42 protein-coding genes and 4 tRNA genes are annotated in these 56,392 nt (G+C 60.9%); 32 read left to right on the forward strand and 14 right to left on the reverse strand.

Annotated features, from left to right (window positions below):
- Positions 1–69: 69 nt before the first annotated feature.
- Genes KGA85_RS21330 through KGA85_RS21345 form a run of 4 tightly spaced genes read right to left on the reverse strand, consistent with a single transcriptional unit; the run spans position 70 to position 4,119 of the window.
- A complete protein-coding gene (locus KGA85_RS21330; RefSeq protein ID WP_223461776.1) occupies positions 70–1,158 on the reverse strand; it encodes a ferredoxin--NADP reductase in 1,089 nt (362 codons plus the stop codon).
- A 13-nt stretch (positions 1,159–1,171) separates the two neighbouring features.
- On the reverse strand, positions 1,172–1,927 hold the full coding sequence (locus KGA85_RS21335; protein ID WP_223461778.1) for a glucose 1-dehydrogenase: 756 nt from the start codon (positions 1,925–1,927) through the stop codon (positions 1,172–1,174).
- Positions 1,915–3,594, reverse strand: coding sequence for an FAD-binding protein (locus KGA85_RS21340; protein ID WP_223543358.1), 1,680 nt, complete (start codon positions 3,592–3,594; stop codon positions 1,915–1,917). Before KGA85_RS21340 ends, KGA85_RS21335 begins: the two co-directional genes overlap by 13 nt.
- A 9-nt stretch (positions 3,595–3,603) precedes the next feature.
- A complete protein-coding gene (locus KGA85_RS21345) occupies positions 3,604–4,119 on the reverse strand; it encodes a flavin reductase family protein (RefSeq protein ID WP_223449199.1) in 516 nt (171 codons plus the stop codon).
- A 1,205-nt stretch (positions 4,120–5,324) separates the two neighbouring features.
- On the opposite strand from KGA85_RS21345, the gene KGA85_RS21350 reads away from it, so the two are divergent.
- The 14 genes from KGA85_RS21350 (at position 5,325) to KGA85_RS21415 (ending at position 19,571) form a co-directional block, all read left to right on the forward strand.
- Positions 5,325–6,509 (forward strand): flavin-dependent monooxygenase, encoded by a 1,185-nt coding sequence (locus KGA85_RS21350; protein ID WP_223461782.1) that lies wholly within the window; start codon positions 5,325–5,327, stop codon positions 6,507–6,509.
- Between the two features lie 123 nt (positions 6,510–6,632).
- Positions 6,633–7,754, forward strand: a complete 1,122-nt coding sequence (locus KGA85_RS21355) for an LLM class flavin-dependent oxidoreductase (protein WP_056722369.1) — start codon at positions 6,633–6,635, stop codon at positions 7,752–7,754.
- Between the two features lie 750 nt (positions 7,755–8,504).
- Positions 8,505–8,864 carry a DUF6124 family protein gene (locus KGA85_RS21360; RefSeq protein WP_223533942.1) on the forward strand — a complete coding sequence of 120 codons (360 nt, stop codon included), beginning with the start codon at positions 8,505–8,507 and terminating at the stop codon, positions 8,862–8,864.
- Between the two features lie 258 nt (positions 8,865–9,122).
- Positions 9,123–10,019: a VOC family protein gene (locus KGA85_RS21365; protein WP_223533494.1), complete on the forward strand. Its 897-nt coding sequence runs from the start codon at positions 9,123–9,125 to the stop codon at positions 10,017–10,019.
- An 11-nt stretch (positions 10,020–10,030) separates the two neighbouring features.
- Positions 10,031–10,912 carry a CoA transferase subunit A gene (locus tag KGA85_RS21370; protein WP_223458437.1) on the forward strand — a complete coding sequence of 294 codons (882 nt, stop codon included), beginning with the start codon at positions 10,031–10,033 and terminating at the stop codon, positions 10,910–10,912.
- Between the two features lie 11 nt (positions 10,913–10,923).
- On the forward strand, positions 10,924–11,712 hold the full coding sequence (locus KGA85_RS21375; RefSeq protein WP_223543359.1) for a CoA-transferase subunit beta: 789 nt from the start codon (positions 10,924–10,926) through the stop codon (positions 11,710–11,712).
- Between the two features lie 23 nt (positions 11,713–11,735).
- A complete protein-coding gene (locus KGA85_RS21380) occupies positions 11,736–12,608 on the forward strand; it encodes an enoyl-CoA hydratase (protein WP_046043072.1) in 873 nt (290 codons plus the stop codon).
- Positions 12,609–12,610: 2 nt separating this feature from the next.
- Positions 12,611–13,678: an NAD(P)H-dependent flavin oxidoreductase gene (locus KGA85_RS21385; protein ID WP_223543360.1), complete on the forward strand. Its 1,068-nt coding sequence runs from the start codon at positions 12,611–12,613 to the stop codon at positions 13,676–13,678.
- A 29-nt stretch (positions 13,679–13,707) separates the two neighbouring features.
- On the forward strand, positions 13,708–14,463 hold the full coding sequence (locus tag KGA85_RS21390; RefSeq protein WP_223458443.1) for an enoyl-CoA hydratase family protein: 756 nt from the start codon (positions 13,708–13,710) through the stop codon (positions 14,461–14,463).
- Positions 14,464–14,473: 10 nt separating this feature from the next.
- Positions 14,474–15,640 (forward strand): acyl-CoA dehydrogenase family protein, encoded by a 1,167-nt coding sequence (locus tag KGA85_RS21395; protein ID WP_223533500.1) that lies wholly within the window; start codon positions 14,474–14,476, stop codon positions 15,638–15,640.
- A 10-nt stretch (positions 15,641–15,650) separates the two neighbouring features.
- Positions 15,651–16,706, forward strand: coding sequence for an acyl-CoA dehydrogenase family protein (locus tag KGA85_RS21400; protein WP_223543361.1), 1,056 nt, complete (start codon positions 15,651–15,653; stop codon positions 16,704–16,706).
- A gap of 168 nt (positions 16,707–16,874) precedes the next feature.
- Positions 16,875–18,023: an acetyl-CoA C-acetyltransferase gene (locus tag KGA85_RS21405; RefSeq protein ID WP_223458446.1), complete on the forward strand. Its 1,149-nt coding sequence runs from the start codon at positions 16,875–16,877 to the stop codon at positions 18,021–18,023.
- Positions 18,024–18,109: 86 nt separating this feature from the next.
- Positions 18,110–18,985: an SDR family oxidoreductase gene (locus tag KGA85_RS21410; protein ID WP_223458448.1), complete on the forward strand. Its 876-nt coding sequence runs from the start codon at positions 18,110–18,112 to the stop codon at positions 18,983–18,985.
- 76 nt (positions 18,986–19,061) lie between these two features.
- Entirely contained in the window at positions 19,062–19,571 is a 510-nt protein-coding gene (locus KGA85_RS21415; protein ID WP_223458450.1) for a DUF1993 family protein, read from the forward strand.
- Between the two features lie 170 nt (positions 19,572–19,741).
- Here KGA85_RS21415 and sstT read toward each other — a convergent pair whose 3' ends face one another.
- Positions 19,742–20,974 carry a serine/threonine transporter SstT gene (sstT, locus tag KGA85_RS21425; protein ID WP_223537471.1) on the reverse strand — a complete coding sequence of 411 codons (1,233 nt, stop codon included), beginning with the start codon at positions 20,972–20,974 and terminating at the stop codon, positions 19,742–19,744.
- 407 nt (positions 20,975–21,381) lie between these two features.
- On the opposite strand from sstT, the gene KGA85_RS21430 reads away from it, so the two are divergent.
- Entirely contained in the window at positions 21,382–22,542 is a 1,161-nt protein-coding gene (locus tag KGA85_RS21430) for an MFS transporter (protein ID WP_223458453.1), read from the forward strand.
- On the opposite strand, the gene nhaR is transcribed toward KGA85_RS21430, so the two are convergent.
- Entirely contained in the window at positions 22,529–23,428 is a 900-nt protein-coding gene (gene nhaR / locus KGA85_RS21435) for a transcriptional activator NhaR (protein WP_223458455.1), read from the reverse strand. The genes KGA85_RS21430 and nhaR overlap by 14 nt on opposite strands.
- Before the next feature lie 135 nt (positions 23,429–23,563).
- Between nhaR and KGA85_RS21440 the strand changes: the two genes are divergently transcribed.
- The gene (locus KGA85_RS21440; protein ID WP_102672741.1) at positions 23,564–23,806 is read left to right on the forward strand and encodes a hypothetical protein; all 243 of its coding nucleotides are present in this window, start codon (positions 23,564–23,566) and stop codon (positions 23,804–23,806) included.
- 29 nt (positions 23,807–23,835) lie between these two features.
- Positions 23,836–24,585 (forward strand): TerC family protein, encoded by a 750-nt coding sequence (locus KGA85_RS21445; RefSeq protein WP_223458457.1) that lies wholly within the window; start codon positions 23,836–23,838, stop codon positions 24,583–24,585.
- A 78-nt stretch (positions 24,586–24,663) separates the two neighbouring features.
- Here the strand turns inward: KGA85_RS21445 and KGA85_RS21450 are convergent, their stop codons facing one another.
- A complete protein-coding gene (locus tag KGA85_RS21450; protein ID WP_223458459.1) occupies positions 24,664–24,831 on the reverse strand; it encodes a hypothetical protein in 168 nt (55 codons plus the stop codon).
- A gap of 179 nt (positions 24,832–25,010) precedes the next feature.
- Here KGA85_RS21450 and KGA85_RS21455 point away from each other — a divergent pair, with 179 nt between their 5' ends.
- The 3 genes from KGA85_RS21455 (at position 25,011) to KGA85_RS21465 (ending at position 26,280) form a co-directional block, all read left to right on the forward strand.
- Entirely contained in the window at positions 25,011–25,745 is a 735-nt protein-coding gene (locus KGA85_RS21455; protein ID WP_223458461.1) for a peptidase C39 family protein, read from the forward strand.
- 95 nt (positions 25,746–25,840) lie between these two features.
- Complete coding sequence (locus tag KGA85_RS21460; protein ID WP_008016225.1) at positions 25,841–26,047, forward strand: DUF6021 family protein; 207 nt, start codon at positions 25,841–25,843, stop codon at positions 26,045–26,047.
- A 17-nt stretch (positions 26,048–26,064) separates the two neighbouring features.
- Positions 26,065–26,280 carry a hypothetical protein gene (locus KGA85_RS21465; RefSeq protein WP_007977127.1) on the forward strand — a complete coding sequence of 72 codons (216 nt, stop codon included), beginning with the start codon at positions 26,065–26,067 and terminating at the stop codon, positions 26,278–26,280.
- A 56-nt stretch (positions 26,281–26,336) separates the two neighbouring features.
- Here the strand turns inward: KGA85_RS21465 and pbpG are convergent, their stop codons facing one another.
- Complete coding sequence (pbpG, locus tag KGA85_RS21470; protein ID WP_223458463.1) at positions 26,337–27,275, reverse strand: D-alanyl-D-alanine endopeptidase; 939 nt, start codon at positions 27,273–27,275, stop codon at positions 26,337–26,339.
- A 235-nt stretch (positions 27,276–27,510) separates the two neighbouring features.
- Positions 27,511–28,365, reverse strand: coding sequence for a bifunctional methylenetetrahydrofolate dehydrogenase/methenyltetrahydrofolate cyclohydrolase FolD (gene folD, locus KGA85_RS21475; RefSeq protein ID WP_008001570.1), 855 nt, complete (start codon positions 28,363–28,365; stop codon positions 27,511–27,513).
- Between the two features lie 274 nt (positions 28,366–28,639).
- On the opposite strand from folD, the gene KGA85_RS21480 reads away from it, so the two are divergent.
- The 11 genes from KGA85_RS21480 to KGA85_RS21530 all read left to right on the forward strand — a co-directional run bounded on the left by KGA85_RS21480 (position 28,640) and on the right by KGA85_RS21530 (position 39,168).
- Positions 28,640–28,716: transfer RNA gene (locus tag KGA85_RS21480), tRNA-Arg, on the forward strand.
- A 32-nt stretch (positions 28,717–28,748) separates the two neighbouring features.
- Positions 28,749–28,824: transfer RNA gene (locus tag KGA85_RS21485), tRNA-His, on the forward strand.
- Positions 28,825–28,880: 56 nt separating this feature from the next.
- Positions 28,881–28,965, forward strand: a tRNA-Leu gene (locus KGA85_RS21490).
- Between the two features lie 77 nt (positions 28,966–29,042).
- Positions 29,043–29,118 (forward strand) — tRNA-His (locus KGA85_RS21495).
- Between the two features lie 384 nt (positions 29,119–29,502).
- Entirely contained in the window at positions 29,503–30,813 is a 1,311-nt protein-coding gene (gene tig, locus KGA85_RS21500) for a trigger factor (protein ID WP_223458464.1), read from the forward strand.
- Between the two features lie 93 nt (positions 30,814–30,906).
- Positions 30,907–31,542 carry an ATP-dependent Clp endopeptidase proteolytic subunit ClpP gene (gene clpP, locus KGA85_RS21505; RefSeq protein ID WP_223449179.1) on the forward strand — a complete coding sequence of 212 codons (636 nt, stop codon included), beginning with the start codon at positions 30,907–30,909 and terminating at the stop codon, positions 31,540–31,542.
- A gap of 112 nt (positions 31,543–31,654) precedes the next feature.
- On the forward strand, positions 31,655–32,938 hold the full coding sequence (gene clpX / locus KGA85_RS21510) for an ATP-dependent Clp protease ATP-binding subunit ClpX (RefSeq protein WP_007982210.1): 1,284 nt from the start codon (positions 31,655–31,657) through the stop codon (positions 32,936–32,938).
- Between the two features lie 263 nt (positions 32,939–33,201).
- Positions 33,202–35,598, forward strand: coding sequence for an endopeptidase La (gene lon / locus KGA85_RS21515; RefSeq protein ID WP_223458466.1), 2,397 nt, complete (start codon positions 33,202–33,204; stop codon positions 35,596–35,598).
- Between the two features lie 149 nt (positions 35,599–35,747).
- A complete protein-coding gene (locus tag KGA85_RS21520; RefSeq protein ID WP_002552737.1) occupies positions 35,748–36,020 on the forward strand; it encodes an HU family DNA-binding protein in 273 nt (90 codons plus the stop codon).
- Between the two features lie 233 nt (positions 36,021–36,253).
- Complete coding sequence (locus tag KGA85_RS21525) at positions 36,254–38,125, forward strand: SurA N-terminal domain-containing protein (protein WP_223458468.1); 1,872 nt, start codon at positions 36,254–36,256, stop codon at positions 38,123–38,125.
- Positions 38,126–38,328: 203 nt separating this feature from the next.
- Positions 38,329–39,168 carry a DUF2242 domain-containing protein gene (locus KGA85_RS21530; RefSeq protein WP_223458469.1) on the forward strand — a complete coding sequence of 280 codons (840 nt, stop codon included), beginning with the start codon at positions 38,329–38,331 and terminating at the stop codon, positions 39,166–39,168.
- A gap of 363 nt (positions 39,169–39,531) precedes the next feature.
- On the opposite strand, the gene KGA85_RS21535 is transcribed toward KGA85_RS21530, so the two are convergent.
- The 5 genes from KGA85_RS21535 to KGA85_RS21555 all read right to left on the reverse strand — a co-directional run bounded on the left by KGA85_RS21535 (position 39,532) and on the right by KGA85_RS21555 (position 46,376).
- Entirely contained in the window at positions 39,532–40,581 is a 1,050-nt protein-coding gene (locus tag KGA85_RS21535) for an AraC family transcriptional regulator (protein WP_223458471.1), read from the reverse strand.
- Between the two features lie 3 nt (positions 40,582–40,584).
- Positions 40,585–41,715, reverse strand: a complete 1,131-nt coding sequence (locus KGA85_RS21540) for a carbon-nitrogen hydrolase family protein (RefSeq protein ID WP_223458472.1) — start codon at positions 41,713–41,715, stop codon at positions 40,585–40,587.
- 247 nt (positions 41,716–41,962) lie between these two features.
- Positions 41,963–43,291 carry a TolC family outer membrane protein gene (locus KGA85_RS21545; RefSeq protein WP_223458473.1) on the reverse strand — a complete coding sequence of 443 codons (1,329 nt, stop codon included), beginning with the start codon at positions 43,289–43,291 and terminating at the stop codon, positions 41,963–41,965.
- 1 nt (position 43,292) lies between these two features.
- A complete protein-coding gene (locus KGA85_RS21550) occupies positions 43,293–44,633 on the reverse strand; it encodes an HlyD family type I secretion periplasmic adaptor subunit (RefSeq protein ID WP_223458474.1) in 1,341 nt (446 codons plus the stop codon).
- A gap of 6 nt (positions 44,634–44,639) precedes the next feature.
- A complete protein-coding gene (locus KGA85_RS21555) occupies positions 44,640–46,376 on the reverse strand; it encodes a type I secretion system permease/ATPase (RefSeq protein ID WP_223458476.1) in 1,737 nt (578 codons plus the stop codon).
- Positions 46,377–47,049: 673 nt separating this feature from the next.
- On the opposite strand from KGA85_RS21555, the gene KGA85_RS21560 reads away from it, so the two are divergent.
- The coding region (locus tag KGA85_RS21560) for a peroxidase family protein (RefSeq protein WP_223533499.1) at positions 47,050–56,392 on the forward strand (9,343 nt) is incomplete at its 3' end.

The raw sequence follows: 56,392 nt of genomic DNA on the forward strand, positions 1-56,392 counted from the left end.
GTTGACACACCGCCTTCGCGAGCAAGCCCGCTCCCACAATTGACCGCATTCCCCCGTAGGAGCGTAACCTCAATCCGGGAATTTCAGGCGTACTTTCGCCCCGGTCGGTCGGCTCTGGCAGGCCAGGGTCCAGCCGCCGGCCAGTTCCTTGGGCGTCAGCACATCGTTGCGCGCCAACTGAACCTCGCCTTCCTTGACCACACACATGCAGGCCCCGCAGAAACCTTCTTCACAGGACGACGGCACGTCGAGGCCAGCGGCTTTGCAACTTTGCAGCAAGGTATCGCCGGGCTGGCAGGCAATTTCGTGTTGCTGACCATCGAGTTCGACGATCAGCGCGTCACACTGCGAGTCCATGGCCGCAGCGCGCGCCACGGCTTCCTCGGCCAGCAGCTCGTCAGGGTCCGGTGGCGAGACGAAACGCTCGACATGGATCCGCTCGGCCGCTTCGCCCAGTGCCAGCAGCGTGCGCTCCACGGTGTCCATGAACGGTCCCGGCCCGCAGATGAAGTAGTCGCCACCGGCCGATCCGCGCAGCAGATGACGGACCTGATGGTCCGTCAGGAAGCCCTGCACCGAATCGAGGACGTGCACCACGTGCAGTTGATCAGGATGCGCCTTGATCAACTGGCACAGCTCGTCCTTGAAAATCACCGACGCTTCATCGCGGTTGGCGTAGATCAACTTGATCGGCCGCCGACTGCTGTGCAGCACCGATTTGAGAATGGAAAACACCGGGGTGATGCCCGAACCGCCCCCGAACAGGACCAGGGGCTTTTCGGTGTCCGCCGACGGCTGCGGGTCCAGGCAGAAATGCCCGGCCGGTGGCAGCACTTCCAGCCAGTCGCCGACCTGCACTTCGTTCATCCAGTTCGACACCCGGCCACCGTCGACCCGTTTCACCGTGACCTTGGGTAGCGCGTCCGCGAGGGGCGAGCTGGCCATGGAATAGCAGCGGGTCAACAGTTTGCCGGCCAAGGGCACGCGAAAACTCAGGAACTGGCCCGGTTTGTAGCGAAAGCGCTCACGCAGGGTTGGCGGTACGTCCAGCACCAGCGAGCGCGCATCCAGGGTCTCGTCGATCACCGCGCACACTTGCAATGAGACGCTTGCCGTCGTGTGTTCGGCCGGGGTCAGGTTCTGTTGTTGCGTGCCCATGTTCACCTCGGCCTCAGAGCCCGCTGATCAGTTGGGCGTTGTCGACGCGGATCTCTGCACCGTTGACGAACCGCGACTCGTCGGCGGCGAGGAACAGCACCACGTTGGCAATGTCCCGTGGCGCGGCCATGCGGTTCATCGGGTCCTGGTCCAGCGCTTCCTGCGGGATTGGCTGACCACCAGCCAGGGCCTGGGTCATCGGCGTGTTCACGCCATCCGGGTGCACGCTGTTGCAGCGAATGCGGTAGCCCTGCTGCTTGCAGTGCAGGGCAATGGAACGGGTCATCGCCGCCACCGCGCCTTTGGACGCCGAGTAAGCGCAGAACATCGGCATCGCGCCCAACGCCGCCACCGACGACATGTTGATGATCGAGCCGCCGCCGGTTTCCTTCATGGCCTGGATCGCGTACTTGCAGCCGAGGAAGTAGCCGTCGCCGTTGATCTTCTGCACCCTCTGCCACAGCTCCAGGGTGGTGTCTTCGATGCTGCCCAGCGCCAGGATCGCGGCGTTGTTGACCAGCACGTCGAGGCGGCCGAAGTGTTCGACGGTGGTTTTCACCACGTTCTGCCAATCGCTTTCGCTGGCGATGTCGTGGCGGATGAACAGCGCGTTGGCGCCGATTTCTGTAGCCACCTGGCGACCGGCCTCTTCATTGAGGTCGGTCAGTACCACTTTGGCGCCTTCACGGGCCAGCAGCAGGGCGTCTTCGCGACCGATGCCGCTGGCGGCGCCGGTGATGATGCAGACTTTGCCTTCTACACGTTGCATTGTTGTTCTCCTGATCGTGCGGTTTGAAGTGCGAATTGGTCGGCCACGTGGGCGGCAGCCCGGCGACCGGAATAAATGCAGTCGGCCAGGGACAGGCCGGAGACATACAGGTTGGAGGCGACCCCGACCGCATTGCGGCCGGCGCTGTACAGGCCATGGATCGGCTGGCCGGCGTGGTCCAGCACCCGACCGCTGTCCTCGCAGACTTTCAGCCCGCCCAAAGTGATGACCGGGCAGGGGAACAGCTTGCAGTCAAAGGACAGGTCGAGGGCGTACCACGGGCCTTGTTCGAGGTTGGCGAGCATCGCGGCGGATTTGCCGAACTCGTCGGCGACCTCACCCCGTGCCGCGCGGGAATAGCGTTCGACACTCTGGCGCAGCAGTTCGGGCGGCAGGTTGCAACGTTTGGCCAGTCCGGCCAGGTTGTTGCTGCGCTTGGCGTTGAACAGCAGATTGAGCAGCACCGGCAGGCGCTGGAAATTCCAGACTTTGCCGGGGCCGACCTGACTGAGTGCTTCTCGAACCAGAGCCCGATTGAGAATCAGAATGGCGCGACCACCCTGTTCTTCGACCATGGCGTGGCCGAGGGTCGCGCCGTAGATTTCTTCGTTGGCGTAACGCTGTCCGCGGGCATTGACGATCAGCCCGCGAGCCCAGGCCAATGGCGGATTGATGAAACGCCAGGCGCTGACCTTGTCCATCCGCGCCACGCTGCCGCCGGCGCTCTGGCCCAGGGCGATGCCGCTGCCGTTGCAACCGGTGGCGCCCAATGGCAAGCCGGCCAGATACTGCGGCGCGTGTTGGCGCACCAGATCGCGATTGAAGATAAAACCGCCGCTGCTCAGCAACACCGCCTGTTCGGCGCGAATCAATTGCCGAATGGCGCTGGTCTGTTCGATGCGACGCTGACGGGCGCGCAAGCGGTCGGCCAGCGCCGGGGCGTACATATGAATGGCGGCGGCCCAGCGCGACAGACGCGCATGTTGTTTGGCGGCGCGACTGCCCGACGGCAACTGCCAGGCTTCGACGCCGATGACCTTGTCGTCGAGGTCGAGCACCAGTCGCCGCACTTCGCACTGGCTGCGCAGGCGTGCGCCGTGACGCAAGGCACTGGCCTTGAGCGGGGCGAACAGGCTGGCGCCGGACATGCCCGGACCTTTGGTGCGGTGACCACGGGGCGCCGGCTTGGCACTGGCGGCATAGGCCGGCACGGCTTCGTTGCCGGAGTAATAGAGGTAGTACTGGTCGCTCGGGTACGAGGTTTTATGCGGCGGCACGCTGGCTTCGAACGCGGCGCCTTGTCGCTCCAGCCAGGCCAGTTGCTCGCGGCTGCCTTCGCAGAAATCCTTTAGGGTTTCACGACTGACGGCCTCGCCGACTTCCTGACGCAGGTAATTGAACATGGCTTCGCTGGTATCTTCATAGCCAGCCTGACGCTGATACGGCGTACCGCCGCCGGCATATACCACGCCACCACTGAGCGCCGTGGCGCCGCCGCCTTCGAAGCGATCCAGTGCGAGTACTGACAGGCCGCGAGTGCTGGCTTCGATGGCGGCACAGGCGCCGGCACCGCCAAACCCGACGATCAGCAAATCGCAGCGGTCATCCCATGGCAACTGGTCGGCGCTGTTCACTCGCAGCGCCGTCAACCCGTTCAGGCCGTCCATGTCCAGGCCTCAGCCGGCTACAGCGAAGGAAGGAGTGGGTTTGGCGGTGGTGGTGTAGCTGCCGTCGAGGTAGACCAGCGGGGTGATGGCGTCAGTGGTGTGAATCTGCAGGATGCGCCCGATGAACACGGTGTGGGTGCCGTAGCTGAAGTGGCCGTCCTGGCGGCAGAGGATCGCCGACTGTGCGTCACCCAGGTAAGGAATGCCGCCGGGGCTGGTCAGCCAGTTGCCGCGGTCGAAGCGCGCTTCACCCTTGATCGCGCCGCTGCACAGGTTGGCCAGGTCTTGTTGTTCGACGCCGAGGATGTTGACGCAGAAGTCGGCGCCGGTCGCCAGTGCGGCGTGGGGCGAGGCGGTCTTGTTGACGCAGATCAGCAGCGATGGTGGTTCGGTGCTCAGGGAGTCGACCGCGGTGGCGGCCATGGCGAAGCGTTCGGAGCCGTTGCTGGTGCTGATAATGGTGACTGACTTGGCCAGGCGGCGCATGGCCTGGAGCATGTCGGCTTTGAGATTGACGTCGTTCATCGCACTGGGCCTTTTTGTTGGTTGGGGAGTGCGATGGATTCTTGCTCTGACGTCCAGTCGTCACATCGTCCGAGGGGACTAGGCATTGGCGGCCTCTGGGCCGACCAGGCTGTTGTTGTGTTGTGTACATATCCGTTTTTTTGGTAACGGCGGCTTATGGTTTCGCCCTTACGGCGAGTCCCTTTTGGCAAACGCCCCAAAAGGAACCAAAAGGTCTCGCCCCTTACGTACGGCCCCTCGCCAAGGCTCGGGGTTCCTTCGCTCCGGCATTCATCCGGGGGCATCGCCTCCGGTCGGCTTCGCTCGACCTCCTCTCGATGTGTTCGGCTGCGCCGAACGGCGCTGCGCGCCTACCCCCTGGATGAACGCCTCCACTCAGCCTTCCGAGGGGGCGGGTGGATCAAGATCAAAAGCTGCAGGCGAGCTAACGCTCGGCCTGATGAGTGGTGAAGAGCGTGGGTGTATGCCGGCCTGCTTTTGCTCTTCTGTGGGAGCGAGCTTGCTCGCGATGGCGGCCTGACCGCCGGCCAAATTCTTGCAGATGTACTCAGCACCTGTGGGAGCGGCGGTGCGGCGATCCGACTTGCCCGCGAAGGCGGCCTGCCAGCCGACCAATCTCTTGCAGGCAAACCCGGATCAACTGTGGGAGCGAGCTTGCTCGCGATAGCGGCCTGCCAGTCGACCAGGTACATCACAGACGAACGAACCCGGCAAACAGGCCGGCCGGTAGGCCGCCTCGGACGCTGTTGCGGTGTACGCCCCCTCGTGAGGCCGAGCCTAAGCGAGGCACCGAACGTCAGGGGCAAGAGCCCTTGGTTACTTGGGGCTTTTCCAAGTGACCCGCTGTAAGAGCGGAACCGCCAGAGGCCGTTACCGCAGCAACGGATATGTACACCCACAAAATTATCATCGCCTGACACAAAGCCATCGCGAGCAAGCTCGCTCCCACAGGGATCTTCAGCGGCCACAAGTCCCGAGTAAAACCGGGGACCCAATGTGGCAGCGAGCCTGCTCGCGATGGCGGCCTGCCAACCAACACATCCCTTTCTGATACACCCCCTGATACCTGTTCCCCAATCCCACATGGTCCGTTTGAGGGATGTCCACTCTGTTGCGCATTGTTTGAATGCCAGTGTAGGGGCGCTACACCCGCCCCGTTGCACGCGCGCCCCGGCGGACGGGGTGAACAAAGGAGAACAATAAAAATGCTCAACCAAGACCTGATTCGCCAGCGTCTGAGCCAACGTGCCCGCGAGTTGGTGCCGATCCTGCGTGAACGCGCCCTGAATGCCGCGCAAGCAGGCCAGTTGCCTGAAGAAACCCTGAAGGATTTCCAGGACGCCGGGTTCTTTCGCATCCTGCAACCGTCCCGTTGGGAGGGCTATGAACTGGAGCCCAAGGATTTCTTCGACGTGCAGATGACCCTTGCCGAAGGCTGCATGTCCTCGGCCTGGGTGCTGGGGGTGGTGGCGATCCACAACTGGCAACTGGCGCTGTTCGACGACCGCGCCGCGCAGGATGTCTGGGGCAGCGATTCCAGCGTGCTGATCTCGTCTTCCTATATGCCGGTGGGCAAGGTCGAGCGGGTCGACGGTGGCTTCAAGTTGAGCGGTCGCTGGGGTTTTTCTTCCGGCAGCAAGCATTGCGACTGGGCGTTCCTCGGTGCGCTGGTGCCGCCGGCGGAGGCGGGCGGGGCGCCGGATTATCGGACGTTCCTGGTGCCGCGCAGCGACTACCTGATTCTCGACAACTGGAACGTCATGGGCCTGGAAGCCACCGGTTCCCACGACATTCTGGTGGAAAACGCCTTCGTTCCCGAGTACCGCACCCATCGCGCATTCGACGGTTTCATGCAGAACAGTCCGGGCAACGAGGTGAACACTGCACCGTTGTTCCGCCTGCCGTTCGGGCAGATTTTCGTGCGTGCGGTTTCGTCGTCCGCTATCGGTGCCCTGCAAGGCGCGGTGGATCAGTTCGTCGAGCACAATCGGGCCCGGGTCGGGGTCAATGACGGTCGCAAAATGGTTCAGGACCCGGCTGCGCAATCGGCGCTGGCCAATGCCATGGTCTGCGTCGACGAGTGCAAGACCGTGCTGCATCGCAACTTCGCCCTGATGCTGGAGCGCGCGCAGAAGGGGGAGCCGTTGAGCATGCCCGAGCGGGTGAAGATGCGTTACGACTCGGCGCTGGTGGCCGACAAGTGCGCCAAGGCCGTTGGCGAGCTGATGTTCAACAGCGGTGCTTCGACGATCTTCCGCAGCCACCCGATCAACCGTGCGTTCCGCGACATTCACACTGGTCGCGCCCACGTCGCCAACAGCCCGGCCAAGTACGCCTGGAACCTCGGCGGCGTGAGCATGGGCCAGGACAGCAACGACTTTTTCCTCTGACGCTTCCCTGCAAACCGGCTAGTCCGTTTGCGTGATTCGAGCGCCCTGCCAATACCCGAGCATGGGCGCAAGGCACAGGTCTCTGGCGCCGACTGCGCATCCAAATAAGCACAAGGATCAACCATGAAATTTTCCCTGATTTACGAAGCACAGACGGTGGATTCCAGCCGTGAAGGCGACCGCAAGATTTTTGAAGACACCGTCGAACAGGCTGTGCTGGCCGACAAGCTTGGCTTCGACACCTTCTGGTGCGTGGAGCACACCGCGCTGAGCAACTACTCGCACATGTCAGCCCCGGAAACCATGCTGGCGTTCGTCGCCGGCAAGACCGAGCGCATCGGCATCGGTCACGGCGTGGTCTGCCTGCCGCCGGCGATGAACCACCCGGTGAAGGTCGCCGAGCGCATCGCCACCCTCGACCTGCTGTCCAAGGGCCGTGTGCACTTTGGTGTGGGCAAGGGCGGCACCCAGCAGGAAGCCGGCACTTTCGGCTACGACCTGGCGACCTTGCAGCCGCAGATCGACGAGATGATGTACCTGATCCCGAAAATGTTCGTGCAGGACGAGATCGAGCACAACGGCGACTTCGTGCAGATCCCCAAGCGCCCGATCCATCCAAAGCCGTACCAGGATCCGCACCCGCCGATGTACCTGGCATGCACCAACACCGAGTCGCTGAAAAATGCCGGCGGTCGCGGCATGGGCGCACTGGTGCTGGGTTTCGGTGGTCCGGAAGAAATCGCCAAGAAGGTCGAGGTGTATCACACGGCCTACGACAACCGCGATGAGAAGAAGCAGGTGGGCTTCCGTCCTAACCGCCACATCGCCGCGCTGTGCCCGGCCATCGTGCTGGACGACAACGCAGAAGCGCGCCGTATCGGTATCCGTGGCCAGCGCTACTTCATGGAATCCCTGGGCTACTGGTACGGCGGCGGTGAGCGTCCGGACCCGGAGAAGTGGAAAGACGACACCTACGTCGATGGCAACGGCCAGAGCGTGATCAAGTCGCGCTTCGCTTCGGAAGAAGTCAGCGTCGACTTCTCCGACCCGACCATGGCCATGATGAACCCGAACCACGCCTACGGCACCGTCGAGGATTGCATCGGCTACGTGCAGCGCCTGATCGATGCCGGCGCCGACGAAATCCTGTTCATCTGCCAGATGGGCACCGTGCCGCAGTGGGCGCAGCTGGAAACCTTGAAGAACATTGGCGAGAAGGTGATTCCGCATTTTCGTAAGGGTTGATAGGCAAGCCACTAGAGCTTGAACACCACACTATCCCTGTGGGAGCGAGCTTGCTCGCGATGAGGCCATAACAGTCAACATTGATGTTGAATGAAAGTCCGCCATCGCGAGCAAGCTCGCTCCCACAGGGTTTTTGGTCAAGCCATTTGGCTGATCAAGCTTAGAAGTTTTTCAGGCCTGGCACGGACGTCAGGCCACCTTTGTAACGGGTCCCCAAGGCCCGTTTTTTTATGCCTGCCGAATAAGATTGAACACCGCATACCCCTTGTAGGAGCGAGCCTGCTCGCGATAAACCGAAGAACGCCGCGGGGTGTCAGGCTTTCAGCGTTATCGTTGACGACCATCGCGAGCAAGCTCGCTCCTACAGGTTATTGCGCAAGTTCGCGCCACCGATTTGGCCTTTGAACAGAGCCTGTTTAACGGCTGTCAGTGTTACTCGATGAAAGCTACAACGCCTTGCGTCGTTGCCTACAGGTACGCCAGAATCCGCCGGCTTGTGCGCCTTGGAGCCCCTCGGTAACTTGATTCGCGTCACTGCTCATCAGTGATCGGGTTTAGCAGCTCGGGTATAACCTAAGTCGTACGACGCTTCTATCAGTCAGGTTTTGTGCCTGTATTTTGATGGTGGCTGTACGCAGGGCGCCCTTGGGCGCGCCGGCTTCTTAGGTTCCCCGGTCTGCTAACCTGCGTGCAGCTGCCACCCTCTTCGTTTAGCAGCAGGAGGTTGGCACATCATTAGGAACCTGAGATATGTTCAAAGTCACACCAAATCCGCCGGAATCCGATCCAGCATCCCCATACGAGCCCGATTCAAAAAAACTCAACGAGGCCGCCGAGCGTGCCCTCGCTTACCACTTCCCCTCGACAGCCGACATCAAAGCCACCCCTCGAACAATCAGCACACTGTTTACCGTCGACCCTGAGGCCACGACCGAAACCCTGGTGGTCTATCTGGTCGAGACCCTGGCCTCGGTGGATGTGATGGTGCATCAACTGGTGGATCATCTGGAGGGTGGTGATCGCAATGCCCTGCTGGGTATTTCCAATAGCGTCATGCTGGCCGAAATCACCGCGAACCGCGTGCTCGATCAAATCGACCCGCCTGCATAAACCCGCAACACCACTGACCCCTGTGGGAGCGGGCTTGCTCGCGAAGAGGCCGGCACATTCAACATCAATGGCGCCTGACACGCCGCCTTCGCGAGCAAGCCCGCTCCCACAGTTTTTGATGCGTGTACCCCACCAAATCCGCTAGTCCCATTGGACGATGTTGCCCCTCCCCGAACCCGTTTGAATAGGCCCTACATAAAGTCTCCCCCGGCAGTCGCCGAAGGGCGGCACCGCCTGAGTAAAACGAGGAGTGCATCCATGGATATCCGTGGTCTGGGTTACGTCACCCTGTTATCCAGCGACCTGGCGCAATGGCGCCATTACGCAAGCCAGGTGCTGGGCATGATGGTCATCGGCAACGATGACGACGGCCACCTGTACCTGAAGATGGACGAGCGCCACTACCGCATCCTGGTGCAGAAGAACGCCGAGAACGGCTTCGGTGCCTGCGGCTGGGAAGTGGCCGGCAAAGCGGCGCTTGAACAGGCAGTCAGCGAGCTGCAACAGGCCGACGTGCAAGTGACCCTTGGCACTGCGGCTGAGGCCGAGTTGCGCAAGGTCCAGGAACTGGTGCACTTCAGCGACCCGGATGGCAATCGCCACGAACTGTTCTGGGGCCCGTTGCAGGACTTCGCCCGATTCGTTTCGCCAGTGGGCGTCAAAGGTTTCGTCACCAACGACCTCGGCATGGGCCACGTCGTATTGCCAGCCCCGGCCTTCGAGCGCTGCCGCGACTTCTACGAACAGGTGATGGGTTTCGGTCTGTCCGACCTGATGAAAGTCCGCTTCACTCCGGACCCGGCCGAGCCGCAAAAGCGCATTCACTTCCTGCACTGCAACAACGGCCGCCACCACTCGCTGGCGATTTTCGAGTGCCCGATGCCCCACGGTTGCGTGCACATGATGGTCGAGGTCAACGCGCTGGACGAAGTCGGTCGTGCGCTGGATCGCGTCCACGCCAACGGCGTGAAGCTGTCGGCGACCCTCGGCCAGCACACCAATGACCAGATGATTTCTTTCTATATCAAGACCCCGTCCGGGTTTGACCTGGAGTACGGCTGCGACGGCCTGGTGGTCGACTGGGACCGCCACACACCGTTCGAAAGCACCGTGGTCAGCCACTGGGGCCACGACTTCAGTGTCGGTCGCCAATGAGGAACAAGACGATGGACAAGCAAATGACCACCGCCGAGATTGTCGGCCAACTGCGTGACGGCATGACCATCGGTATCGGTGGCTGGGGCCCGCGCCGCAAGCCGATGGCGCTGGTGCGCGAGATCCTGCGCTCGGACCTCAAGGAGCTGACTGTTGTTGCATACGGGGGGGCGGACGTCGGCATGCTTTGCGCAGCCGGGAAGATCAAGAAACTGGTGTTCGCCTTCGTTTCCCTGGATTTCATTCCGCTGGAGCCGTACTTCCGCAAGGCGCGCCAGGAAGCGGCGCTGGAAGTGATGGAGATCGACGAAGGCATGCTGTTGCTCGGCCTGCGGGCGGCGGCGATGAATGTGCCGTTCATTCCGACGGCGGTGGGCCTGGGCACTGACGTGCTGCGCCACAACCGCCAGATCAAGTTGATCGCCTCGCCCTATGCCGATGGCAAGGACTGGGTCGCCATGCCAGCGCTCAAGCTCGACGCGACGCTGGTCCACGTCGACCGTGCCGACAAACGCGGCGTGTGCCAGATCAGCGGTCCGGATCACTACATGGACGACCTGTTCGTGCGGGCCGCGACCCACAGCTACGTGACCTGCGATGAGCTGGTCGACAGCGAGTATTTCCATCAGGACAGCGCCCACGCCCATCAAGTGTTCTGGGAACGCAACCTGACCACCGCGGTGGCCCACGTGCCGGGCGGGGCGCATCCGTCTTCCTGTGCGCCGCTGTACGGTTTCGACGTCGCGCACTTCAAGGCCTACAACGCCACGGTCCAGGTGGCCGACGGCTGGCAGGGCTACGTGAGCGACTACGTCGACTGCACCCACGAACAGTATCTGGAAAAGGTCGGCGGCCTGGCTGCGATCCGTGAACTGCCGTTGCCGATTTTCTAAGGAGCCTTTCGATGAGCACTACTGATTTCAGCCTCGCTGAGTTGATGATCTGCGCGGCCTCCGAAGCCTGGCGCGAAGACGGCGAAGTATTGGCCTCCGGCATCGGCGTGATCCCGCGCCTGGCGGCCTCGCTGGCCATGCTGACCAGCAACCCGCAACTGCTGATGACCGACTCCGAAGCCTACATGGTGGCCGAACCGGTGCCCTTGGGCGCGCGCAAAGGCTACGAGCCCAAGCGCGACAGCTGGATGGGTTTCTCGCGGATTTTCGACAACGTCTGGGGCGGCAAGCGCCATGCACTGGTCGGCCCGACCCAGATCGACCGTTACGGTCAAGCCAACATTTCCTGCATCGGCGACTACGCCAAACCCAAGGCGCAGATGCTCGGCGTGCGCGGTTTCCCCGGCAACTCGATCAGCCACGCCAACTCGTTTTGCGTGCCGAGCCATAACCGCCGGGTGTTCGTCGAAGGCGAGGTCGATATGGTCGCCTCGGTCGGCTACAACCCGGCCCGCCTGGCGCGGGGCTGGTCGCTGGACGACATCGACATCCGCCTGATCATCACCGACCTCTGCGTCCTGGATTTCCAGGGTCCGCAGCGGCAGATGCGCATCCGTTCGCTGCACTCCGGCGTGACGGCAGCGCAAGTCCAGGACAACACCGGTTTCGAATTGCACGTGCCGGATGACTGCCCGACCACCGCGGCGCCGACGGCCGAGCAGTTGCAACTGATCCAGCGTCTGGACCCGCACAACCTGCGCGCCCTGCAACTCAAAGACAACCCGCCAGGCCAACGCTGAGCAACGCGTTGCGGAGAAAAGTGATGGCTGAACATAACGATAACAATCAGGCCGAGGTGGTGCTGTACGAGGTGCGTGGCGCGGTGGCCCTGGTCACCATGAACCGCCCCGAGTTCCACAACGCGCAGAACTCGCAGATGACCTATGCGCTGGACGCGGCGTTTCGCCGGGCCTGCGATGACGATGAAGTGAAGGTCATTGTGTTGCGTGGCGCCGGCAAGCATTTCTCCGCCGGGCATGACATTGGCACCCCGGGCCGCGACGTCGATAAGACCTTCGACCGCGCCAGCCTGTGGTACGACCATGTGAACAAACCGGGCGGCGAGTTTCTCTACGCCCGCGAGCAGGAAGTCTATCTGGGCATGTGCCGGCGCTGGCGCGAGATGCCCAAGCCGACCATCGCCATGGTCCAGGGCGCGTGCATTGCCGGTGGGCTGATGCTGGCCTGGGTCTGCGACCTGATCGTCGCCAGCGAGGATGCGTATTTCGCCGATCCGGTGGTTCGCATGGGCATTCCCGGGGTCGAGTATTTTGCTCATGTGCATGAACTGAACCCACGTATCGCCAAGGAGTTCCTGTTCCTCGGCGAGCGCATGCCGGCACCGCGTGCCTATCAGATGGGGATGCTCAATCGGGTAGTTGCTCGCGACGAGCTGGAGCAACAAACCCTCGACATCGCCGGGCGCATCGCCCAGATGCCGCGCCTGGGCCTGCAACTGAGCAAGCAAGCGGTGAACAACGCCGAAGACCTGATGGGCAAGCGCGCGACCATGGACATGGTGTTCGGCCTGCATCACTTCGCCCATGCCCACAACGAACTGGTGTCCGGCGACCGCCTCGGCGGCTACGACGCCAAGGCCATGGCCAGTTCCCAGCGCAAAACGGGCGAGGCGTGAACATGGCGATCTCGTTGAATACCCGTTTGACTGAACTGCTCGGTTGCCGCTATCCGATCATCCAGACCGCCATGGGCTGGGTCGCCGACCCGAAACTGGTGGCGGCCACAGGCAATGCTGGCGGTTTCGGTTTTCTCGCCGGGGCGACCATCGAGCCGCAACAGATGGAAGCGGCGATCATCGAAACCCGGCGCCTGACCGATCAGCCGTTCGGGGTGAATTTCCATATGTACCAGGCCAATGCCGGCGAGATCGTCGAGTTGGTGTTGCGTCATAAAGTCCGCGCGGTCAGCTACAGCCGTTCGCCGGGCAAGCAAATGATCAGCCGCCTTAAGGATGCCGGGGTGGTGTGCATTCCCACGGTGGGCGCGCTCAAGCATGCGCAGAAAGCCGTGGAAATGGGCGCCGATGCGGTGACCGTACAGGGCGGTGAGGGCGGGGGACACACCGGTTCCGTACCGACCTCGATGCTGCTTGATCAGGTGGTCAATGCTGTGTCGGTGCCCGTGGTGGCGGCCGGCGGATTCAAGGACGGCAAGGGCCTGGTCTCGGCCCTGGCCTACGGTGCCGAAGGCATCGCCATGGGCACGCGTTTCCTGATGTGCGCCGACAGCCCGGTGCCCCAGGCGACGCTTGCCCGTTACCTGGCGGTCAAGGACCCGGCGGCGATCATCATCAGCCGGGCCATCGACGGCATGCCGCAACGGATGATCCGCAACGAATTGCTCAACCAGCTGGAAAACAGCGGCGGCCTCAAGCGCCTGTTGCTGGCCGTGCGCAGTGGCCTGGCCTACCGCCGTCACACCGGCATGAGCCTGACCCAGTTGCTCACCAGTGCGTTGAAGATGCGCGGCAGCGGAGAGTTGACCGCCGCGCAAAGCATCATGGCCGCCAACGCACCGATGGTGATCCAGAAAGCCATGGTCGACGGGCGTCCGGCCGAGGGCGTGTTGCCTGCCGGACAAATCGCTGCATCCATCGACAGCTTGCCCAGCTGCGCCCAATTGATTGAACAGATCGTCCGCGACGCCGAAGCGCGCCTGGGCGAGCTGTGCCGCCGTGTGTCGTAAGGGGCCATGCATTGTGAAGGAAGGAAACCATGAAACCATTTAGCGTCAGCATCGAACACGGCATTGCCGAACTGGTCTTCAACCGACCACCGGTCAACGCTTTCAATTGCCAGGGCTGGGCCGATATCGCCAGCGAGATCGAGGGCTTGGGCCGCAACAGCGACGTGCGGGTGATCGTGATCCGTGCCGAAGGTCGCGGCTTCTGCGCCGGGGTCGATATCAAGGAACTGGCCGCCGACGGCAACCTGATCGTCGCGGTGAACAAGGGCAACTACGATAGCTTCAAGGCCATCCACCGCAACCCGAAACCGGTGATCGTGGCCGTGCACGGCTTCGTGCTGGGCGGCGGCATCGGCATCTGCGGCGCCGCCGACATCATCGTCGCGTCCGAGTGCGCCACCTTCGGCGTGCCGGAAGTTGATCGCGGCGCCATGGGCGGCGGTGCGCATTTGCAGCGCCTGTTCCCGGTGCAGAAAGTCCGCCACATGTACTTCACCGGCGAAGCCATCGACGCCGCCGAGGCTTACCGCCTGGGCGCGGTGGAGCGGGTGGTCAAGCGCGAAGACTTGCGCGAAGCCGCGTTGCAGATCGCCCGCACCATCGCCGCCAAGAGCCCCGGCATGATCAGCCTGGCCAAGGAAGCGCTGAGCGGCATCGAAGACGGCAACCTCGAAGATAAATACCGCTGGGAGCAGGGCTTCACCCTCGAAGCCTACCGCTCACTGGACTCTCAGGAAGCACGCGACTCGTTCGTCGAGAAACGCGATGCCCGATTCAACGGCTGAAGGCACGCTCATGGACTTGACCTATACCCCGGCCCAACAAGCCTTTCGCGCTGAAGCGCGGACCTGGCTGGCCGCCAATGTACCGAGTAAACCGCTGCAATCGTTCGACACCGAGGCGGGTTTTGCCGAGCACCGCGCCTGGGAAGCCAAACTCAACGAAGGCCGTTGGGGCATGGTCACCTGGCCGACCGAACTCGGCGGCCGTGGCTGCGACCTGATCGAGTGGCTGATTTTCGAAGAGGAATACTACCGTTCCGGGGCGCCGGCACGGGTCAACCAGAACGGCATCTTCCTGCTCGGCCCGACCCTGATGGAGTACGGCAGCGAAGAGCAGAAAGCGCGTTTCCTGCCGCGCATGGCCACAGGCGAAGACATCTGGGCCCAGGCCTGGTCCGAGCCGGGTGCCGGTTCTGACATGGCAGCGATCCGTTCCAAGGCAGAGCGGGTGGGCGACCACTACGTGATCAATGGCCAGAAAACCTGGTCGACCCGTGCGGTGTGGGCGGATTGGGCGTTCGGTATTTTCCGTACCGACTCGCAGTCCCAGCGTCATCACGGCCTGACCTTCATCCTGCTGCCGCTGGACACGCCGGGCATCACGGTGCGGCCGATTCCGCAGCTCAACGGCTTGCCTGGTTTTGCCGAAATTTTCTTCGACGACGTCAAGGTGCCGGTGGAAAACGCCCTCGGTGGCGAAGGCATGGGTTGGCACGTGGCGATGTCCACCGCCGGTTTCGAGCGTGGTTTGTTGCTGCGTTCACCGGCGCGCTTCCAGGAAACCGCCAAGCGTCTGGTGCAGTTGTACCTGGCCAACCGTGAGCACGCCGACCGCGACCCGGCCATCGGCGAGGCGGTGATGCGCGCCTGGCTGGATGCCGAGGCCTACACCCTGAGCACCTACATGACTGCTTCGCAACTTGTGCAGGGCGGCAAGATCGGGCCGGAATCGTCGACCAACAAGATCTTCTGGTCCGAACTTGACCAGCGCATGCACGACACCGCCATGAGCATTCTCGGATTGCGCGGCGAATTGCTGCCCGAAGCACCGGCCGCCGGTGACGTCGGTCATTGGCTGGAAGGCTTCCTGTTTGCCCAGGCCGGGCCGATCTACGCCGGCACCAACGAGATCCAGCGCAACATCATTGCCGAACGCATGCTCGGCATGCCGCGTGCCTGAGGAATAGACCATGGACTTTAGTTTCAGCCGCGACCAACTGCTGTTTCAGGACAACGTCCGCAGCTTTCTGATCAACGAAGTCACCCCGGAACGCATTCGCGAACTGTGGCAGAGCGACAGCGGGCGCAGTGAGCAACTCTGGGCGCAACTGGTGGAGCTGGGCCTGACCGCCCTGACCGTGCCCGAGGCGCAGGACGGCATGGGCATGAATGAGCTGGACTTCGTGCTGATCGCTCAGGAATGCGGTTATGCGGGGCTGCCCGAGCCGCTGGTGGAGACCATGCTGGTCGGCGTGCCATTGCTCGCCGCCCTGGATGAGCAACACGCGCCGCTCAAACAAAAATGGCTGTCGCGAGTGGCCGAGGGCCGTGCGCGTCTCGCGGTTTCCGAGCCAGGTAATCCGCTGGTCAGCGATGCCCATGTCGCCGATCTGCTGTTGCTGGCCAATGGCGACGAAGTGCACGCCTTGGAGCGTGATGCCGTACGCCTGACCCGCAACGAGTCGGTCGACCCGAGCCGCCAGCTGTTCCAGGTCGAGTGGACGCCAACCCCCGCCACCTGCGTTGCCAGCGGTGAGCAGGGCCGACGCCTGTGGACGGCAGCCTTCAACCGTGGCGCCCTCGCCAGTGCCGCGCAATTGCTCGGGCTGGCCAAACGCATGGTCGACCTGGCGGTGGACTACACCTTCGAGCGCAAGCAGTTCGGCAAGCCGGTGGGCTCGTTCCAGGCGGTCAAGCATTTGATGGCCAACGTCGCGGTGCAGATCGAGTTCGCCAAAGGCCCGCTGTACCGCGCCGCTTATGCGCTGGCCGAGCAACAACCGGGGCAGGACGTGCTGGTGTCCCACGCCAAGCTGGCGACGGCGGAAGCGGCGATGCTCGCGGCGAAGAACACCATCCAGGCCCACGGCGCCATGGGGTACACCTGGGAGGTCGATTTGCACCTGTTCATGAAGCGCGCCTGGGCCTTGGACAAGGTCTGGGGCGATCGTGGTTTGCACAAAGCACGCATCCGTACAGCGTTGCTCGACAGCAAGCCTGCACTGGGTGCGGGCAGTACGTTCTAACCAGTCAGTAAGGGTGACGAACCCCCTGTGGGAGCGGGCTTGCTCGCGATGGCGGTGCGTCAGATGGCATCAATGTTGGATGTGCCGGCCTCATCGCGAGCAAGCTCGCTCCCACAGGTTTTTCGGCGCTCTCAATACCAGATTTCAGTTTTTTCACCGAGGTAGACCATGCCTGAAGCTTATATCGTCGACGCCCTGCGTACGCCCATCGGGCGGCGCAAGGGTGGTCTGAGCCAGATCCACGCCGCCGACTTGGGCGCCCATGTGTTGCGCGCGCTGGTCGAGCGCAACGCCATTCCCGACGAGGATTACGACGACGTGATATTCGGCTGTGTCGACACCATCGGCCCGCTGGCCGGGGACATCGCCCGCACCAGTTGGCTGGCGGCCGGCCTGTCGCAATCGGTGCCGGGCACCACCATCGATCGCCAGTGCGGTTCGTCGCAGCAAGCGGTGCACTTCGCCGCCCAGGCGGTGATGAGCGGCACCCAGGACGTGGTCATCGCCGGTGGCGTGCAGACTATGACCCAGATCCCGATTTCCTCGGCGATGATCGCCGCCGAACCCTTGGGCTTCACCGATCCGTTCAGCGGTTCCGAAGGCTGGGTGCGGCGCTATGGCGCGCAACCACCGACGCAGTTCCGTTCGGCGCAGATGATCGCTGAAAAGTGGGACCTGTCCCGGGTGCAGCTTGAAGCCTATTCGCTGGAGTCCCATCGACGTGCCTTGCAGGCCATCGAGCAAGGCCGCTTCAATCGCGAAATCGTGCCACTGGCCGGTGTGCTGCATGACGAAACGCCGCGCCAGACCAGCCTGGAAAAAATGTCCGAGCTGGAATTCCTGTTCGGCTGCGACCGGGTGACCGCCGCGGTGTCGAGCCAGACCTGCGACGCGGCCAGCGCGATGCTGATCGTCTCGGAGGCTGCGCTCAAGCGTTACGGCCTGACGCCACGGGCACGCATCCATCACCTGAGCGTGCGCGCCGAAGACCCGATCTGGATGCTCACCGCGCCGATCCCGGCCACCGCTTACGCACTCAAGCGTGCCGGCATGAAGCTCGAAGACATCGACCGCGTGGAGATCAACGAAGCCTTCGCCTCGGTGGCCATGGCCTGGTTGAAAGAGACTGGCTACCCCCACGAACAAACCAACGTCAACGGCGGCGCGATCGCCCTCGGTCATCCATTGGGCGCCACCGGCACCCGCTTGATGTGCACCTTGCTGCACGAGCTGGAACGCAGCGGCGGACGCTTCGGCATGCAGACGATGTGTGAAGGCGGTGGTCAGGCCAACGTGACGATCATCGAACGTTTGTGATTTCAAGATGACCACTGAACCTGTGGGAGCAAGCCCGCTCCCACAGGGATTGTGGCAACGAGTGATGAATTTGAAGGATGAACAATATGAAGATCTGTGAAAACCGCGTCGTGATCATCACCGGTGCCGGCGGTGGTCTGGGCCGCGCCTACGCGCTGGCCTTCGCCGCCGAAGGCGCGAAAGTGGTGGTCAACGACATCAACCGTGAAGCGGCGTTGGCCGTGGTCGGCGAAATCCTCGGCCAGGGCGGCAGCGCCGTGGCCAACAGTGACGACATCACCCGCTATGACTCGGCGGGGTTGATCGTGCGCCAGGCCATCGAAACCTTCGGCGACCTGAACGTGGTGGTCAACAACGCCGGCATCTGCCGCGACCGCATGTTCGCCAGCCTCAGCGACGCCGACTGGGATGCCGTGGTAGCCGTGCACCTCAAGGGCCACTTCTGCATTTCCAGCCACGCCGTGAAGTACTGGCGCGAGCAGGCCAAGGGCGGCGCCAAGGTCGATGCGCGGATCATCAACACCAGTTCCGGCGCCGGGTTGCAGGGCTCCATCGGTCAGTCCAATTACGCGGCAGCCAAAGGCGGTATCGCCTCGCTGACCCTGGTGCAGGCGGCTGAACTGCGCCGCTACGGGATCACCGCCAACGCCCTGGCGCCGGCCGCGCGCACCGGAATGACCGAGCAAGTGTTCGCCGACACCATGAAAAAGCCTGAAGAAGGCTTCGATTACTTCGCCCCGGAAAACGTCGCGCCGCTGGTGGTGTGGCTCGGCTCCGAGGCTTCCGCCGAGGTGACCGGGCAGATGTTCGAAGTAGAGGGCGGCAAGTTGTCCATCGCCGACGGCTGGCGCCGTGGTCCACAACTGGATCGCCAGGGCCGCTGGGCGGTCGGCGAGATGGGCGAAGCCGTCTCACAGCTGGTGGCTCAGGCCGTTCCGGCGGCCAAAGTGTACGGCAGCTGAAAAAGTCCGGTCTCGGGAGGGCGGCGCGCGGCTATAATCGGCCGACGTTTCCCTCTGTCACCACACGAGACCTGCCATGACCATTTCCCTGTACGACGCTTCCGTGCCTGTTTTCCAGCAAATGCTCAACGCTCTGAGCGATGTACTGAAAAAGGCCGAGGCTCACGCCACCGAAAAAAACATCGACCCTAACGCCTTCCTGCAAGCGCGCCTGTTCCCGGACATGTTCCCGCTGGTGCGTCAGGTGCAGATCGCCGTTGATTTCAGCAAGGGCGTTACCGGTCGCCTGGCCGAAGTCGAATTGCCCAAGTACGACGACACAGAAACCACCTTCGCGGATCTGCAAGCGCTGATCGCCAAGGCCCTGGCCTTCATCGGCAGCATTACGCCTGCGCAGATCAACGGCAAGGAAGGCATCGAGATCGTCACCCGTCCGGGCACGCCTAAAGAGAAGCGGTTCAGCGGCCAGGCTTACCTGCTGACCTACGGCCTGCCGCAGTTCTTCTTCCACGTCACCACCACTTACGCACTGCTGCGCCATAACGGCGTGGAAGTGGGCAAGCGCGACTACATGGGCGCGTTCTAAACCGTCCAGGTACAAAAAAGCCCCCGGAGCCTCAGGCTGCGGGGGCTTTTTCGTTTGTACGCGGTCTCCTGTGGGAGCGGGCTTGCTCGCGAAGGGGCCATCAGCTTCAACATCTTCATTGACTGACACTCCGCTTTCGCGAGCAAGCCCGCTCCCACAAGGGATTGGGGTCAGGCCAATCGAGCTGCTTTATCTTCTTCACCCAGGCAAGCCGCCGCAGTGAACAGCACATCGGTGGAGGAGTTCAGCGCGGTTTCCGCCGAATCCTGCAACACGCCGATGATGAAACCGACCGCCACCACCTGCATGGCGATTTCGCTTGGGATACCGAACAGGCTGCACGCCAGTGGAATCAGCAACAGCGAACCACCGGCCACACCCGAAGCACCGCAGGCGCAGATGGCTGCGACGACGCTCAGCAGGATCGCGGTGGGAATGTCCACGGCGATGCCCAGCGTGTGCACGGCCGCCAGGGTCAGCACGGTGATGGTGATCGCCGCGCCGGCCATGTTGATGGTCGCGCCCAGCGGGATCGATACCGAGTAGGTGTCTTCGTGCAGGCCCAGACGCTTGCTCAACTCCAGGTTGACCGGAATGTTCGCCGCCGAGCTACGGGTGAAGAACGCCGTGATGCCGCTTTCGCGCAGGCAGGTCAGCACCAGCGGGTACGGGTTGCGGCGCAGTTTCCAGAACACGATGAGCGGGTTCATCACCAGCGCCACGAACAGCATGCAGCCCAGCAGCACGGCCAGCAGGTGCGCGTAGCCGATCAAGGCGCCGAAGCCGGAGGTGGCCAGGGTCGAGGCCACCAGACCGAAGATGCCCAGCGGGGCGAAGCTGATCACCAGGCGCACGATCACCGTCACGCCGTTGGACAGGTCGCCCAGCACTTCACGGGTGGTATCGCCCGCGTGGCGTATGGCAATGCCCATACCGATGGCCCAGGCCAGAATGCCGATGAAATTGGCGTTCATCAGCGCACTGACCGGATTATCGACCACGCTCAGCAACAGGCTTTGCAACACTTCGCCAATCCCGCCTGGCGCTGTGACCGCGACGTCCTGTGTCGACAGCACCAGGCTCGACGGGAACGTCATGCTGGCAACCACCGCCACCACCGCTGCGGCGAAAGTGCCCAGCAGATACAGGAACAGAATCGGCCGGATATGGGTTTCCTGACCGTGCTTGTGGTTGGCAATCGATGCCATGACCAGCACGAACACCAGAATCGGCGCGACTGCTTTCAGTGCCGAGACAAACACTTTGCCGATGAACGCCGTGGACTTCGCCATGTCGGGGGCAAACAGCGCCAGGGCAATACCGGCGATCAGGCCGATCACGATCTGTGTGACCAGGCTCAAGCGTTTAAGGCGTTGTAATAGAGAAGGGGATGAAGCAGTCATAAAACGGCATCTCTGATTTTTTATTAATGCATGGTTTCGCAGGTTTGCGGCAACAAACAGGGCAGGCCGCAGGCGGGAAACCGAGAGGGGAACACGGGGCTAATGCCAGCGCTGATTCCTGTGGCGAGGGAGCTTGCTCCCGCTGGGCAGCGAAGCGGCCCCACCAAATGGGCCTGCTGCGCAGTCCAGCGGGAGCAAGCTCCCTCGCCACAAGGGGCGCGGACTTTATCACAGCGCAGGAGCGATCTTTCAGACCTGTGACGAACTGCCACCCTGGCATTCAACGCGAATTGCAGGTTCGTGCAACCGCATCCGAAAACACTCTGTTAAGATTCGCCATCCTCATTTTCATGTCTGCCAGTGGGCCTTCGGGCTATCGCTGGTGTTTTCGTTTTCTGGAGTTTTGCATGCTGTTGCCCATTCTTCTGTTGTCCGCCGCCGGCTTCACGGTGCTGACCACGGAATTCATCATCGTTGGCCTGTTGCCGGCGATCGCCCGGGACCTGGAGGTCAGCATCCCGCAGGCCGGTTTGCTGGTGACCCTGTTCGCCTTCACCGTGGCCGCGTTCGGGCCGTTCCTGACGGCGTACTTCGCCCGCTTCGAGCGTCGCAAGCTGTTCATCTCGGTGCTGATCATGTTTGGCCTGGCCAACACGCTCGCGGCGCTGGCGCCGAACATCTGGGTGATGGCGTTTGCCCGCTTGATCCCGGCGCTGGGGCTGCCGGTGTTCTGGGCCTTGGCCAGCGAAACGGCGGTGGACATCGTCGGGCCGGATTACGCCGGTCGCGCCATCGCCAAGATCGGCTTCGGCATCGTTTGCGCCACGGTGTTCGGTATTCCCGTGGGCACGCTGATTTCCGATGCGTTCGGCTGGCGCAGTGCCTTCGCGATTCTGGCGGTCATCGCCTTTGCCAAGGCGTTGCTGCTGTTTATCTATCTGCCGAAGACCAACCTGCACCAGCATCAGGTGAGCTTCCGGTCGCAGTTCAAGATCCTGCACAGCCCGCTGATGCTCGGTCACGTGCTGCTGTCAGTGATTGTGTTCAGCGGCATGTTCACCGCCTACACCTATCTGGCGGACATTCTTGAACGACTGGCCGGCTTCAACGGCACAGTGGTCGGCTGGTGCCTGATGGGATTCGGCGCGGTCGGGTTGATCGGCAACTCCCTGGGTGGCCGGGCGGTGGATCGTCATCCATTGATGGCGTCGATGATGTTCTGCGCGTTCATGATTGCCGGCCTGGTGGCGCTGGTGCCGAACATTCATTCGCCGCTCGGTCTGGCGGCGGCGATGGGCATCTGGGGTGTGACCCAGGCGGCGTTGTTCCTGGTCAGCCATGTGCGCCTGATGAAGGCCGCGCCTGAAGCGCCGGCGTTTGCCGCGTCGCTGAACATCGCCGGGGCCAACCTCGGTATCGGTCTGGGCGCGATGATCGGTGGTCGGGTGATCGACAGCGTTGGCCTGCAAGGCCTTGGCTTTGCAGCCGCTGCTTTCATTCTGGCGTCGATCCTGCTGGCCATTGCGCTGATGACTTTCAAGCCGCGCGAACAGGTCACAGCGCTGTAAACAGCTCGCGTCGGGCACCTTCGGTAATGGCGACAATGCCGGGGTGCTTGACCTTGCGTTCCACTGAGATGGCATAGAACGACTCGCTCACCGCGTCGGTCTGGCCAATCACCTCCACGCCATATTGGCGTTGCACTTCATCGGCAATCACGCTCGGGCCAATGAAGATTCCGCTGCCGGATTGGCCGAAGGCCTGCATCAGGGCGCTGTCGTCGAACTCACCGACAATTTTCGGCTGGATCTGTTGCTCGGCGAACCAGCGTTGCAAGCGGCTGCGCACCACGGTTTCCGGTCCGGGAATCAGCAGCGGCGCACCGTGCAGGTTACGCGGAAAGTCCCGGCCGTAACGGGTCGCCAGCTCAGGGGTGGCGAAAAAACTGATCCCGCACTCACCGAGTTTCTGGCTGTAGCCCTTGATGTCCAGGTGCGATGGCATCGGGCTGTCGGAGATCACCAGGTCCAGGCGCTGGATCGCCAGGTCGGCCAGCAGGCGTTCCAGCTTGTCTTCGCGGCACGTGATGCGCAGCGGTTCGCTCAGCTCCATGGTCGGTGCGATCAGGCGATAGACGATGGATTTGGGCACCACGTCGGCCACACCGACGCGAAACAGAATCTGCTGTTCATTGGGTTGTGCCCGCAGCATCAGTTCCAGTTCGCCACCCAGCTGAAACATTTGTTCGGCGTAGGGCAGGGCCTGGCGGCCGGCCTCGGTCAGTTCGAGTTGCCGTCCGACGCGCCGAAACAACTCGATACCAAAGGTCTGTTCCAGCAATGAAATCTGCCCGCTGATGGTTTGTGGCGTGAGATTGAGCTGCTCGCAGGCGCGCACGATGCTGCCGGTCTTGGCCACCACCCAGAAGTAATGCAATTGCCGATAGTTGAGCATGGCGTCTAACACTTCGTAAAAATCGAAGTATAACCGCTGAAAATACGAATTTTCCTGAAGTGTTTGCTTCCCTAGAATGCATCGCTATCAACGGGCCATCGTTTAGGTCCCGTTCGTTCTATCGAGGAAAGCATCATGAAGCTTAAAGCCACGGCACTGTTGATCACGTCTTTACTGGTACTGGCCGGTTGCGACCAGGCCGAGAAAAGCGCGCAACAATTGATGGGCAAGGCTGCCGAAAGCGCCAAACAGGCGATTGACGATACCCACAAGGCCGCCGAGCAAGCACTCAGTGACGCCACCAGCGGGTTGATCAGCAAAAAAGAATCATCGGAAAAAGACTCGGAAAAAACCGAATCTTCCTCCCAGGAAATCTAAACCGTATTACAACGAGTCAGGACTGACCCATGGACTACCTTTTACAACTTGCCGCCAGCCCCACCGCCTGGGTCGCCCTTGCCACCCTGATTGTGATGGAGATCGTGCTCGGCATCGATAACCTGATCTTCATCTCGATCCTGACCAACAAGCTGCCCTTGCACAATCGCCAGCGGGCACGGCGCATCGGTATCGGCATGGCGTTGATCCTGCGCCTGGGCTTGCTGAGCACCATCGCGTTCATCGTCCAGTTGACCAATCCGGTGATCGAGATTCTCGGCCACGCGTTTTCCTGGAAAGACATGATCCTGATTGCCGGTGGCCTGTTCCTGTTGTGGAAGGCAACCACCGAGATCCATCACAGCATGGACCCGGCACCGGAAGATCCGAAGTCGGCGACCTCGACCGTGACCCTGGGCTTCGCGGCGGCGATCGGTCAGATCCTGATGCTGGACATGGTGTTCTCCATCGACAGCATCATTACTGCTGTCGGCATGACCGAGCATTTGCCGATCATGGTCATCGCGGTGGTGGTGTCGGTACTGGTGATGTTGCTGGCGGCTGATCCGTTGGCCAAGTTCATCAACGACAACCCGACAGTGGTAATGCTGGCCCTGGGCTTCCTGATCATGATCGGCATGACGCTGATCGCCGAAGGCTTCGGCGCCCATGTACCGAAAGGCTACGTCTATGCGGCCATGGCATTCTCGGCTTCGATCGAGGCGTTGAACATGATGTCCCGCCGGTCCAGGCAGAAGCGGCTAGCCACTGAGGCTTGACCCACGCTAAAAGAAACGGCCGCCTGAACTCCAAGGAGTGCAGGCGGCCGTTTTTGTTGGTATCGGGTAAAGGTGGTGTCAGTGAGCGTTGGCGTGCTGGCTCGGCGTCTTGTCCGCTTCTGGTGCAGGAGCCGGCTGGACAGGGTGATGGTGGCGGCGAGTAATGCGCAGCACGCCCCACAACATGGCGGCGGCTACCGCCAGCCAACCGCCAATCAACATCACAATGATCATGGTCAGGCTCATCTGTGCCTCCTCTTTGCCCTTCTGTGGGCACACGCGCTTCGCTGTCGTCCCTTCAGGGAACAGTCTAGCCGTTGCTGTATTTCAGGCTATTGACCGAAAGTCGGCAGTCACCAACCAGTTCGCTCTATCGAATGCACGCGACTACCGTTTAGAGCTATACCGTAGAGGCGCGGCGACCTATGATCGACGACCAAGCCGGGAATGGGATTGCCTGGCGTCTGAACCTGAACAAGAGAGAGATGATGGTGCGGGTATTTTCTCGAATTTTGTCGGCCATGCTCATAGCCGGTTGCGTGGCAAGCCTGGCGGGCTGTGCCGGGAGCGTTGCGCCCGAGATCAAGCGTTTGCCGGAGCGTGTCGAACTCAGCGGCCGGTTCTACCGGGGCGATGCGTATCAAAGCGGACCGCAGGTGCTGGCCAGCATGCTGTCCCAGCAGGGCATCGTGATTACCCCGGGGCTGCTCGACAAACCCTTGCATTTGCCGGGGGCCGAAGCCCAGTTGCAACAGAACATGCAGAACCTGGCCCGCGAGTACGGGATGGTGGTTTATCCCCTCGACAGCAACCTGCCGGCCTTGTTGACGCAAGTCGCCGCCGGTTATCCGGTGATGGTGCGTTTTACTGAAGGCTCGGCCATGTGGGCCGAACCGCGATACGCCATTCTTGCCGGCTACAACCGCCAGAAGCAGACGGTCCTGCTGCGGGCCGGGATGAATCACCGCGAACTGATGAGCTTCAGTTCCTTCGAATCGGCGTTCAAGGACGCCGGCGGTTGGGCCGTGCTGATCCAGAATCCGACGCAAATCCCGGCCCAGGTCGATCAGCAGCGTTGGCTCAAGGCCGCCAGCGATCTGGCGCAAGCCGGTCAGGAGCAGGCCGCCGCCAGGGCGAAAAAAGCCTTGGCCAGCCAGTAAGTCCGTTGGTCACCCGCCGGGCACCTTCACCCATCGCCAGCCTCTGATCGTTAAGGGCCCGGAACATTATTCCGGGCCGAGATCAGGAGGTGCCCATGGCTCATTCAACAACGCCCGTCGGTCCGCACTCGTCTGAGCATTCGTCTGGCAATGAGCTGGGTTTCGATCCCGATTCTCCGGACCTTGCCGATCCTCAGGTCGACCCGATCGGGCCCGCCAAGGCACCGAGGGACGTGAAACCGGGTGACAACCCCAAGGCTCCGGCCAAGCCCTATGATCCGCTGGGTAATCTGAAGCCTTAGGTCCAATGGAGGTGCGTATGTCTACCGATTCCAGTTTCGACGACAAACGTCCGGAAACTGTCCCCACAACCCCCGAGCAAAGCACCGATCCAGTGATGGATCCCGACAGCCCGTTGAGGGACCCTCTGGCGCGGCCAACGGTGGTGCCCACTGAAAAGCCGAAGGGTTGGAGAGATCCAAGTACCGGCGACGGCATCCCGGATGACGACCAGATGCCGCTGCCCAACGACTGAATGTCTGGCGAAAAAAAGCCCCGAATGACCGGGGCTTTTCGTGCGTTGCCGCTTGGTTACTTCGAGGCTTCAACCACGCCGCTTTGGCGTTGCTTGAGGTTTTTATCCGATTTGTACTGCAGGGCCACCGAGGGCACGTCAGCACCGTGCCCGGTTTCGACCCAGTTGCGAATCCGCGCGGCGTCGGCAAAGTGGGTGTACTTGCCATAGGCGTCGAGGATCACCAAGGTAACCGGGCGATTCGCCATATGTGTCACCAGCACCAGGCAGTGGCCGGCCTCGTTGGTGAAACCGGTCTTGGTCAGCTCGATGTTCCAGTTCGCTTTGTTGACCAGATGGTCGGTGTTGCGGAAGCCCAGGCTGTAGTTGGGTTTGCGGAACGACACGGTTTTTTCCTTGGTCGTGCTCAGCTCGGTCAGCAATGGGTACTTGTGTGCAGCGACCAACAGTTTGCTCAGGTCACGTGCGGTGGATACGTTGCGCGGCGACAGGCCGGTTGGTTCGACGAAGTGCGTATTGGTCATGCCCAGCGCCTTGGCCTTGGCGTTCATCGCGGCAATGAATGCGGCGTAGCCACCCGGATAGTGGTGCGCCAGGCTGGCGGCGGCGCGGTTTTCCGAAGACATCAATGCGATCAGCAGCATTTCCCGGCGCGGCATTTCGCTGTTGAGCTTGACCCGGGAGTAAACACCTTTCATTTCTGGCGTGTCGCTGATGTTGATGTTGATGTATTCGTCCATGTTCTGGCGGGCTTCAACCACCACCAGGCCCGTCATCAGCTTGCTGACCGAAGCGATGGGGACGACCACGTCGGGGTTGCTGGCGTAGATGACTTTATTGGTCTGCAGATCCATGAGCAGGGCGCTGCCGGAAGCGATCTTGAGATGTGAAGTATCTCGCGGGGCAGCGGTGATTTCGCCAGCGCTGGCAATTGGCGTGATGAAAGTCCCTGTAACTGCAAAAAATAGGCTCAGGATGGAAAGACGGATTTTCACGCTGGCAGACTCATAAAGTGTTGATAAGCCGTTTTGTAACGGGCTATTTCGTAAAAAGCGCGACATTCTGGAGTATGGCTGAATAACTGTCGATGGTTGATCAAGTAACAGGTGAAAGTCCTGAGAAACATGAAAAAAAAGTCATTTTCCGGCAGGCGGTCGGTGTTTTTCGCGGGCAAAAAAAACCCCGCCAGGGCGGGGTTCCTTGTCACGCTGACAGCGTGCGCGTTGAAACTCAGCTGTGCAGGGTTTCAGCGGCGTACAGGGTGTTTTCCAACAGGCAGGCACGGGTCATCGGGCCTACGCCGCCCGGTACCGGAGTAATCCAGCCGGCGCGGGGCAGGGCGGTTTCGTAGATCACGTCACCGACCAGCTTGCCGTCGTCCTGACGGTTGATGCCGACATCGATCACGATCGCGCCTTCCTTGATCCATTCGCCCTTGACCAGGCCCGGCTTGCCGGCGGCGACGACGACCAGGTCCGCACGGCCGACATGGCCGGCCAGGTCCTTGGTAAAGCGGTGGGTGACCGTCACGGTGCAACCGGCCAGCAGCAATTCCATGGCCATCGGGCGACCAACGATATTGGACGCGCCGACGACCACGGCATTCATCCCGTAAAGGTCGACACCGGTGCTTTCCAGCAAAGTCATGATGCCTTTGGGGGTGCATGGGCGCAGCAGGGGGATACGCTGGGCCAGGCGACCGACGTTATAAGGATGGAAGCCGTCGACGTCTTTATCCGGACGAATGCGCTCCAGCAGTCTGGAGGCGTCCAGGTGTTCGGGAAGCGGCAGCTGAAGCAGAACGCCGTCGATTGCAGGATCGTCGTTCAGGCGATCGATCAGTTCGGTCAGCGCTTCTTGAGTGGTTTCGGAAGGCAGGTCATAGGCTTGGGATAGAAAGCCGACCTCTTCACAGTCTTTACGCTTGTGCGAGACATAAACCTGAGAGGCAGGATCGCTGCCGACCAGGATCACCGCAAGGCCGGGCGTGCGCAGGCCTTGCTGGCGACGCTCGGTGACACGTTGGGCGATCTGCTGGCGCAGGCTGGCGGCGATCGATTTGCCGTCGATAAGTTGTGCAGTCATTGCGCGTGATTAACCATCGAGAGGGGAAAAAAAGAGAACGCATTCTCGCATGTCATGCGGTGAGGGCAAAGGCGCTTGGTCTGCAAATTCCCCTAACTCCTTTAATTAAATGAATTTTTTTTAAAAAGGATTTGACGACCTTCGGGTGGCTCTATACTATTCGTCGCACTTGTCGGGCACAGCCTAGCACTGGTTAGGAAGGTTGAGCGGGATTACGATTCTGTGAGACTGGAAAGCACTTAGTTTGTAGTCCTCCAAGGTTACAGCTAACAAGGCGCCCGTAGCTCAGCTGGATAGAGCATCCGCCTTCTAAGCGGATGGTCGCAGGTTCGAGTCCTGCCGGGTGCGCCATTAGGCAGCTTTGGCACAAGTAGCGCGATATGGTGGGCGTAGCTCAGTTGGTAGAGCACGGGATTGTGACTCCCGTTGTCGTGGGTTCGATCCCCATCGTCCACCCCATATTTCGAAAGGCGCCAGATTAACAGTCTGGCGCCTTTGCTTTAAAGGCTTCACCCGCGGATGTGGTGGAATTGGTAGACACACTGGATTTAGGTTCCAGCGCCGCGAGGCGTAAGAGTTCGAGTCTCTTCATCCGCACCAATTAAAGCTTCACTCAGGTCTTTGGCCTGGCTGGAGCTTGATAAAGAAGTTGTTTGGCTTCTTTAACAGGCAATATGGTGGGCGTAGCTCAGTTGGTAGAGCACGGGATTGTGACTCCCGTTGTCGTGGGTTCGATCCCCATCGTCCACCCCATATTTCGAAAGGCGCCAGATTGAAAAGTCTGGCGCCTTTTTTGTTTCAGCGGCCGCGGGTTCCGGGTCGCAAGGGCAGGGCGTTTCGTCGTATTTATGTTTCTCGATGATGCTGTTCTGTCCGCCGGCCTTGCTTGCGAGATCGGCTGTCAGGGAGATGATTGGCGACCTCCTCTATATAGAAAGGTTGGCGCAGAGCCCTGGCGTGATTGGCTGTATTTGCCATCGGGGCGAGGTGCATTCGTGCATTCGCACCTATAAATTGCCTGCTGCGTTTTTACCCGTTTTCAGTAGGGTGACTTCTTGAGTTTGACCCACTAGAATGCATGCCCTTGATTCTGGGGTCGGAAACGGCCGGCTAACGTCTGTGCAACGAGGAATATCCATGCAAGTTTCTGTTGAAAATACTACTGCTCTTGAGCGCCGCATGAGCGTCACCGTGCCGGCTGAGCGCATCGAGAGCCAGGTCAACAAGCGTCTGCAGCAGACCGCCCAAAAGGCCAAGATTGCTGGCTTCCGTCCAGGCAAAGTGCCAATGAGCGAAATCAAGCGCCGTTTCGGTGCTGACGCTCGCCAGGAAGCTGTAGGCGACGTGATCCAGTCTTCCTTCTACGAAGCTGTGGTTGAGCAGAAGCTGAACCCGGCTGGCCAGCCTTCGATCGAGCCAAAATCCCTGGAAGCGGGCAAGGACCTGGAATACGTAGCCGTATTCGAAGTGTTCCCTGAGTTCACCGTTGCCGGTTTCGAAGGTATCACCGTAGAGCGCCTGAGCGCTGACGTGTCTGATGCCGATCTGGACAAGATGCTGGACATCCTGCGCAAGCAGAACACCCGTTTCGAAGTGGCCGATCGCGCCGCTCAAAACGAAGACCAGCTGAACATTGACTTCGTTGGCAAGGTCGACGGTGAAGTGTTCGCTGGCGGTTCCGCCAAGGGTACTCAGCTGGTTCTGGGTTCCGGCCGCATGATCCCTGGTTTCGAAGATGGCCTGGTTGGCGCAAAAGCCGGTGAAGAACGTGTTCTGAACCTGACTTTCCCAGAGGACTATCAGAACCTGGACCTGGCTGGCAAAACCGCCGAGTTCACCGTGACCGTCAACACCGTTTCCGAGCCAAAGCTGCCAGAACTGACCGAAGAGTTCTTCGCTCAATTCGGCATCAAGGAAACCGGTCTGGAAGGCTTCCGCGCCGAAGTTCGCAAGAACATGGAGCGCGAGCTGCGTCAGGCGATCAAGTCCAAGGTCAAGAATCAGGTAATGGACGGTCTGCTGTCCACCAACCCGATCGAAGTGCCAAAGGCCCTGCTGTCCAACGAAGTTGACCGTCTGCGCGTGCAGGCTGTCCAGCAGTTCGGCGGCAACATCAAGCCTGACCAACTGCCGGCCGAGCTGTTCGAAGAGCAAGCCAAGCGCCGTGTAGTGCTGGGCCTGATCGTGGCTGAAGTGGTCAAGCAATTCGACCTCAAGCCTGACGAAGCCCGCGTTCGCGAGATGATTCAGGAAATGGCTTCGGCCTACCAGGAGCCTGAGCAAGTTGTGTCTTGGTACTACAAGAACGACCAGCAACTGAACGAAGTTCGCTCGGTTGTGCTGGAAGAGCAAGTTGTGGATACTGTTCTGCAGAAAGCTAGCGTGACCGATAAATCGGTCTCTTACGAAGAAGCGGTCAAGCCGGTAGAAGCTCCACAAGCCGACTGATTGTTTTTGCGGTAAGAAGCACACACCATAAGCCAGCCTTCGAGCTGGCTTATGCGTATTCAAGACATAACTATTTGGGAGTGACTGCAGAGCATGTTCCGTAATTCGTATATTCAGCAGAACTCTGATATCCAGGCCGCAGGCGGCCTGGTCCCGATGGTTGTCGAGCAGTCCGCTCGTGGCGAGCGCGCCTACGACATTTACTCGCGCCTGCTCAAGGAGCGTGTGATCTTTCTGGTTGGCCCGGTAGAGGACTACATGGCCAACCTGATCTGTGCGCAACTGCTGTTCCTTGAAGCGGAAAACCCGGACAAGGACATCCATCTCTACATCAACTCCCCGGGCGGTTCGGTGACGGCGGGCATGTCGATCTACGACACCATGCAGTTCATCAAACCCAACGTGGCGACCACCTGTATCGGTCAGGCGTGCAGCATGGGTGCGTTCCTGCTGACGGCCGGTGCCCATGGCAAGCGTTACTGCCTGCCGAACTCGCGTGTGATGATTCACCAGCCACTGGGCGGTTTCCAGGGCCAGGCGTCGGATATCGAAATCCATGCCAAGGAAATCCTCTTTATTCGTGAGCGTCTCAACACGCTGATGGCCCAGCACAGCGGGCGCACTCTTGAAGAAATCGAGCGCGATACCAATCGCGACAATTTCATGAGTGCAGAAGCCGCGCGTGAGTACGGGTTGATCGACGAAGTGATCAGCCAGCGCCCTGCTTAAATTAAGCAGCTCAAAATAAGGTTGGTCGGCGGGTCCGATCACCAGCGGGCTTGAAAAAGCCCGCAATAGCCTTCATCTTGTGTTGCAAGCCTATCGGATTTGGATCGAACGAATGACTGACACCCGCAACGGCGAGGACAACGGCAAGCTGCTCTATTGCTCCTTCTGTGGCAAAAGCCAGCATGAAGTACGCAAATTGATTGCCGGCCCCTCGGTCTTTATCTGCGACGAGTGCGTCGACCTGTGCAATGACATCATCCGCGAGGAGGTTCAGGAAGCACAGGCCGAAAGCAGCGCGCATAAATTGCCTTCGCCTAAAGAAATCAGCGGCATCCTTGATCAGTATGTGATTGGTCAGGAGCGTGCGAAAAAGGTTCTGGCCGTAGCGGTGTACAACCACTACAAGCGCTTGAATCAGCGTGACAAAAAGAATGACGACGTCGAACTCGGCAAGAGCAACATCCTGCTGATCGGCCCGACAGGCTCGGGTAAGACCCTGCTTGCCGAAACACTGGCCCGCTTGCTGAACGTTCCGTTCACCATCGCTGACGCAACCACCCTCACCGAGGCGGGTTACGTGGGTGAAGATGTCGAGAACATCATTCAGAAGCTGCTGCAGAAATGCGATTACGACGTGGAAAAAGCCCAGATGGGCATTGTCTACATCGATGAAATCGACAAGATTTCGCGCAAGTCTGACAACCCGTCGATCACCCGGGACGTTTCCGGTGAAGGCGTGCAGCAGGCCTTGCTCAAGTTGATCGAAGGCACGGTCGCTTCCGTTCCACCACAAGGTGGTCGCAAGCATCCGCAGCAGGAATTCCTGCAGGTCGACACCCGTAACATCCTGTTCATCTGCGGTGGCGCGTTCTCTGGTCTTGAGAAAGTCATTCAAAACCGTTCCACCAAGGGTGGCATCGGTTTCAACGCAGAAGTGCGCAGCAAGGAAGAAGGCAAGAAAGTCGGTGAATCCCTGCGTGAAGTCGAGCCTGACGATCTGGTCAAGTTCGGTCTGATCCCGGAATTCGTCGGTCGTCTGCCGGTACTTGCCACGCTGGACGAGCTTGACGAGGCTGCGCTGATGCAGATCCTCACCGAGCCGAAAAATGCCCTGACCAAGCAGTATGCCAAGCTGTTCGAGATGGAAGGCGTGGATCTGGAATTCCGTTCTGACGCTCTGAAATCGGTCGCCAAACGAGCCCTGGAGCGTAAAACCGGTGCCCGTGGCCTGCGTTCGATTCTTGAAGGTGTATTGCTCGACACTATGTATGAAATCCCCTCGCAATCGGAGGTGAGTAAAGTAGTGATCGATGAAAGCGTGATAGAAGGCAAGTCCAAGCCACTGTATATCTACGAGAACAGTGAGCCGACCGCCAAGGCCGCGCCAGACGCTTAAGCGTCACGCAGCTTGAATAAAGAAGGGGCCTTCGGGCCCCTTTGCTATTTGGCGCTGGCTTGTCGGATCGCTGCACCGCAGCGAAGGCGGCCTGACAGCCGATCTGATTTTCGGATGTGTCCGGGCCATCTCACGCGCTATGCCAGCTGCAATCTTTCAAGTGGTTCTTTTATCCGCTTGTTTTTTTCCAAGGCAGCCCCCATCTTGGTTTCAAGCTTACTTCCATCTGTTTACGGCCTTACGGCCGCCGTAGAGGCGAAATCATGAAGACAACCATCGAATTGCCTCTCCTGCCATTGCGTGATGTCGTGGTTTATCCGCACATGGTTATCCCGCTGTTCGTGGGGCGCGAGAAATCCATCGAAGCCCTCGAGGCTGCGATGACGGGTGACAAGCAGATTCTTCTGCTGGCCCAGAGAAACCCGGCTGACGACGATCCCGGTGAAGATGCCCTGTATCGCGTTGGTACAATTGCCACTGTTCTGCAGCTGCTGAAGCTGCCTGACGGAACGGTCAAGGTTCTGGTCGAAGGCGAGCAGCGGGGCGCTGTCGAGCGCTTCAGCGAAGTGGACGGCCACTGCCGTGCCGAAGTCTCCCTGATCGACGAAGTTGAAGCGCCAGAGCGCGAGTCGGAAGTGTTCGTTCGCAGCCTGCTGTCTCAGTTCGAGCAATACGTGCAGTTGGGCAAGAAAGTCCCGGCTGAAGTCCTGTCGTCGCTCAACAGTATCGACGAGCCAGGCCGCCTGGTGGACACCATGGCCGCGCACATGGCGCTGAAGATCGAACAGAAGCAGGAAATCCTCGAAATCATCGATTTGTCGGCCCGGGTCGAGCACGTTCTGGCGTTGCTGGATGCCGAGATCGATCTGCTGCAAGTCGAAAAACGCATTCGCGGCCGCGTCAAAAAACAAATGGAGCGCAGTCAGCGCGAGTACTACCTGAATGAGCAGATGAAGGCCATTCAGAAAGAGCTCGGCGACAGCGACGAAGGTCACAACGAAGTCGAAGAGCTGAAAAAGCGTATCGATGCCGCCGGCCTGCCGAAAGACGCGCTGGCCAAGGCGACGGCCGAGCTGAACAAGCTCAAGCAGATGTCGCCGATGTCCGCGGAAGCGACCGTGGTGCGTTCGTACATCGACTGGCTGGTTCAAGTGCCGTGGAAGGCCCAGAGCAAGGTGCGCCTGGACCTGGCGCGTGCAGAAGACATTCTGGATGCCGACCACTATGGCCTCGAAGAGGTCAAGGAACGCATCCTCGAATACCTCGCCGTGCAAAAGCGTGTGAAAAAAATTCGTGGTCCGGTGTTGTGCCTGGTCGGTCCTCCAGGGGTGGGTAAAACGTCCCTGGCGGAGTCGATTGCTCACGCCACCAACCGCAAATTCGTGCGCATGGCCCTCGGCGGTGTACGTGATGAAGCGGAAATTCGTGGTCATCGCCGTACTTACATCGGTTCGATGCCAGGAAGATTGATTCAAAAGATGACAAAAGTGGGTGTCCGCAACCCGCTGTTCCTGCTCGATGAAATCGACAAGATGGGCAGCGACATGCGTGGCGATCCGGCATCGGCGTTGCTGGAAGTGCTCGATCCCGAGCAGAACCACAACTTCAACGATCACTATCTGGAAGTCGATTACGACCTGTCCGATGTGATGTTCCTGTGCACCTCGAACTCGATGAACATCCCGCCGGCGTTGCTGGATCGGATGGAAGTGATTCGTCTGCCGGGCTACACCGAAGACGAGAAGATCAACATCGCCGTCAAATACCTTTCGCCAAAACAGATCACGGCCAACGGCCTGAAGAAAGGCGAGCTGGAGTTTGACGCAGAAGCGATCCGCGACATCATCCGCTACTACACCCGTGAAGCCGGTGTGCGCGGGCTGGAGCGCCAGATTGCCAAGGTTTGCCGCAAGGCCGTCAAGGAGCATGCGCTGGAAAAACGCTTCTCGGTGAAGGTCTCCGCAGACATGCTGGAGCACTTCCTGGGCGTGCGCAAATTCCGCTACGGCCTGGCCGAGCAGCAGGATCAGATCGGCCAGGTGACCGGGCTGGCGTGGACTCAGGTGGGTGGCGAGCTGCTGACCATCGAAGCGGCCGTCGTACCGGGCAAGGGCCAGTTGATCAAGACCGGTTCTTTGGGTGACGTGATGGTCGAATCGATCACCGCGGCCTTGACCGTTGTCCGCAGCCGGGCGAAGAGCCTGGGGATCCCCCTGGACTTCCATGAGAAGCGCGACACGCACATCCATATGCCGGAAGGGGCGACTCCCAAGGACGGTCCTAGCGCCGGTGTAGGCATGTGCACGGCACTGGTATCGGCATTGACCGGCATTCCGGTGCGCGCGGATGTCGCCATGACCGGTGAAATCACGTTGCGTGGCCAGGTACTGGCCATTGGCGGCTTGAAAGAAAAACTGCTGGCTGCCCATCGTGGCGGAATCAAGACCGTGATCATTCCTGAAGAGAATGTGCGCGATCTCAAAGAGATTCCGGACAATATCAAGCAGGATCTACAGATTAAACCGGTTAAATGGATTGACGAGGTCCTGCAAATTGCGTTGCAATACGCGCCGGAGCCCTTGCCGGACGTGGCTCCGGAGATAGTCGCGAAGGATGAGAAGCGCGACGCAGATTCTAAGGAAAGAATTAGCACGCATTAGTACGTATTTGCCTGGGGGGCTTTCTTGACAGCTTTTTAGAGCCCTTGTTATAAAGCGGCTCTTAAGTGTCTGTAGGCCATTCAGCACTCGTTTTTGCTTTCACCAAAAAAACTTAGAATCATACTCAAATAGATATAAGGGGACTTAGAGTGAACAAGTCGGAACTGATTGATGCTATCGCTGCATCCGCTGATATCCCGAAAGCTGCTGCTGGCCGTGCGCTGGACGCTGTAATCGAATCCGTCACTGGCGCTCTCAAGGCTGGCGACTCTGTTGTTCTGGTTGGTTTCGGTACCTTCTCCGTAACGGATCGTCCAGCTCGCATTGGTCGTAACCCACAGACCGGTAAGACGCTGGAAATCGCAGCAGCCAAAAAACCAGGTTTCAAAGCCGGTAAAGCACTGAAAGAAGCTGTCAACTAAGTTCGATTCAGGTTTTTACCCATCCGGGTCGGGGTCATGCCTGACTTGGCAGCGGAGCGGCAGTCCTGACTGCAGGTCGCCGGTTCAAGACACCGAGGGTCGCCAGTTCGAGCCCTCGATCCGCTCCGCCAGTTACGAGAAGGCGCATCCTCGGATGCGCCTTTCTTCTATCCGGATTCTACCCACGCTCCACGGTTGCCTAATTTTGAAGTTCAACCGTTTCTGGGGGACGCATGCTGCAGAATATCAGGGACAATTCACAAGGCTGGATTGCCAAGACTATTATCGGGGTCATCGTAGTTCTGATGGCTTTGACCGGTTTCGATGCCATCTTCAAGGCCACGTCGCACAGTAATGATGCGGCCAAGGTCAATGGCGATGAAATCAGCCAGAACGAGCTGAGCCAGGCGGTTGATATGCAACGCCGCCAGCTCATGCAACAGCTGGGCAAGGATTTCGATGCTTCCTTGCTCGATGAAAAAATGTTGCGCGAATCGGCTCTCAAGGGCCTGATCGATCGCAAGCTGCTGCTGCAAGGCGCAGAACAATCGAAATTTGCTTTTTCCGAAGCGGCGCTTGATCAGGTCATCCTGCAAACACCAGAGTTTCAGGTTGATGGCAAGTTCAGCTCCGAGCGTTTCGACCAGGTGGTTCGCCAGCTCGGCTATAGCCGCATGCAATTCCGCCAGATGCTGGCTCAGGAAATGCTGATCGGTCAGCTGCGGGCCGGTCTGGCAGGTAGCGGTTTCGTGACCGATGCACAGGTGTTGGCGTTTGCCCGTCTGGAAAAACAGACCCGCGATTTCGCCTCCCTGAACATCAAGGCCGACCCGGCGGCGGTCAAGCTGACCGACGATGAGGTCAAGGCCTATTACGAGGAGCATGCCAAGGAATTCATGACGCCGGATCAGGTGGTCATCGATTACCTCGAGCTGAAGAAGGCTTCCTTCTTCGACCAGGTCAGCGTCAACGACGAAGACCTGCAAGCGGCCTATCAGAAAGAAATCGCGAACCTGTCCGAGCAACGCCGGGCTGCGCACATTCTGATTGAAGTCAACGACAAGACCACCGAGGCGCAAGCCAAGGCGAAGATCGAAGAGATCCAGGCCCGTCTGGCCAAGGGCGAGAAATTCGAGGCGCTGGCCAAGGAGTTCTCCCAGGATCCGGGTTCGGCGAACAACGGCGGTGACCTGGGTTATGCCGGTCCTGGCGTTTACGACCCGGCGTTCGAAAAAGCCCTGTATTCGTTGACCATGGACCAGGTCTCGGGGCCGGTTCGCACCGACTTCGGATTCCACCTGGTCAAGCTGTTGGGCGTGGAAGCGCCAGAAGTGCCAGCGTTCGCCAGCCTGAAAGACAAGCTGACCCGCGGTCTGAAAACCCAGCAGGTCGAGCAGCGTTTCGTTGAGGCGAGCAAGCAACTGGAAGACGCCTCGTTTGAAGCGTCCGATCTGGCTCAGCCAGCGCAGGACCTGAAACTGACCGTCCATACGTCCAAGCCGTTCGGCCGTGAAGGCAGTGAGGGTATTGCGGCCAACCGTGGCGTAATCACTGCCGCGTTCAGCCCGGAAGTCCTGGATGAGGGCGCGAACAGCACCGCCATCGAGCTCGATCCGGAAACCGTGGTCGTGTTGCGTGCCAAGGAGCACCTGAAGCCTTCGCAATTGCCGCTGGAAAGCGTCTCTGCCGCGATCCGTGTGCAATTGGCCAAGGAGCACGCCAGTGCCGATGCCAAGACCAAGGCTGAAGCCCTGATTGCCAGCCTGCGCGATGGTAAGACCCCGCTGGATCAGGCGGTCGACGGCCAGGCCTGGAAAGTCACTGAAGCGGCGACTCGCGGTCAGGAAGGGGTCGACCCAGCGATGCTGCAAGCGCTGTTCCGCATGGCGAAGCCAGCGGCCAAGGACAAGCCGACCTTCACCAGCGTGACGCTGGCTGATGGCAGCCTGATGATCGTGCGCCTCAATGGCGTGAACGAAGCCGAGGCGCCGACCGAAGAAGAGAAAGCGCAGTATCGTCGCTACCTCGCTTCGCGCATCGGCCAGCAAGATTTTGCGGCTTATCGCAAGCAGTTGGAAAGCCAGGCAGACATCAAGCGTTACTGATGCCTGACCAGGTTTGACGCTGCACAGGAGACCCCGGCCGAAAGGCCGGGGTCTTTTTGTTTGGCCGTACGTCATATACCGCGGTGACTTTTGCGCAAAATCGGGGTCAATCAGCCTGTAACCGTTTTAAGGCACGATCGATGCTCCGCTAAGCATCGATCTGTTGCACAATACGCCCCGAACCGTTTTCCTCAGGATGTTCAATGTTTAAATCACTTCCCATGCGGGTTGTCGGGCTGGCAGCCATGCTCGCCACTGCGGCCGGTTGTTCATCGAACAAGGCCGCCATCTATGAGCATGAGAATTTCGACGACTCCGGAACCTTCTCCCGAAACTATCCGGTCACCGATACCCAGAGCTGTGAAGCCGCCCGTCGCGCCTTGCTCAGCCAGGGTTACATCATCACCAGCAACGATTCGAAGCTGGTCAGCGGCCACAAGAGCTTCCAGCAGACCGGCGAGAATCACATGGAGATCAGCTTCAGTGTGGTCTGTACCGATGACGGCAGCGAAGGGCATCACGCGACCGTATTCGCCAACGCCCTGCAGGATCGTTATGCGCTGAAGAAGACCAACAACTCCGCCAGTCTCGGTGTGGGCGTGTTGGGCTCGGTGTCGATGCCGATCGGCTCCTCTGATGACTCGATGGTCAAGGTCGCCAGCGAAACCGTATCGTCTGCCAAGTTCTACGAGCGTTTCTTCGCACTGGTCGAGCTGTTCCTGCCGCCGGAAGCGAAAAAGGCTGCGCACATCCCCGAAAAGCCGAAAACGGACCTGGGCATGCCTGAAGCCAAGGCAGCGCCGGCACCGCTGGCACCAGCCCCGGCAGCAGCTCCCGCTGTACAGCCTGCTGCACCTGCACCCGTTGAAACGGTTCCAGCGGCCTCCGAGCCGGTTGCTCCGCCTCCTGAAGCGGCGCCGATCACGCCGGCCGAGCGTGTAGAGCCTGCATCGTTCCAGGAAAGCGTCACGCCACCGTCGAACCCGAGTGACTTGCCTCCGCCGAGCGAACCCATCCCGGCGATGCCTGCCTCCGGTCAGTGATGGAGATGCCACAGGATCGGATCAGATGATCCGATCCTGTGACCAGCCAAAATATTGACCCGCATCAAGCAAGTCCGCTGTTCTGCGGCCTCCTGCGAAAAAATCCAATGCTAAATTCCTGACCAGCTGCTACGTTTTATTCAGTAGCGACAGAGTGTCGTGTCCGCGTCATTTTTCCTTCACGCGGGCACTTTATGCTCAAGGGATTGGTCATTTATTCAGACGTTTTTCAATACGGGTTGGGGGATTCAGAAATGGACGATTATCAAGAAGAGCTGCTCGAGTACCAGGCTTTCGAACTGGACCCACTGGAGCCAGCAGAAGACGCTACTGAGCTTTAAAGCTTCAACTTGTCGCTTGCAGCTAGAGGCTTTGAGCTGTTTTTCTATGACTGCGGCGAAATTCGCCGGGTGTCTGCCCGTTCCAGCGTTTGAATGCGCGTTGAAACGCTTCGGCTGAGGCAAAGCCCAGCAGGTAGGCGATCTCTCCGAACGCCAGTTCGGTGTCGCGTATGTAAGTCATGGCCAGGTCGCGGCGAGTGTCGTTGAGAATCGCACGAAACTGTGTGCCTTCATCGGCGAGCTTGCGGCGCAAGGTCCAGGTGGGCAGCTTCAGGCGTGTCGCCACCTCTTGCAGGTCGGGCTCGCGGCCACCATTGAGCAAGGGTCCCAGCAGCGCGATGATGCGTTCACGCAGGCTGCGGGTGCGTGTCAGTTGTTCCAGCTCCCGCTCACACAGTTGTAGCAAATGCCGCCAGGTGCTCGGGCAATGCTCGGGGTTGCGCTGGGCGAGACTTGCCAGGCTCAAGCGCAGTTGATTGCGCTCGCTGCCAAACTGAATCGGACAGTCACCCAAAACGTCATAGGCCGCGCGGTAACCGGGCTCTTCGAATTCGATTTCGATGCGTTCGGCGCGCAGCGGGGCAGGGCTGACACTGGATAATTGCTGCAGCCAGCCGGCGATGATCGAATCCACCACGAAGCGGTTGTAGGCGTTGTAGGGGCTGATCGAATAGAAGCGCAGCCAGGCGCCCCGGGCGTCTTCGTGAAAGCTTGATTGGCCCCGATAGTTCGAACCGTACAAGGCTTCGAATCGAATCAGGCAGCGCGCGGCTTCTCGTACTGTCGGCGCTTGGGCGGCCGTGACGCCAGCGAGGCCGGCCTGGCTCAGGCGACTGAGCTGACCCATGCGCAAGCCAAGGGCCGGGTCGTCGGTCAGTTGAATGGCGCCGTGGCCCAGGCGCATGTAGCGCGGAATCGACAGCCGGGCACCGGCTTCGCTCAGGCGCGCGGCATCAAGGCCGTATTGATCGAGCAGTGGCTGCGGATCGACGCCATGACTGCGCACGGCATCGGCCAGGCTATGAACAAAACCCACCGACAGATCGCCGAGGCGCATCGGCTGCGGTTTCATGGCTTACAACCAGAGGTTCAGCAAACGCGCACCCTGGGCGTTGCCGTCGGCAAAGTGCTGGCCGTTGCTGCTGAGGAAGCTCTGCCCGGCGCTGGCCTGATCCCAGAACTGACCCCGCAGGAACACACTCATGCCAGCGACGGCTTGACTGGCCGGACTCCGGCTCGTGAGAGTCAGGCGCTGCCAGGCCTGGCCTTCACTGACTTCTCCAGGCTTCAAGTTGACCGATGCCGGCGCCGAAGAACCCCTGTAGCCGTGCCATGGTTGATCCCAGGTGCCACGGCCGGCAACAAAGGCCGGTACCGCAACCAGCTGTACGCTCTGGTCGTTGAGCTTGAGGTAGTTGTCCGGGTACCAGCTGTCGTGGCCGATCAATACGCCCAGCCTTCCTGCGGGGGTATCAACGACGTTGAGCGAGTGCTCGCCGTTCGCCTTGATCCCGTTCTGTTCTGCGAAGAACGGGTGCATCTGGCGCTGGGGCTGGCCGATCGGCAGGCCATCGCTGTTGAACACTACGCTGCTGTTGTACAGCGCGCCGCGGCCGATTTTCAGGGTGCCGTCGATGATGCTCGGTTCGGGCAGCACGATGGAGCCCGCCACCAGCGTGACGTGGAATTCTTTTGCCAGCCCTCCGAACAATGCCTGGTAGTCTCTGGCCATCGCCTTGGCTTTCATGCGCAGGTGGGCATCGTCCAGACGGTTGCCACCCTCGGCGCTGATCAACGCCTTGGCAAACTTCAGGGGATTGCTCACCGCCAGCCAGTTCATGGCCTCCTTGAGGGTGCTGGCCTGATACAACTCATCCTTCTCGCCACTGACCATCAGCCATGTACCGACGTGTTCCGGCAACACCACGACGGTCTTGCCGTTCAACAAGCCCTGGTCCCGGGCTGCTTGCAGATAGGCCGCGAGCTTGCGGTGCAAGCGCTCGGGACTTTGATAATCGGTAGGAAACAGTTCGGGCTGAATGCCCAACAGATTGCCACGGTCCGCAGGCGTGCCCTGGTCGACAGCCAGGTTGATCCGCAGGTCCGAAAGGTAATGACCCACCGGCCGGTCTGCGGCCCACATTGCGTAGGTCGTGAGGGCGGCGAGCAACGCCATGGAGAATGTCAGGTACAAAAGTTTGCGCATGGGGAAACAGTTTACAGCCTGGAGCCGGGCGTGGCTTTTCATTTGGAACTGGGTTGAGCATAAAGGGAATCAAGGGCTTAGTGGGCAAATTTCAACGTTGACGGTTTTTTCGCTGGCGGCTGCCTTTCTGCGCCGAGATGCAGCGATGAATGAACGGGTTAAACGAGAGGTGATTTGACGGGGTGGGGATCATGGGAGGAAAACGCCGGTCAGCCATCATTTGGCTCGACCGGCCGGCAGGTGAACGTTATTTGGTGACCAGCAGTTCCGGGCCGAGGTAGTCGTTGATCTGGTTGATATCGTCGTCGCCCAGGCTGCCCACTGAGGAGGCCAGGCGCAGGCGCGACATCAAATAGCGCAATTTGGCATCGAACAGATCGTGGCGCGCAACGAAGAGCAGCTCTTCGGCATTGAGGACGTCCGAGTTGGTGCTGGTGCCGCCCTCTTTGAAGCCCTTGCGTGACGATGCCAGTGAACGTTCGTTGGACTCCACTGCCTTCTCCAGCGCGCGAATGCGTTTGGCGCCGCTCAGGATGCCTTGATACTCACGGGTGGTTTCGGTGATGACTTCCTGTCGCGCGGCGTCGAGTTCGTCCATGGCCTTATCGCTATTGGCGCTGGCCTGGCGTGTCAACGCGCTGACGCCGCCACCGCTGTACAGTGGGATATTGACTTCCAGCCCGATTGAGCCGTAGTGGTTGCGTTGATTCAACTCGGAGAGTGACTGGCTCTCACCCGCGGTGTAGCCGGCAATGAAATCCAGTGTTGGCCAGTGGCCAGCCCTGGCACGCTTCACTTCTTCTGCTGCGAGGTCGCTGCTATAACGGCGCGCATGGATCAGCGGGCTATCGGTCTGGGCTTTGACCAACCAGTCCTGCAGGTTGCTCGGTAGCAGGGGTGGTGTATCGAAGCTCGGGCGCAAGGTGGTCAGTGACTCGGGGGTTTCACCGATATATTCCTCAAGCTTGCGGCGCGCGTTGATCAGGTTGTCTTGCGCTTCGATCAGCTCGGCGTCAGCGAGGTCGCGGCGAGCGGCCGACTCGTCGATGTCGGTGACGGTGCCGGCCCCCAGCTCCATGCGCCGCTTCGCCGAAGCGAGTTGCTCTTCGAAGGCGGTCAGCTTGGACTTGGCCAGGACGATGGTTTCGCTGGCCAGGAGCACATCGAAATAGCTTTCGGACAAGCGCACCGCGGCGTCCTGGGTCTTGGCATCGAATACCGCGTCGCTGTAGTCGGCACGCTGCTGACCCTGGCGGTATTCGGCCATCTTCTGTTTGTTGAACAGCGGCTGGCGCAGGCGCACGTTGGCGCCCTTGGAGTCGTAATGGAGATCTCTGTCGATGCCGCTCTGGCTTTGGGAGCCATTGACCTTGTTGTGGTAGCCCGAGGCATTGATCTGCGGTAGCAGGCCGGCCTTGCCGATGGCGCGGTTTTCCTCGCCAGCCTCTTTTTCATGCACGGAGGCCTGGTAGATAGGGCCCTGGAACTGCAACAGATCCCAGGCTTGCTTGAGGTCCATGGCGTTGGCCGGCAGGGCCAACCCCAGCAGGCAGAAGAGCAGGCAACGACGTTCCATCTCATTGTTCCTTGAATGAGCTGTCCACACGATCGAGCATTGGTTTAAGAAGATAGCTGATCATGTTGCGTTCGCCGGTCTTTATGGTGACGCTGGCGGGCATGCCGGGGCGAATGTGATTGCTGCCAAGCAGGCCCATGCCATCGGGCGTGACCTCCACCTGAGCCAGATAGAACGGTTGCTTGCTTTCCTCGTCCATCAGGCGGTCGGCGGAAATGGTCTTCACGCGGCCGGGGATGTTTGGCGTCTTGGCATGGTTGAAAGCCGGGAAGGAAATGTCCACGGGCAGGCCGGGGACCATCTTGTCGATGGCCTGCACGGGAATCATCGCGTCGACCTGCAGCGGTTCGTTGACCGGAACGATTTCCATGATTTTGAAGCCGGGCTGAATGATCCCGCCGACGGTGGCAATGCTCAGGCCCTGGACCATGCCATCGATCGGCGAACGAATCACCGTGTGGGTCACTTCATAGTCGAGCGAGCGCAAGCGGTCGGCCAGGGTGGTGTTTTCCTTGGCGGTGTCGGTCAGTTGCGATTCGACTTCCTTCAGGTAATCGTGCTGGCGCTGCAGGATGCGCAGCTTGATTTCGGTGGTCTGGCTACGCACGCGGGCAATGTTGTTGAGGTTCTCGGCCTGGCCGGCGGAGAGCTCGGCATTGTTGCGTTCCAGCTCAAGCAGGCGGTTGCGCGGCACATAGCCTTCGGCCGTCAGCACGCGGGTGCCTTGCAGTTCCTGGTTGAGGAAGCTGATCTGCGAGGCGCGGGCGCTATAGACCTGCTGCAGGCCCTTGAGCTGCACTGCCGAGGCTGCCAGGTTTTCCTGCAGGATGCTGATTTCGCCAGCGAGTCCGGCGCGCCGGGTGTCCAGCAGGCGCTGTTGCAGGTCCATGGCGGCCTCCAGGCGGTGGTCATCCTTGAAGCGCTTGAGCAACTCGGGGTCGAAGTTCACCACATCGCGGCCGTCACGTTCCGCTTCCAGGCGGTTTTCCACGGTCTTGCTGACGATGTACTGGGCGCTGACCGCACCTTCTTCGGCAGCGGCACGCAACGAGTCGAGGCGGACCACCTCCTGACCCTTTGTCACTAGATCGCCTTCGCGAACGAGAATGGCCTCCACGGTACCGCCGGAGAGGTGCTGCACGGCTTTGCGATTGTTGGTGACTTTGACCGTGCCTGTCGCGACCACGCCGGCATCCAGCGGCGCGAGCCAGGACCACAGGAGGAAGCCGCCGAAGCCGGCGAGCACCAGCCACACGCCCCATCGCGCGGGTTTACCGACGTCCAGATCTACCATGCTCCTGGTATCGGCTTTGATCATCTCGGTGTGTTGGCTCATTTGCATGATCGGTCACTCCCGTGCTTTGACGGAGGCCAGAGGGGTCGACGCGCCTGCAGGCATTACAGCGGCCTTGCGTAGCGCTGCGAATACTTCATCGCGCGTGCCGAGCATTTGCACGCCGCCGTCGCGCAACATCAGTACTTTATCGACGGCGCAGAGTACGTTGGGACGGTGGGAAATCAGAATGACGGTGGCACCGCGGCCCTTGAGTTCGGCCAGCGCATCGACCAAGGCCTTTTCGCCGACGTCGTCGAGGTTGGCGTTCGGCTCATCCAGCACGATCAGATTGGGCTCGCCATACAATGCGCGGGCCAAGGCGATTCGTTGCTTCTGGCCACCGGAAAGCGGGCTGCCATCGGTGCCCAGACGGGTGTCATAACCCTGTGGAAAACGAAGGATCATCTCGTGCACGCCAGTGATCTTGGCGGCGCGGATGACCGCTTCGCTGTCCACTTCGCCAAAGCGCGCAATGTTGTCGGCGATGTTGCCCTCGAACAGCTCCACGTCCTGTGGCAGGTAGCCGAGCCAGGGGCCAAGTTCACCCTTGTTCCAGGTGAATATGTCCGCGCCGTCCAGGCGTACCTTGCCCGCCTGCGCCGGCCAGACGCCAACCAGCAGGCGGGCGAGGGTGGATTTGCCCGAGGCGGATGGACCGATAATGCCAAGGCTTTCGCCGGGGACAAGGCTGAAGCCCACCCCGCGCAGAATCGTGTTGTTGGTACCGGGGGCGCCGGCATACACATTCTCCACCGCCAACATGCCCTGCGGCCGCTGCAGCGACATGCTCGGTGGCCGGCGCGGATAGTCGTGCAGCATCTCGTTGAGCCGTCCCCAGGCCGAACGGCAGCCGAGCAGTTGCTTCCACGACGCGATGACCTGTTCCACCGGGCCCAGTGCGCGGCCGGTGAGGATCGAGCAGGCAATCATCATCCCCGGGGTGATCTTGCCGTCGATCGCCAGCAGCGCACCGGCGCCGAGGATCAGCGACTGCAAAGTGATCCGCACGAAGCGCCCGGTGCTGCTGATCAAGGCGGCGCGGTCGGAGGCCAGGGTCTGCATTTCCAGGATGCGCAAATGGCTTTGGTACCAGCGCTTGCTGATCGACGGCAGCATGCCCATGGCCTCGATGACCTCGGCATTGCGCAGGTTGTTGTTGGCGTACAGGGCGGAGGAGAGGGCGGCCTGATTGGCTTCGGCCAGCGGCTTCTGCGTCGCCTTCTCGGTGAGCCAAGCCAGGGCCACCAGAATCAGCGAGCCGATCAGCGTGAGCAGTCCGAGCAGTGGGTGGATCAGATAGGCGACCAGCAGATAGATCGGTGTCCACGGTGCATCGAAGAAAGCGAACAGGGAGTTGCCGGTGACGAACTGACGAACCTGCGCGAGATCTTGCAGCGCCTGGGCCGGATTACCTCCGGCGCGGCTCAGGTTGCGCTCGAATGCAGCGGTGAAAATGCGCTGGTTGAGCTCCATGTCGAGGCAGTTGCCGACCCGGATCAGCACGCGGGTGCGGATCATTTCCAGCGTAGACATCAGCAAGAACAGACCTAACACCAGAACGGTCAACATCGCCAGCGTCGTGACGTTGCGACTGACCAGGGCTCGATCATAGACCTGCAGCATATAAACGGCTGGCGTCAACATCATGACGTTTATGACACCGCTGAACGCTGCCAGCGAGTAAAAACTGCGGCGCATGCGAAAGATCGCGTCGGCCAGTTCGGAACGGATGCTCGACTGCTTGGGCATGTTGGTCCTCCCACTTCGAAAAAGCCGGTTGCCCCTGTGGCGCAACAGTTAACGGTAAATGTAGATCCGTAAACAGCTTATGGACACGCAGGCTGGTCGCTCTATGGATGGCGAGTCTTGCGAAATCGCAGCGTTGCTCCCTTATGCAGCAGCGTAGGTGGCGATGAAACAGTTAGAAATAACATTTCGCTCTATACCTGCACTCAACTTTCTATATGTCTTTTAAAAACAGCTAGTTGAGCTGTCAAACACCAGTCGTCTGTTTTAGTGACGTTAAATTGACAAATATTTGCTATGGAACTTTAGTCTTAGTTATCGGGGGGCCGCCCGCCTGAAACCTGCCATCGCTTTGGCAACGCAAGGCGCGGTGATTCTCCTGAGAGGAGCAGAATCATGTCGATCATTTCGTTCTTTTGCAGAGGGAAGGGGCTGTCCAGGACGTTCGCCTTCACTTCCAGATTCCATGGCCCGCCCAGGGCTCGAATCCGCTCTGCCTGATCGCCCGGCGAGCAATTCATTTCGCGAATTCCAGGCGCGTATCCCGGGTCACGGGTAACGCCAGAGCTCTCGCTAAAAAACATAACCAACACACTGCGCAAGCCAGCACTTGACTTGGCGCGGGAGGATTTTCTCGTCCCGTGCCTTGACCCAGACAGATCGAGGGCAATCCAAAATGGCCAATTTCAACAAGTCGGACCTGGAGTTCATTCTCCAGCAGATTTTCATCGCGGAAGCGGATACTGCCGGCCAGTCGCTCGCCAGCCTGATACCGAACCCGGAATTTGCTTTCGGTCTGCGCACGGTCGACGGGACGTTTAACAACCTGAGACTGGGTCAGAGCGAGTTCGGCGCAGCCGACAACATTTTCCCGCGCTTGACCACTCCAGTCTTCCGCCCGGCTGAGGCGGGCACCTCTTACACCCAGACCAGCGGCCTGGTGATCGACTCGCAGCCGCGCACCATCAGCAACCTGATCGTCAACGATACCGCCACCAACCCGGCGGCGGTCGCGGCCACGTTCGATCCCGGTCTGGATGGCATCCTCGGCACGGTTGACGATGTCTTGAAGGCCGGTGCGCAGGTGGTTACTGGAACCCGTACCGACGGCACGACTTTCCAGACCTTTTTCATTCCTAACGTGGCGCCGGACGCGGGCCTGTCCGCGCCGTTCAACTCGTGGATGACCTTCTTCGGTCAGTTCTTCGACCACGGCCTCGATCTGGTAACCAAGGGCGGCAGCGGCACGGTGTTCATCCCGCTGCAGCCGGACGATCCGTTGTTCGTTCCGGGTAGCCCGACCAACTTCATGGTGTTGACGCGGGCCACCAACCTGCCCGGGCCCGATGGCATCCTTGGCACCGCCGATGACATCCACGAGGCTTCAAACACCACCACGCCGTTCGTCGACCAGAACCAGACCTACAGCTCGCATCCCTCGCACCAAGTGTTCCTGCGCGCCTATGAATTCGATGCCGCCGGCAAGCCGATGGCGACCGGCGAACTGATCACCAATCGTGACCTGGGCGCCGATGGCCTGTTCGGCACGGCCGACGACGTCGCAATCGGCGGGATGGCCACCTGGAAAGTGGTGAAGGCGCAGGCGCGCGACCTGCTTGGCATTAATCTTACCGATGCCGACTTCGACAACGTGCCGCTGCTCGCCACCGATGCCTACGGCAATTTCATCAAGGGCCCGAACGGCTTCCCGATGGTCATGATGAGGGGCGCGGATGGTATTGCTGATACCGCCGATGATGTTCTCGTCGAGGGTAATTCTGCTGCGCCGATCAGCCTGGTCAATGCCGTGCGCACCGGCCACCAGTTCCTCATCGATATCGCCCACAACGCCGTTCCGGTGGACAGCCAGACCGGTGCGCCACTGACGGCCGATGCCGACCTCGTTGCCGGCGGCCCGCTGGCCGCAGGCTTCTACGACAACGAGCTGCTCGACGCGCACTACATCGCCGGCGACGGCCGGGTCAACGAGAACATCGGCCTGACCACCGTCCACTCCATCTTCCACTCCGAGCACAACCGGCTGGTCCAGCAGACCAAGGACACGATCCTCGCCTCAACGGCCGCCGGCGACCTGACGTTCCTGAACCAGTGGCTGCTGACGCCCGTCACGGCTGTTCCTGCTGATCTGTCGACCTTGAACTGGAACGGTGAGCGCCTGTTCCAGGCGGCCAAGTTCGGCACTGAGATGCAGTATCAGCATCTGGTGTTCGAAGAGTTCGCGCGTACCGTTCAACCGCAAGTCGACGCCTTCCTAGACTTCGATGACACGATCAATCCGTCGATCGTCGCCGAGTTCGCGCACACGGTCTTTCGCTTCGGCCACTCGATGCTGACCGAGACAATCGACCGGCTGGACCCCAACTTCGTCTCCAGCGAGATCGGCCTGATTCAGGCCTTCCTCAACCCGCTGGCGTTTGCGACCAGCGGCCCGACCCCGGAGCAGGCGGCCGGCGCCATCGTCCGCGGCTTGACGCGCCAGGTCGGCAACGAGATCGATGAGTTCGTCACCGAAGCGGTGCGCAACAACTTGCTGGGCCTGCCGCTCGACCTGCCCGCCCTCAACATCGCGCGCGGCCGCGATACCGGCATCCCGTCCTTGAACGCGGCGCGCCGTGAATTCTACGCCGGCACCGGCGACAGCCAGCTGAAGCCCTACACCAGTTGGGTCGATTTGGTGCAACACCTGAAGCACCCGGAATCGCTGATCAACTTCATCGCCGCCTACGGCACGCACGCCTCCATTACCAGCGCCACCACGCTCGACGCGAAGCGCGCAGCGGCCACGCTCCTGGTGTTGGGCGGCGTCGGTGAGCCGGCGGATCGCCTGGACTTCCTCAACAGCACCGGCGTCTATGCCAACCTGGCAAATGGGGCAACCATTACCGGCGTTGATGCCATCGACTTCTGGATCGGCGGCCTGGCCGAGGAAAAAATGCCGTTCGGCGGCATGCTCGGCTCGACCTTCAACTTCGTCTTCGAGGACCAACTCGAGAAGCTGCAAAACGGCGACCGGCTCTACTACCTGCACCGCACCCAGGGACTCAACTTCCTGAGCGAGCTCGAGAACAACTCGTTCGCCAAGATGGTGATGCTCAACACCGACGCGACCCATCTCCCGGCCCTCATGTTCTCGAGCCCGACCTTTACCCTTGAGGTCGACCCGGCCAGGCAGTTCAACCGGAGCGTGATTGCCGGTCCGGACGGCATACTGGGCACCGTCGATGACCTGCCCGGCAATGCCGATCCCACTGGTGGCATCATGATCAACGGCGTCGAGGTCACGCCGCTGGTCATCCGCGACAATCCCAACACGGTCGGCCCTGATACCAACTACCTGCAGTACACCGGCGAAGACCATGTGGTGCTCGGCGGCACCGCCGGCAATGACATTCTCGTTTCTGGCGACGGCGACGACACGCTCTGGGGCGACGCCGGCAATGATCGCCTCGAAGGCGGCTATGGCAACGACGAGATCGAGGGTGGCGATGGCGATGACATCATCACCGACATGGGCGGCGACGACGTCATCCACGGAGAGGCCGGCAACGACGTCATCCACGGCGGCAACGGCACCAATATCATTCTCGGCGGCGCCGGCAACGATTTCATCGTCACCGGCGAGGACTTTTCGGAGGTCTTCGCTGGCGCTGGCAATGACTTCATGCTCGGCAGCCGGCTGAACCTACAAATGATGGGCGGCGATGGCGACGACTGGATCGAGGTCGGGACCCAGGACGGCGCCCCCGGCGACAATTTCGCCGGTAACCTGCCACTGGCTTTGCTGGCAGAGTTGACCGGCGGCAACGACGTCTTCAGCGGTGACGGCGGCTTCGATGAAATGATCGGTGAAGGCGGCGATGACATCTTCATCGGCAGTGAGGGCCCGGACAAGATGTTGGGCATGTCCGGTTTCGACTGGGCCACCTACAAGGATGATCATTACGGCGTGACTGTGGACATGAGCCGTGTCGCCTTCGAACAATCGGCCCTGTCGCCTTCAGTTGCAGGCGTGCATACCACATTCCCCCAGGTGGAAGGTCTGTCGGGGTCGGCGTTCAGCGACATGCTGACCGGCGATGATGCCGACGCGGCCACGATCGCCGCTGCCGGTGTCCCAGGCAGCGTGCTCACCAATATTGACCTCGTCAACGGTCTGCGGGCGTTTCTTGGCGCGGCTGCAGCCGGCCCGGACGGAATCCTGGGCACGGCAGACGATCAGTTCGGCGCGGGCAACATCCTCCTCGGCGGTGGTGGCAGCGACATCATCGAAGGCCGCGGCGGTGACGACCTGATCGACGGCGACATGTGGCTGAATGTGCGCATCAGCGTGCGCCAGAACCTTGATGGAACTGGGCCGGAGATTGCCACCTTCGACAGCATGGAGCCCATGATCCCGTTTATGCTCGATGGTACCTTCAACCCCGGTCAGCTCGTCATCGTCCGCGAGATCCTGACTGCTGCCCCCGCCTTTGACACGACCTTGTTCACTGGCAACCGGCTCGACTATACCGTCACCACTGTGGGCGGCGTGACCACCGTGGCCGACAGCGTCGTCGGGCGCGACGGCACCGACCGCCTGACCAATATCGAGCGGCTGCAGTTCAACGATCAGTCGCTCACCCTGCCAGGCGGGGTCGGGCTCAACAACGACCCGCTGGGCTTGCTGACCATACTCGATGCTGCCAGCAACACCCCGGACGCTACGCCGACCACGGGTCAGTTGCTGAGGGTGTCGGCTGCCGGCGTGACCGATGCCGACAACGCCGGCGGTGCCATCACCGGACCGATCGCCTTCTACTGGCAGTTCGAAGCAGTCCCGGGTACGGGCGTCTTTCAGGACATCACCCGTCTTGCGGACGGGGGCGCAGCATTGGCGCACATAACCGGGCCGACCTTCAGGGTGACCCCGGATCTCGCCGGGCTGGAATTGCGCGTCAGGGCCGTCTATAAGGATCAAAATGGTGTGCTTGAGACTGCGTTCTCTGCTCCAACCGCAGCGGTCGTAGCCGGCGTTGCTCCGCCAGCGGCAGCCCCGCTGCCGGTCGAGACTCCGGTCGCCAGCACCGGTGTGCACTATATCCGGGCCGATCTGCAGTTCATTCTCGATCAGATTCTGATCTCGGAAAGGAATGCGGCCGGTGAGGATCTTCTCAGCATGCTGCCGAATGCACGGGTGCCTTTGGGCCTGCGCACGGTCGACGGGTCGTTCAACAACCTGGTGGCGGGTCAGAACGAGTTCGGTGCAGCCGACACGGTCTTCCCGCGACTGGTTCCGGCGCAGTTCGATACGGCGGAGGCGGGCACCTCTTACGCCCAGACCAGCGGCCTGGTGACCGACTCGCAGCCTCGCACCATCAGCAATCTGATCGCCGACAACACCGCCACCAACCCGGCGGCGGTCGCGGCCACGTTCGATCCCGGTCCGGATGGCATCCTCGGCACGGTTGACGATGTCTTGAAGGACGGTGCGCAGGTGGTTACTGGAACCCGTACCGACGGCACGACGTTCCAGACCTTTTTCATGCCTAACGTGGCGCCGGACGCAGGTCTGTCCGCACCGTTCAATACCTGGATGACCTTCTTCGGTCAGTTCTTCGACCACGGCCTCGACCTGGTGACCAAGGGCGGCAGCGGCACGGTGTTCATCCCGCTGCAGCCGGACGATCCGCTGTTCGTTGCGGGCAGCCCGACCAACTTCATGGTGTTGACGCGGGCCACCAACCTGCCCGGGCCCGATGGCATCCTCGGCACCGCCGACGACATTCACGAGGCTGCAAACACCACCACGCCGTTCGTCGACCAGAACCAGACCTATACCTCGCATCCTTCACACCAGGTGTTCCTGCGCGCCTACGAGTTCAATGCCGCTGGCGAGCCGGTGGCGACCGGCAAGCTGATCACCAATCGTGACCTGGGCGCCGATGGCCTGTTCGGCACTGCCGACGACGTCGAAATCGGCGGGATGGCCACCTGGAAAGTAGTAAAGGCGCAGGCGCACGACTTGCTTGGCATTAATCTTACCGATGCCGACTTCGACAACGTGCCGCTGCTCGCCACCGATGCCTACGGCAATTTCATCAAGGGCCCGAACGGCTTCCCGATGGTCATGATGAGGGGCGCGGATGGTATTGCTGATACCGCCGATGATGTTCTCGTCGAGGGTAATCCGGCGGCGCCGATCAGCCTGGTCAATGCCGTGCGCACCGGCCACCAGTTCCTCATCGATATCGCCCACACCGCCGTTCCGGTGGACAGCCAGACCGGTGCTCCGCTCTTGGCTGACTTGGATGACGTTGCTGGCGGACCGGTGGCCGCAGGCTTCTACGACAACGAACTGCTTGACGCGCACTACATCGCCGGCGACGGCCGGGTCAACGAGAACATCGGCCTGACCACCGTCCACGCGATTTTCCACTCGGAGCACAACCGTCTGGTCCAGCACACCAAGGATGTGGCCATCGCCTCCAACGATGTCAACTTCCTGAACCAGTGGCTGATGCCCGATGCCCAATTGTTGGTGTTGCCAACAACCGCGGCTGAGATCGCTGCCCTGCACTGGAACGGAGAGCGCCTGTTCCAGGCGGCGAAATTCGGTACCGAGATGCAGTACCAGCACCTGGTGTTCGAAGAGTTCGCGCGTACCATTCAGCCGAACATCGATCCCTTCCTTGGCGAACACCAAAATTATCAAACCGAGATCGACCCGGCGATCGTCGCCGAGTTCGCGCACGCGGTCTACCGCCTCGGCCACTCGATGCTGGTCGAGACCATCGACCGGCTGGACCCCAACTTCGTCTCGAGCGAGGTCGGCCTGATTCAGGCCTTCCTCAATCCGCTGGCGTTTGCGGCCAGCGGCCCGACCCCGGAGCAGGCGGCCGGTGCCATCGTCCGCGGCGTGACGCGCCAGGTCGGCAACGAGATCGATGAGTTCGTCACCGAAGCGGTGCGCAACAACTTGCTGGGCCTGCCGCTCGACCTGCCCGCCCTCAACATCGCGCGCGGTCGTGATACCGGGCTTCCGACCCTGAACGAGGCGCGTCGTGAGTTCTACACCGCGACCGGCGACAGCAACCTGAAGCCCTACATCAGCTGGTCCGATTTGGTGCAACACCTGAAGCATCCGGAATCGCTGATCAACTTCATCGCCGCCTATGGCACGCACGCCTCCATTACCAGCGCCACCACGCTCGACGGGAAGCGCGCCGCAGCCTCTCTCCTGGTGTTGGGCGGTGCCGGCGAGCCGGCGGACCGGCTGGACTTCCTCAATAGCACCGGCGCCTGGGCGAGTGGCCCGACCGGCGTCACCATTACCGGTCTGGACAACATCGACCTCTGGATCGGCGGCCTCGCCGAGGAAAAAATGCCGTTTGGCGGCATGCTCGGCTCGACCTTCAACTTCGTGTTCGAGACCCAGATGGAGAAGCTGCAGAACGCCGACCGCTTCTACTACCTGGAACGCAACGCGGGGCTTAACTTCGTCACCGAGTTAGAGAACAACTCGTTCGCGAGACTGGTGATGGCCAACACGGATGCGACCCACCTCCCAGCCGTCATGTTCTTGACTCCGGCCTTTACCCTGGAGGTCGACCCGACCAGGCAGTTCAACGCGAGCGTGATTGCCGGGCCGGATGGCATATTGGTCGACAATCCATTGACGCCAGTCAATGAGGCCGCCGACAACCTGCCGGGCAATGCCGACCCTGTCGGCGGCATCCTCCTCACGCCGCTGGTCATTCGGGACAACCCTGCGACGGTCGGCCCTGATACCAACTACCTGCAGTACACCGGCGAAGACCATGTGGTGCTCGGTGGCTCGGCCGCCAATGACATTCTCGTTTCTGGCGACGGCGACGACACGCTCTATGGCGACGGTGGCAATGACCGCCTCGAAGGTGGCTACGGCAACGACTTCATGGTCGGGGGCGACGGCGACGACATCATCACGGACATCGGGGGCGACGACACCATTCATGGCGGCGACGGCAACGACGTCATCCACAGTGGCAACGGCGTGAATCTGAACCTCGGCGGCTTCGGCAAGGACTTCATCGTCACCGGTGAGGACTCCTCGGAGGTCTTCGGTGGCGCGGGCGACGACTTCATCATGGGCAGTATCGCCGACGAACAACTGATGGGTAACGAAGGTGACGACTGGATCGAGAGGGGAACGGCCGATGGTGCTCCCGGCGACAATTTCGACCCGAACGGGCTCGACTTGATACGCGGTAACGACATCTTCATTGGCACCGGCTCGCCCGACAGATTCATGGCCGAAGGCGGCGACGATATCATGTACGGCAACGGCGGTGCGGGCGACCGCTACCTGGGCGGTTCCGGTTACGACTGGGCCGGTTTCAAGGACGACCCGTTCGGCGTGTCCGTCGACCTGGGCCTCGCCGACATCGCTCTCGCTGCGCCATTGCCGGAGTTGGGCGCAACCGTGGCTCGGTTCCGTCAGGTGGAAGGTCTGTCGGGATCGCACTTCAGCGACATCCTGCGTGGCAATGATGCCGATGCCACCGTGATCGCGGCTGCCGGTGCTCAGGGCAGCGTGCTCACCAACTTCGACCTGATCAGCGGCCTGCGTTCGTTCGTCGGCACCGCCGGCAACGGCGCGGATGGCATCGCCGGCACAGCCGACGATCAGTTCGGCGCCGGCAACATCGTCCTCGGCGGCGGCGGCAGCGACATCATCCAAGGCCGTGGTGGCGATGACCTGATTGACGGTGACAAGTGGCTCAACGTACGTATCAGTGTGCGGCAGAACATTGATGGCACAGGTCCGGAGATCGCAACGTTCGACAGCATGGTCCCGTTGGTGCCGCTCATGCTCAACGGCACTTACAACCCCGGCCAACTCGTCGCCGTCCGTGAGATCCTGACGGATGCGCCTGACCCCCTTAACCCTGGCCATTCCTTCGACACGGCCCTGTACACCGGCCTTCTGGCCGACTACACCGTCATCGAGAACGTCGACGGCACGATCACCGTGGCCGACAGCGTCGTCGGTCGGGACGGTACTGACAGGCTCAGCAATGTCGAGCGGCTGCAGTTCGCCGATCAGTCGCGGGTCCTGGTGGCGGGCTTGAACGCCGAGCCGGTGGGCTTGCTGAGGATCAGCGATGGCACGCCGGCCGTTGGCCAAGTGTTGACGGTGTTGGCCGACACCGTCAGCGATGCGGACAATGTCGCTAGCGGAGGTGCGATCACCAGTCCCATCGCCTTCGTATGGCAGGTCGAGACAAACCCGGGCAGTGGTATCTTCGACGACATCGGTATTGCGCTCGGAGGCGGACTAGGAACCGCGACCGGTCCGACCTTCACGGTGACCGCGGCTGAGGAGGGACTGCTGCTGCGCGTCAGGGCCGTCTATCAGGACGCCCACGGCGTGCTGGAAAGCGTGTTCTCGGCGCCGACCGCGCCAACTGCGCCGCTCGGCGGCAGCCCCGTCAACGTCGTACCGGTTGGCACGGTGCTGATCAGCGATACGACCCCGACGGAAGGCTCCAGCTTGACCGCCACGGATGCGTTCACCGACGCCAACGGGACCACGACCTCGGTGATTACCCATCAGTGGCAGGCGGGGAGCGGTGCGGTCTTTGCCGACATCGCCGGCGCGACGGGCACGACCTTCACGCCCAGCCAGGTGCAGGTCGGTCAGCAACTGCGTGTCATCGCGAGTTACACCGATGACCTCGGCACACTTGAGCGAGTCACCTCTGCCGCAACGACAGTGGTCGGTGATCTGTTTGTCGGTACCGCCGGTGCCGACATATTCACCGGCACGGCAGGCGACGACGTGGCCAGCGGAGGTGATGGCAACGACATCCTGAACGGCTTGGGTGGCAACGACATCCTCAATGGTGACGCGGGCAATGACATTCTCATCGGGGGTACGGGTGCCGACACGATGGCCGGCGGTGTTGGCGACGATGTCTACGAAGTTACCGACCTTGGGGACGTGGTGACCGAGCTCGGCGGTGCCGGCAACGACACGG

The organism is Pseudomonas sp. GL-B-12 (assembly GCF_019955895.1).
GTDB lineage: Bacteria > Pseudomonadota > Gammaproteobacteria > Pseudomonadales > Pseudomonadaceae > Aquipseudomonas.

Excerpts from the sequence above, each read along its gene's own strand:
- KGA85_RS21330 (WP_223461776.1), bottom strand. The coding sequence starts at position 1,158 with ATGGGCACGCAACAACAGAACCTGACCCCGGCCGAACACACGACGGCA.
- KGA85_RS21335 (WP_223461778.1), bottom strand. The coding sequence starts at position 1,927 with ATGCAACGTGTAGAAGGCAAAGTCTGCATCATCACCGGCGCCGCCAGC.
- KGA85_RS21340 (WP_223543358.1), bottom strand. The coding sequence starts at position 3,594 with ATGGACGGCCTGAACGGGTTGACGGCGCTGCGAGTGAACAGCGCCGAC.
- KGA85_RS21345 (WP_223449199.1), bottom strand. The coding sequence starts at position 4,119 with ATGAACGACGTCAATCTCAAAGCCGACATGCTCCAGGCCATGCGCCGC.
- KGA85_RS21350 (WP_223461782.1), top strand. The coding sequence starts at position 5,325 with ATGCTCAACCAAGACCTGATTCGCCAGCGTCTGAGCCAACGTGCCCGC.
- KGA85_RS21355 (WP_056722369.1), top strand. The coding sequence starts at position 6,633 with ATGAAATTTTCCCTGATTTACGAAGCACAGACGGTGGATTCCAGCCGT.
- KGA85_RS21360 (WP_223533942.1), top strand. The coding sequence starts at position 8,505 with ATGTTCAAAGTCACACCAAATCCGCCGGAATCCGATCCAGCATCCCCA.
- KGA85_RS21365 (WP_223533494.1), top strand. The coding sequence starts at position 9,123 with ATGGATATCCGTGGTCTGGGTTACGTCACCCTGTTATCCAGCGACCTG.
- KGA85_RS21370 (WP_223458437.1), top strand. The coding sequence starts at position 10,031 with ATGGACAAGCAAATGACCACCGCCGAGATTGTCGGCCAACTGCGTGAC.
- KGA85_RS21375 (WP_223543359.1), top strand. The coding sequence starts at position 10,924 with ATGAGCACTACTGATTTCAGCCTCGCTGAGTTGATGATCTGCGCGGCC.
- KGA85_RS21380 (WP_046043072.1), top strand. The coding sequence starts at position 11,736 with ATGGCTGAACATAACGATAACAATCAGGCCGAGGTGGTGCTGTACGAG.
- KGA85_RS21385 (WP_223543360.1), top strand. The coding sequence starts at position 12,611 with ATGGCGATCTCGTTGAATACCCGTTTGACTGAACTGCTCGGTTGCCGC.
- KGA85_RS21390 (WP_223458443.1), top strand. The coding sequence starts at position 13,708 with ATGAAACCATTTAGCGTCAGCATCGAACACGGCATTGCCGAACTGGTC.
- KGA85_RS21395 (WP_223533500.1), top strand. The coding sequence starts at position 14,474 with ATGGACTTGACCTATACCCCGGCCCAACAAGCCTTTCGCGCTGAAGCG.
- KGA85_RS21400 (WP_223543361.1), top strand. The coding sequence starts at position 15,651 with ATGGACTTTAGTTTCAGCCGCGACCAACTGCTGTTTCAGGACAACGTC.
- KGA85_RS21405 (WP_223458446.1), top strand. The coding sequence starts at position 16,875 with ATGCCTGAAGCTTATATCGTCGACGCCCTGCGTACGCCCATCGGGCGG.
- KGA85_RS21410 (WP_223458448.1), top strand. The coding sequence starts at position 18,110 with ATGAAGATCTGTGAAAACCGCGTCGTGATCATCACCGGTGCCGGCGGT.
- KGA85_RS21415 (WP_223458450.1), top strand. The coding sequence starts at position 19,062 with ATGACCATTTCCCTGTACGACGCTTCCGTGCCTGTTTTCCAGCAAATG.
- sstT (WP_223537471.1), bottom strand. The coding sequence starts at position 20,974 with ATGACTGCTTCATCCCCTTCTCTATTACAACGCCTTAAACGCTTGAGC.
- KGA85_RS21430 (WP_223458453.1), top strand. The coding sequence starts at position 21,382 with ATGCTGTTGCCCATTCTTCTGTTGTCCGCCGCCGGCTTCACGGTGCTG.
- nhaR (WP_223458455.1), bottom strand. The coding sequence starts at position 23,428 with ATGCTCAACTATCGGCAATTGCATTACTTCTGGGTGGTGGCCAAGACC.
- KGA85_RS21440 (WP_102672741.1), top strand. The coding sequence starts at position 23,564 with ATGAAGCTTAAAGCCACGGCACTGTTGATCACGTCTTTACTGGTACTG.
- KGA85_RS21445 (WP_223458457.1), top strand. The coding sequence starts at position 23,836 with ATGGACTACCTTTTACAACTTGCCGCCAGCCCCACCGCCTGGGTCGCC.
- KGA85_RS21450 (WP_223458459.1), bottom strand. The coding sequence starts at position 24,831 with ATGAGCCTGACCATGATCATTGTGATGTTGATTGGCGGTTGGCTGGCG.
- KGA85_RS21455 (WP_223458461.1), top strand. The coding sequence starts at position 25,011 with ATGATCGACGACCAAGCCGGGAATGGGATTGCCTGGCGTCTGAACCTG.
- KGA85_RS21460 (WP_008016225.1), top strand. The coding sequence starts at position 25,841 with ATGGCTCATTCAACAACGCCCGTCGGTCCGCACTCGTCTGAGCATTCG.
- KGA85_RS21465 (WP_007977127.1), top strand. The coding sequence starts at position 26,065 with ATGTCTACCGATTCCAGTTTCGACGACAAACGTCCGGAAACTGTCCCC.
- folD (WP_008001570.1), bottom strand. The coding sequence starts at position 28,365 with ATGACTGCACAACTTATCGACGGCAAATCGATCGCCGCCAGCCTGCGC.
- tig (WP_223458464.1), top strand. The coding sequence starts at position 29,503 with ATGCAAGTTTCTGTTGAAAATACTACTGCTCTTGAGCGCCGCATGAGC.
- clpP (WP_223449179.1), top strand. The coding sequence starts at position 30,907 with ATGTTCCGTAATTCGTATATTCAGCAGAACTCTGATATCCAGGCCGCA.
- clpX (WP_007982210.1), top strand. The coding sequence starts at position 31,655 with ATGACTGACACCCGCAACGGCGAGGACAACGGCAAGCTGCTCTATTGC.
- lon (WP_223458466.1), top strand. The coding sequence starts at position 33,202 with ATGAAGACAACCATCGAATTGCCTCTCCTGCCATTGCGTGATGTCGTG.
- KGA85_RS21525 (WP_223458468.1), top strand. The coding sequence starts at position 36,254 with ATGCTGCAGAATATCAGGGACAATTCACAAGGCTGGATTGCCAAGACT.
- KGA85_RS21530 (WP_223458469.1), top strand. The coding sequence starts at position 38,329 with ATGTTTAAATCACTTCCCATGCGGGTTGTCGGGCTGGCAGCCATGCTC.
- KGA85_RS21535 (WP_223458471.1), bottom strand. The coding sequence starts at position 40,581 with ATGAAACCGCAGCCGATGCGCCTCGGCGATCTGTCGGTGGGTTTTGTT.
- KGA85_RS21540 (WP_223458472.1), bottom strand. The coding sequence starts at position 41,715 with ATGCGCAAACTTTTGTACCTGACATTCTCCATGGCGTTGCTCGCCGCC.
- KGA85_RS21545 (WP_223458473.1), bottom strand. The coding sequence starts at position 43,291 with ATGGAACGTCGTTGCCTGCTCTTCTGCCTGCTGGGGTTGGCCCTGCCG.
- KGA85_RS21550 (WP_223458474.1), bottom strand. The coding sequence starts at position 44,633 with ATGCAAATGAGCCAACACACCGAGATGATCAAAGCCGATACCAGGAGC.
- KGA85_RS21555 (WP_223458476.1), bottom strand. The coding sequence starts at position 46,376 with ATGCCCAAGCAGTCGAGCATCCGTTCCGAACTGGCCGACGCGATCTTT.